At 71.6% G+C, this 41,621-nt stretch carries 34 protein-coding genes; 17 read left to right on the top strand and 17 right to left on the bottom strand.

Annotated elements, in window-relative coordinates; genetic code table 11:
• Window positions 1–24: 24 nt before the first annotated feature.
• Complete coding sequence (gene lon / locus ACFUN8_RS22085; protein ID WP_383640207.1) at window positions 25–2,454, bottom strand: endopeptidase La; 2,430 nt, start codon at window positions 2,452–2,454, stop codon at window positions 25–27.
• Between the two features lie 448 nt (window positions 2,455–2,902).
• Between lon and ACFUN8_RS22080 the strand changes: the two genes are divergently transcribed.
• The 5 genes from ACFUN8_RS22080 (at window position 2,903) to ACFUN8_RS22060 (ending at window position 7,312) form a co-directional block, all read left to right on the top strand.
• The gene (locus tag ACFUN8_RS22080; RefSeq protein WP_383640204.1) at window positions 2,903–3,454 is read left to right on the top strand and encodes a hypothetical protein; all 552 of its coding nucleotides are present in this window, start codon (window positions 2,903–2,905) and stop codon (window positions 3,452–3,454) included.
• A 92-nt stretch (window positions 3,455–3,546) separates the two neighbouring features.
• Window positions 3,547–4,626: a sensor histidine kinase gene (locus tag ACFUN8_RS22075; RefSeq protein ID WP_383640213.1), complete on the top strand. Its 1,080-nt coding sequence runs from the start codon at window positions 3,547–3,549 to the stop codon at window positions 4,624–4,626.
• A complete protein-coding gene (locus ACFUN8_RS22070) occupies window positions 4,623–5,288 on the top strand; it encodes a response regulator (RefSeq protein ID WP_383640201.1) in 666 nt (221 codons plus the stop codon). The genes ACFUN8_RS22075 and ACFUN8_RS22070 overlap by 4 nt, the downstream gene beginning before the upstream one ends.
• 130 nt (window positions 5,289–5,418) lie before the next feature.
• Window positions 5,419–6,063 carry an SMI1/KNR4 family protein gene (locus ACFUN8_RS22065; RefSeq protein ID WP_383640197.1) on the top strand — a complete coding sequence of 215 codons (645 nt, stop codon included), beginning with the start codon at window positions 5,419–5,421 and terminating at the stop codon, window positions 6,061–6,063.
• A gap of 91 nt (window positions 6,064–6,154) precedes the next feature.
• Complete coding sequence (locus ACFUN8_RS22060; protein WP_383640194.1) at window positions 6,155–7,312, top strand: NAD(P)/FAD-dependent oxidoreductase; 1,158 nt, start codon at window positions 6,155–6,157, stop codon at window positions 7,310–7,312.
• 37 nt (window positions 7,313–7,349) lie between these two features.
• Here the strand turns inward: ACFUN8_RS22060 and ACFUN8_RS22055 are convergent, their stop codons facing one another.
• Window positions 7,350–7,808 (bottom strand): MarR family winged helix-turn-helix transcriptional regulator, encoded by a 459-nt coding sequence (locus ACFUN8_RS22055; RefSeq protein WP_383640210.1) that lies wholly within the window; start codon window positions 7,806–7,808, stop codon window positions 7,350–7,352.
• Window positions 7,809–7,921: 113 nt separating this feature from the next.
• Here ACFUN8_RS22055 and ACFUN8_RS22050 point away from each other — a divergent pair, with 113 nt between their 5' ends.
• The 5 genes from ACFUN8_RS22050 to ACFUN8_RS22030 all read left to right on the top strand — a co-directional run bounded on the left by ACFUN8_RS22050 (window position 7,922) and on the right by ACFUN8_RS22030 (window position 16,050).
• Window positions 7,922–8,581 (top strand): GNAT family N-acetyltransferase, encoded by a 660-nt coding sequence (locus ACFUN8_RS22050; protein ID WP_383640191.1) that lies wholly within the window; start codon window positions 7,922–7,924, stop codon window positions 8,579–8,581.
• 355 nt (window positions 8,582–8,936) lie between these two features.
• On the top strand, window positions 8,937–9,689 hold the full coding sequence (locus ACFUN8_RS22045; RefSeq protein WP_383640188.1) for a spermidine synthase: 753 nt from the start codon (window positions 8,937–8,939) through the stop codon (window positions 9,687–9,689).
• A 109-nt stretch (window positions 9,690–9,798) separates the two neighbouring features.
• Window positions 9,799–10,536 carry a response regulator transcription factor gene (locus ACFUN8_RS22040; RefSeq protein ID WP_023538700.1) on the top strand — a complete coding sequence of 246 codons (738 nt, stop codon included), beginning with the start codon at window positions 9,799–9,801 and terminating at the stop codon, window positions 10,534–10,536.
• Between the two features lie 293 nt (window positions 10,537–10,829).
• Window positions 10,830–11,852: an ATP-binding protein gene (locus tag ACFUN8_RS22035; protein ID WP_051433837.1), complete on the top strand. Its 1,023-nt coding sequence runs from the start codon at window positions 10,830–10,832 to the stop codon at window positions 11,850–11,852.
• A 301-nt stretch (window positions 11,853–12,153) separates the two neighbouring features.
• On the top strand, window positions 12,154–16,050 hold the full coding sequence (locus tag ACFUN8_RS22030) for a multifunctional oxoglutarate decarboxylase/oxoglutarate dehydrogenase thiamine pyrophosphate-binding subunit/dihydrolipoyllysine-residue succinyltransferase subunit (RefSeq protein WP_383640186.1): 3,897 nt from the start codon (window positions 12,154–12,156) through the stop codon (window positions 16,048–16,050).
• Between the two features lie 148 nt (window positions 16,051–16,198).
• Here the strand turns inward: ACFUN8_RS22030 and fxsT are convergent, their stop codons facing one another.
• The 7 genes from fxsT to ACFUN8_RS21995 all read right to left on the bottom strand — a co-directional run bounded on the left by fxsT (window position 16,199) and on the right by ACFUN8_RS21995 (window position 27,882).
• Window positions 16,199–19,222, bottom strand: a complete 3,024-nt coding sequence (fxsT, locus tag ACFUN8_RS22025) for an FxSxx-COOH system tetratricopeptide repeat protein (RefSeq protein WP_383640183.1) — start codon at window positions 19,220–19,222, stop codon at window positions 16,199–16,201.
• Window positions 19,223–19,282: 60 nt separating this feature from the next.
• Complete coding sequence (locus ACFUN8_RS22020; protein ID WP_383640180.1) at window positions 19,283–20,566, bottom strand: aKG-HExxH-type peptide beta-hydroxylase; 1,284 nt, start codon at window positions 20,564–20,566, stop codon at window positions 19,283–19,285.
• 52 nt (window positions 20,567–20,618) lie between these two features.
• Entirely contained in the window at window positions 20,619–20,810 is a 192-nt protein-coding gene (locus ACFUN8_RS22015) for a hypothetical protein (RefSeq protein ID WP_382569249.1), read from the bottom strand.
• A 338-nt stretch (window positions 20,811–21,148) separates the two neighbouring features.
• The gene (locus ACFUN8_RS22010) at window positions 21,149–24,157 is read right to left on the bottom strand and encodes an SAV_2336 N-terminal domain-related protein (protein ID WP_383640177.1); all 3,009 of its coding nucleotides are present in this window, start codon (window positions 24,155–24,157) and stop codon (window positions 21,149–21,151) included.
• A 6-nt stretch (window positions 24,158–24,163) separates the two neighbouring features.
• Complete coding sequence (locus ACFUN8_RS22005) at window positions 24,164–25,207, bottom strand: AAA family ATPase (protein WP_383640174.1); 1,044 nt, start codon at window positions 25,205–25,207, stop codon at window positions 24,164–24,166.
• A 112-nt stretch (window positions 25,208–25,319) separates the two neighbouring features.
• The gene (locus ACFUN8_RS22000; RefSeq protein WP_383640172.1) at window positions 25,320–27,341 is read right to left on the bottom strand and encodes a trypsin-like peptidase domain-containing protein; all 2,022 of its coding nucleotides are present in this window, start codon (window positions 27,339–27,341) and stop codon (window positions 25,320–25,322) included.
• Between the two features lie 142 nt (window positions 27,342–27,483).
• Window positions 27,484–27,882 carry a CU044_2847 family protein gene (locus ACFUN8_RS21995; protein WP_383640169.1) on the bottom strand — a complete coding sequence of 133 codons (399 nt, stop codon included), beginning with the start codon at window positions 27,880–27,882 and terminating at the stop codon, window positions 27,484–27,486.
• A gap of 71 nt (window positions 27,883–27,953) precedes the next feature.
• Here ACFUN8_RS21995 and ACFUN8_RS21990 point away from each other — a divergent pair, with 71 nt between their 5' ends.
• The 3 genes from ACFUN8_RS21990 to ACFUN8_RS21980 all read left to right on the top strand — a co-directional run bounded on the left by ACFUN8_RS21990 (window position 27,954) and on the right by ACFUN8_RS21980 (window position 30,061).
• On the top strand, window positions 27,954–28,136 hold the full coding sequence (locus ACFUN8_RS21990; protein WP_019058231.1) for a DUF6104 family protein: 183 nt from the start codon (window positions 27,954–27,956) through the stop codon (window positions 28,134–28,136).
• A 103-nt stretch (window positions 28,137–28,239) separates the two neighbouring features.
• The gene (locus ACFUN8_RS21985; RefSeq protein ID WP_383640166.1) at window positions 28,240–29,115 is read left to right on the top strand and encodes a DUF4097 domain-containing protein; all 876 of its coding nucleotides are present in this window, start codon (window positions 28,240–28,242) and stop codon (window positions 29,113–29,115) included.
• Between the two features lies 1 nt (window position 29,116).
• Window positions 29,117–30,061, top strand: a complete 945-nt coding sequence (locus ACFUN8_RS21980; protein WP_383640164.1) for a helix-turn-helix transcriptional regulator — start codon at window positions 29,117–29,119, stop codon at window positions 30,059–30,061.
• A 451-nt stretch (window positions 30,062–30,512) separates the two neighbouring features.
• Here the strand turns inward: ACFUN8_RS21980 and ACFUN8_RS21975 are convergent, their stop codons facing one another.
• The 7 genes from ACFUN8_RS21975 to ACFUN8_RS21945 all read right to left on the bottom strand — a co-directional run bounded on the left by ACFUN8_RS21975 (window position 30,513) and on the right by ACFUN8_RS21945 (window position 36,037).
• A complete protein-coding gene (locus ACFUN8_RS21975; protein WP_383640161.1) occupies window positions 30,513–31,064 on the bottom strand; it encodes a Clp protease N-terminal domain-containing protein in 552 nt (183 codons plus the stop codon).
• Window positions 31,064–31,273 (bottom strand): helix-turn-helix domain-containing protein, encoded by a 210-nt coding sequence (locus ACFUN8_RS21970; RefSeq protein ID WP_069630502.1) that lies wholly within the window; start codon window positions 31,271–31,273, stop codon window positions 31,064–31,066. The genes ACFUN8_RS21975 and ACFUN8_RS21970 overlap by 1 nt, the downstream gene beginning before the upstream one ends.
• A gap of 49 nt (window positions 31,274–31,322) precedes the next feature.
• Window positions 31,323–31,610 carry a hypothetical protein gene (locus ACFUN8_RS21965; RefSeq protein WP_383640158.1) on the bottom strand — a complete coding sequence of 96 codons (288 nt, stop codon included), beginning with the start codon at window positions 31,608–31,610 and terminating at the stop codon, window positions 31,323–31,325.
• A 10-nt stretch (window positions 31,611–31,620) separates the two neighbouring features.
• Window positions 31,621–32,583 carry a zinc-binding dehydrogenase gene (locus ACFUN8_RS21960; protein ID WP_383640155.1) on the bottom strand — a complete coding sequence of 321 codons (963 nt, stop codon included), beginning with the start codon at window positions 32,581–32,583 and terminating at the stop codon, window positions 31,621–31,623.
• Window positions 32,584–32,686: 103 nt separating this feature from the next.
• Window positions 32,687–34,243 carry an alkaline phosphatase D family protein gene (locus tag ACFUN8_RS21955; protein ID WP_383640153.1) on the bottom strand — a complete coding sequence of 519 codons (1,557 nt, stop codon included), beginning with the start codon at window positions 34,241–34,243 and terminating at the stop codon, window positions 32,687–32,689.
• Window positions 34,240–34,824, bottom strand: coding sequence for a phosphoesterase (locus tag ACFUN8_RS21950; protein ID WP_383640150.1), 585 nt, complete (start codon window positions 34,822–34,824; stop codon window positions 34,240–34,242). Before ACFUN8_RS21950 ends, ACFUN8_RS21955 begins: the two co-directional genes overlap by 4 nt.
• A 151-nt stretch (window positions 34,825–34,975) precedes the next feature.
• Entirely contained in the window at window positions 34,976–36,037 is a 1,062-nt protein-coding gene (locus ACFUN8_RS21945; RefSeq protein WP_383640147.1) for an aldo/keto reductase, read from the bottom strand.
• Between the two features lie 120 nt (window positions 36,038–36,157).
• Between ACFUN8_RS21945 and ACFUN8_RS21940 the strand changes: the two genes are divergently transcribed.
• On the top strand, window positions 36,158–36,997 hold the full coding sequence (locus ACFUN8_RS21940; RefSeq protein ID WP_383640144.1) for a helix-turn-helix transcriptional regulator: 840 nt from the start codon (window positions 36,158–36,160) through the stop codon (window positions 36,995–36,997).
• Between the two features lie 87 nt (window positions 36,998–37,084).
• Here ACFUN8_RS21940 and ACFUN8_RS21935 read toward each other — a convergent pair whose 3' ends face one another.
• Entirely contained in the window at window positions 37,085–38,296 is a 1,212-nt protein-coding gene (locus tag ACFUN8_RS21935; RefSeq protein WP_382569278.1) for an NADP-dependent malic enzyme, read from the bottom strand.
• Between the two features lie 524 nt (window positions 38,297–38,820).
• On the opposite strand from ACFUN8_RS21935, the gene ACFUN8_RS21930 reads away from it, so the two are divergent.
• From ACFUN8_RS21930 to ACFUN8_RS21920, 3 genes are read left to right on the top strand one after another with little or no spacing between them, the layout of a single operon-like run.
• Window positions 38,821–39,783, top strand: coding sequence for an ABC transporter substrate-binding protein (locus tag ACFUN8_RS21930; protein WP_383640140.1), 963 nt, complete (start codon window positions 38,821–38,823; stop codon window positions 39,781–39,783).
• A gap of 29 nt (window positions 39,784–39,812) precedes the next feature.
• Window positions 39,813–40,760: an amino acid ABC transporter permease gene (locus ACFUN8_RS21925; protein WP_383640137.1), complete on the top strand. Its 948-nt coding sequence runs from the start codon at window positions 39,813–39,815 to the stop codon at window positions 40,758–40,760.
• Window positions 40,757–41,560 (top strand): amino acid ABC transporter ATP-binding protein, encoded by an 804-nt coding sequence (locus ACFUN8_RS21920; RefSeq protein WP_383640134.1) that lies wholly within the window; start codon window positions 40,757–40,759, stop codon window positions 41,558–41,560. The genes ACFUN8_RS21925 and ACFUN8_RS21920 overlap by 4 nt, the downstream gene beginning before the upstream one ends.
• Window positions 41,561–41,621 lie beyond the last annotated feature (61 nt).

The raw sequence follows: 41,621 nt of genomic DNA, 5'->3' as shown, positions 1-41,621 counted from the left end.
GCCTCTCGTATCGCCGGAGCGCCGTTACGCGGCGACCGGGATCTCGGCCGGCCCCGGCTCCGACGCCGACGCGGTCGCCGACGAGAGCGCGATCTCCAGGACCTGGCGTACATCCGTCACCGGGTGGACCTCCAGCTTCTCCAGGATCTCGGCGGGGACGTCGTCCAGGTCCGCCTCGTTCCGCTTCGGGATCACGACCGTCGTGATGCCCGCGCGGTGCGCGGCCAGCAGCTTCTGCTTCAGCCCGCCGATGGGCAGGACACGCCCGGTCAGCGAGACCTCGCCGGTCATGGCGACATCCGTACGGACCTGGCGTCCGCTCAGCAGCGAGGCGAGCGCCGTCGTCATCGTGATGCCCGCGCTCGGGCCGTCCTTGGGCACCGCGCCCGCCGGGAAGTGGATGTGCACGCCCCGGTCCTTCAGGTCGGCGACCGGCAGTTCCAGTTCGGCGCCGTGCGAGCGCAGGAAGGAGAGCGCGATCTGCGCGGACTCCTTCATGACATCGCCGAGCTGTCCGGTCAGGGTGAGACCCGAACCGCCCGTCTCCGGGTCGGCCAGCGACGCCTCCACGAAGAGGACGTCCCCGCCCGCTCCGGTGACGGCCAGACCGGTGGCCACGCCCGGCACCGCCGTGCGGCGCTCGGCCGGGTCCTGGGCGGACTCGGGCACATGGTGCGGCCGGCCGATGAGGCCGCGCAGATCGCCGTCTCCTACGGAGAGGGGCAGTTCGCGCTCGCCCAGCTCGTGCTGTGCGGCGACCTTGCGGAGCAGTCGGGCGATCGAGCGCTCCAGGTTACGTACGCCCGCTTCGCGGGTGTACTCGCCCGCCAGCTTGCGCAGCGCCTCGTCCTCCAGCGTGACCTCGCCGGTCTCCAGACCGGCCCGCTCCAGCTGCCTGGGCAGCAGGTGGTCGCGTGCGATGACGACCTTCTCGTCCTCGGTGTAGCCGTCGAGGCGGACCAGCTCCATACGGTCGAGCAGGGCCTCCGGGATGGACTCCAGGACGTTGGCGGTGGCGAGGAAGACCACGTCGGAGAGGTCGAGTTCGACCTCCAGGTAGTGGTCGCGGAAGGTGTGGTTCTGCGCCGGGTCGAGGACTTCGAGGAGGGCGGCGGCCGGGTCGCCCCGGTAGTCGGAGCCGACCTTGTCGATCTCGTCGAGCAGGACGACCGGATTCATCGAACCGGCTTCCTTGATCGCCCGGACGATACGGCCCGGAAGCGCGCCCACGTACGTACGCCGGTGGCCCCGGATCTCCGCCTCGTCCCGGACACCGCCGAGCGCGACACGGACGAAGGACCGTCCCATGGCGTGCGCGACGGACTCTCCCAAGGAGGTCTTGCCGACGCCGGGCGGGCCGACGAGGGCGAGGACGGCGCCGCCGCGGCGTCCGCCGACCACACCGAGACCGCGGTCGTCACGGCGCTTGCGGACGGCCAGGTACTCCGTGATCCGTTCCTTCACGTCGTCCAGGCCGGCGTGCTCGGCGTCGAGGACGCGCTGGGCGCCCCTGATGTCGTACGCGTCCTCCGACCGCTCGTTCCACGGCAGTTCGAGGACGGTGTCCAGCCAGGTGCGGATCCAGGAGCCCTCGGGGCTCTGGTCGGACGACCGCTCCAGCTTGTCGACCTCCTTGAGCGCCGCCTCCCGGACGTGCTCGGGCAGATCGGCGGCCTCCACGCGGGACCGGTAGTCGTCGGACTCGTCCCCGGGGTCGCCGTTCAGCTCGGACAGTTCCTTGCGTACGGCGTCGAGCTGGCGCCTCAGCAGGAACTCCCGCTGCTGCTTGTCGACGCCCTCCTGGACGTCCTTCGCGATGGACTCGGCGACGTCCTGCTCGGCGAAGTGCTCGCGGAGCTGGTCGGTCGCCATCTTCAGCCGGGCCACCGGGTCGGCGGTCTCCAGCAGCTCGACCTTCTGGGCCGTGCTGAGGAACGGCGAGTAGCCGGCGTTGTCGGCGAGCTGCGAGACGTCGTCGATCTGCTGGACCCGGTCCACGACCTGCCAGGCGCCGCGCTTCTTCAGCCAGTCGGTGGCGAGAGCCTTGTATTCCTTGATCAGTTCGGTGACGGAACCGGGCAGCGGGTCGGGCACGGTCTCGTCGACGTGCAGTCCCTCGACCCAGAGGGCCCGTCCGGGCCCGGTCGTACCGGCGCCGATCCTGACGCGGCCCCTGCCGCGGATCAGCGCGCCGGGGTCGCCGTCGGAGAGCCTGCCGACCTGCTCGACGGTCCCGAGGACGCCGGTCCCCGCGTAAGCCCCGTCGAGGCGCGGCACGAGCAGCACCTTCGGCTTTCCCCCGTCGGAGTCGTCGCGGGCGGCCGCCTGCGCGGCCTCGACGGCGGCACGTACTTCGGTGTCGGACAGGTCCAGCGGCACCACCATCCCGGGCAGCACGACCTCGTCGTCGAGCGGCAGCACGGGCAGGGTGAGCGGTGTGGACGTGGCAGCCATGGTCTCCCCTTCGGCAGTCAAAACTTGAGCTATGTGGACTCAATGCTTGTGAGCCTGCTGTTGTTCCCCGGATACCTGGGGAGGGTGTTCGCTCTGAGCGATCGGGATCGGGATCGGGTACTGGTCGACCTCGCACAGATCGGATGCGGGCCGCACGTGATCCCGCCCGGGCCGGCGCGACCCGGCGTCGTCAACGACGAAATCGTGCCGGCCCCGGCCACGCAAAATGCAAGGTTGTTCCGGGCAGGGGGCCGCGCACCGCCCAGCTCAACTCTTCACTCCGCACCTCACCACGCAGTCCCCTGGCAACGTCACAGCGGATCGGACAATCGGGGTCGGGCACCGGTCAACCCGGCACGAGTCGGCGTGGCGTCGCGGCTGAACCTCCACCCCGGACTCCACCCATGGGTCCAGGTGCGAAAAGCCCTGCCCCAGCAGGCTTGCGGGCATGACAACAACCGACTGGATCATCGACATCGCCCTCGTCCTGGTCGTCTTCCGGCAGCTGCGGGAAGACCGGCTCGATCTCAAGACCTTCCTGATACCGCTGGGCATCGTGGCCTTCGTGGCGCACAACTACCTCGACTCGATCCCCACCGCGGGCAACGACCTGGTGCTGATCGGCGCCCTGGTGGGCATAGGCGCCGTCCTCGGCGTCGCCGGCGGGGCCTACACCCGGATCCGCTCCGTCGGCGGCCACCTCCTGATCAAGGCGGGCGCGGTCTCGGCGATCCTGTGGGTGCTCGGCATGGGCGCCCGGATGGGTTTCCAGATGTGGACCGAGCACGGCGGCGGTTCCGACGACGTCGCCCGGTTCAGCCTCGCCCACCACATCACCAGCGAGCAGGCCTGGGTCGCGGCGTTCGTACTGATGGCCCTCACCGAGGTGGTCACCCGGGTGGCCACGATCTACGTGCGGAGCCGGATGGTCGACCGTGCGCGGCCGGCCACGGCGGCAGCCCCCACCGCGTCCGTCTCCGGCCGCGCTGTCCGACCGTGAGCTATGGTCGCGCCGTGCCCGCAACCGCCAACGGTCCTCGGCCGTTTCTGCTGACGGATCCCCGCAGGCAGTGGGCCGCGAACATCGCGATCATGGCCGCCGGGATCCTGACGATCCGGCCGATGGGTTTCAGCGGTCGCGGGCAGGCGGTCCTCGTCCTCTTCGTGATCGGCTGCGCGGGGCTGCTGATCCGGGTCCCGCCCGTGGCCAGGGTGCCGAGGCGGGTCGCCGTGGTCTGGCTGACGCTGGCGATCGTCGCGGCGGCCGCGCTGATCGGGGTCGGCAGCAGCGGGACGACCTACCTCTTCGCCTTCTTCTTCGCCGGCCACGCCGGCTACCGGCTGGAGACCCGGCCGGCCCTCGTGCTCGCGGCGCTGTGCAGTCTCCTGTGCGGGGGTGTCCTCTACTTCCACCTCGGCCCCGGACACCACGAGCTGCCCTGGATCCTCGGCCTGGCCACCGGCACCCCGGTCCTCGCCGGCATCGCCAACCGCAACCGCCAGCGCGCCGTCGAGGCCGCGATCTCGGCGGCCGAATCCGCCGAGCGGGCCGCCCGCGCCGAGGCCCGGACGGCGGTGCTGACCGAACGCGGCCGGATCGCCCGGGACGTACACGACGTCCTGGCGCACTCCCTCGCGGGGATCAACATGCAGCTGGAGCTGGCCGACGCGCTGCTCGACACCGGCGACCTGGCCAAGGTCCGCGAGGCCAACGACAAGGCGCACAGCATGGTCAAGGAGAGCCTGAAACAGGCGCAGTGGACCGTCCACGCCCTGCGCGAGGACGCCCTGCCGCTGCTGGAGAGCCTCACCGCGATGCTCGAATCCTCCGGGCACCGTGACGTCCTGACCGTCGCCGGGACCGTACGCCAGGTTCCGGCGCAGGTGACTCAGAACCTCCTGCGGATCGCGCAGGAGTCACTGACCAACGCCGCCCGGCACGCGCCGGGCGGCGAGGTGGGCGTCGAGTTGACGTTCGCCGACGGGTCGACCGTGCTGCGGATCCGCAACCGCCCCGCCACCCGCACGGTGGCCCGGGACACCGGCAGCGGTATGGGGCTGATCGGCATGCGCGAACGCGTCGCCCTGCTGGGTGGCACCATCGCCGCGGGCCCGGTCGCCGAAGGACCGGACCAGGGCGGCTGGCAAGTGGAGGCAAGGATCCCGGGATGAGCGAACCGACCGAAGACCAGGAACCGCTGCGTGTGGTCGTCGCCGACGACCAGGCCGCCGTCCGGGAGCCGCTCGCGGCGATGCTCGGGCTCTCCCCGGACATTGACGTCGTCGCCGCGGCCGCGGACGGGTACGAGGTACTGACCGCCGTGGCCGCCCGGCCGGTCGACGTCGTACTGATGGACCTGCGGATGCCGCGCATGGACGGGACCGAGGCCACCCGGCGGCTGACCGAGGAGCACCCCGAGGTGGCCGTGGTGGTGCTGACCACCTTCGCCGACGACGAGTCGATCCTGTCCGCGCTGAGCGCCGGCGCCCGCGGCTATCTGACCAAGAACTCCGGCCGCCAGGACATCATCCGGGCCATCCGGGCGGCGGCCGCCGGGCAGTCCGTACTCGACCGGGAGGTGCAGAACCGGCTGCTCGCCACCGCCAGGACGAAGCCCTCGGCGCCGAAGGAGTCGCTGCCGCAGGACGTCACCCCCCGCGAGCGCGAAGTGCTCACCCTGATCGGTCAGGGCCTGCCCAACCGGGCCATCGCAGAGCGGCTCTTCATCAGCGAGGCCACGGTCAAAACGCACATCAACAACCTCTTCGCCAAGGCCGGGATCCGCGACCGCGCCGACGCTGTACGCCGCGCCATCTCGGCAGGGCTGGCCTGACGCAGACTCGAACCGCCCGGTAACGCGCCGCACGGCCCGAGCCATCCCCGCGGGCCCGCGCCATCCCTGCGGGAGCCATGCAAGCGGGAGCCGTCCCTGCGGGTCCGCGCCCATCGGTACGGTGACCGCCATGGACGAGGAAGAACTCCGTGGCCTGATGGCGGCGCAGCACGCGGCGGTCGAGGCGCGGCAGGTCACCGACGCCTGGCAGCGCGTCGAGACGTGGCTCGACCGGCACGCGCCGGGGACGCTCGCCGCGCTGCGGCCGGGCGCGATCCACCCGGAGATCGCCGGACTGCGGAAGCGGATCGGCGTACGGATACCCCCGGGGCTGCGGGCCCTGTGGAACGAGCACGCCGGGGTGCACGACGTGCCGTGGGCCTCGTTCATGCTCGGTGAACTGGCTCCGATGGACTTCGAGGCGGTGGCCTCCGTGTACGGGACGATGACCGACCTCCAGCGCCGTGACGGCGGCGAGGAGTACCTGTTCTGGCGGCCCGCCTGGATCCCCGTCTTCTCCCGCGGCGCCCGCGACCACACCTCGGGCCTCTTCCTCGACGCCGAGACGGGGCGGCTCTGCCACTGGGACCGGTACGGCGACCGCTCGCCGCGGTACGAGTCGCTGACGACCTATCTGGAGGAGATGGCGGACCGGCTGGAGACGCCGTCGCTGATGGCCGGCGAGAAGCCCGGACTGCTTGACCTTCGCGCTCTCGCGTGGGGGCCGCCGGAGCCCGACCGGGCGGCTCTGTGGGCGCCCTTCTCCGAGAGCTGACGGCGTCTCGGCGCACACTTGAAGTTCGCACTACGAACTAATATGGTTCGTGGCACGAACTAATATTTCATGTGCGTGGGGAGCCGATGGGATGAGCGGGAAAAGCAGCGGAAACCGAAACGGGAGCGGAAGCGGGACGAGCGGCGCGCGGCCGACCGTCGTGGTCGTCGGTGGGGGGTACGGCGGGTCCGCCGTGGCCAAGGCGTTGGACGAGGGGACCGAGGTCGTCCTCGTCGAGCCCAAGGACGCGTTCGTCCACGCCGCCGGATCGTTGCGCGCGCTGGTCCGGCCGGACTGGGCGGGCAACATCTTCTTTCCGTACGACAAGCTCCTGAAGCGCGGCAGGGTCGTTCGCGAACAGGCGGCGTCGGTGGACACGGGCGGGGTCACCCTGGCGTCCGGCGCGCGCGTGGACGCCGACTACATCGTCCTGGCCTCCGGCTCCGGCTACCCCTTTCCGGCCAAGATGGACACGGACGTCGCCGCCGAGGCGCTGGAGCGGATACGGGCGGCGCACAAGGAACTGGCGGGCGCGGAGCGCGTACTGATCGTCGGCGCCGGGCCCGTCGGGCTGGAGCTGGCGGGCGAGATCAAGGCCGTGTGGCCGGCGAAACACGTGGTGGTGGTGGACCCGGCCGAGCAGTTGATGCCCGGCTTCGCGCCGGAGATGCGGGACGACCTGCGCCGGCAGCTCGACGCGCTGGGTGTGGAGCTGCGGCTGGGCACGGCGCTCGCGCGGGAGCCGTCGAGCGGGCCGGGGCGGGCGGGGGCGTTCACCGTCGCGACGGCGGGGGCCGGGGAGCTGTCGGCCGACATCTGGTTCCGGTGCCACGGGGTGACCGTCAGCGGTGACTACCTCGGCGGGGAGCTGGCGGGAGCCCGCACGCCCCAGGGCCACGTCCAGGTGACCGACACGCTCAACCTCAGCGCGCGCGGCCGTGTCCACCCGCACATCTACGCGCTCGGCGACCTCACCGCCCTCGCCGAGTCGAAGATGGCGGGTTACGCGATGCGGCACGCCGAGGTCGTGGCGGCGAACATCCTCGCGCAGGTACGGGGCGAGGAACCGGCCTCCGTCTACCGGCCGTCCCCGATCCCCTCGATCCTGCTGCCGCTGGGCCCGAGCGGCGGTGTCGGTCAGGTGCCGACGCCCGAAGGGCCGTCCGTGCTGGCGGCGGAGGCGGTGTCCCAGTACAAGGGGGCGGACCTGTTCACCGGTCGTTTCGTGGAGCTGTTCGACACCGCGTGACGGACGCCGCGTGACGGACGCCGCGTGACCTGGTCGACTACCTGGTCGAGTACCTCTGTACGGAGGCCGGGGCCTCGACGAAGACCGCGGGCACCTCGTTGTCACGCACCACCCGGGCGAGCAGTTCCGCGAGCCGGTCGCGGTCGGGTTCGTCGAGGCCCGAGGGCAGCACCTCGATGGCCCGGCAGGTCGCCTCGTAGAACTCGTCCACGAGCACGCGCCCCTCCTCGGTGAGCGCGACCCGTACCGCACGCGCGTCCTGCGGCTCGGCCTCGCGCCGCACCAGACCGCGCTGCGCGGTCCGGTCGACCAGCCCGGTGAGGCTCGACTTCGCGAGCCCGAGCATCGCGCCCAGCTCGCTCATCCCGTACGGCTGCGGCATCAGCACGCAGAGCAACTGCCCCTGCTGCGGCGGAAGTCCGAACTGACGGCTCACCTGCGCGTAGACGGCGTTCACCAGGAACGACGAGCGCACAAGCGCGGTGACGACCCCCATACGGTCAGCCTCAGCCTTTGCCATACGGCCAGAATACGGCTCCGCCGCCGTTCCGATTCCCGGCCGTCGGAAAGTACTCGCGCGCGGGCCGGAATCTGCGCTGTAATAGCCCGATGGATAGTTCAACCATTACGTCCGCGTGGGTCGCGGGATGGGCCGTCTCCCGCGCGACACCGGCGCCGGTCGTGGAGCCGTGGGGCTACCGCATCGACGTCGGACTGCCCGGCCATGTGTTCCGGCACGTCCTTCCCGAGCCCGACGCACCCTCCGTACGGAAGCTGTGCGAGACCATCGCCGAGCCCGGCGCCTGGCTGAAAGTGCTCGCGCCGCCGGAGCTGGTCGAGGAGTGGATCACACCGGGCTGGACGGTGCCGGACGACCCCGGCCACATGATGTTCCACGCGCTGCGCCGCTCCCCCGGCCCGTCGACCGTGCCGCCCCCACCCGCCGGCTACACGGTGGGGACGGAGACCCGCGACGGCGTCTTCCGGGTGCGGGTGACGGCCCCCGACGGCTCCCCCGCCGCGCGCGGCCAGGTCGCCGCGACGGGCGAGGGCGCAACGGCGGTGGTCGACCAGGTCGAGACCTGGGAGAACCACCGCAGGCGCGGACTCGGCCGGCTGGTGATGCGCACACTCGAAACGGCCGCCGCCGACGCGGGCGCCACCACCGGCGTCCTCTCGGCCACCAGGGACGGCCTGCGGCTGTACACGTCCCTGGGCTGGCAGCTCCAGGGCCCGCTCACGGGCGTCGTACGCGGCACGGACCGATGACGGCGGCCGGCGGCGGCGCCACCGGCCGCACAGACCTCACCGACGGCCGCCCGGCGCGCGGCGCCGCGCCACGTACGCGATCGGCGGCCGGTCACGGCGCCGCGCCCACCCGGATCGAGGCGGCCCTGGGCGGCGCGGTGGACGTCGAGGCTCTCGTCACCCTGCATCCGCCCGCATCCGCGCCCACGCCCGTGGCCCGCACCTCCCACCCCGACCGGTTCGTCGCGGGCGGGCCCCGCACGACTGTCCGCCCCTCCCCCGGGCACAAGCCCCACGAACCGGTTTGTCGGCACCCCGCGCGTCCCGCGAGGATGGCGCCGCGGCCGGTCAGCCGCAGAACCGAGGAGACGCCCCCGTGCCCGACCCCACGCCCGAAGCGACCGACGACCGCCCCGTCACCCTCGACCGGCGGGACGGCCCGTACGGCGAGGTCGTCCTCAGGAGGCGGCCGAGCAGCCGCGACGGCGGCGGTGACATCCACGAGATCATCGCCAACGGCACGTTCCTGATGGACACCTCCGACGGCCGCTCCGAGCGCCTGCTGATCGACGCCGCGCAGGCCGCCCTCTCCCCCGACCGGCGCGACGGCCTGCCGTCGGTCCTCATCGGCGGGCTCGGTGTCGGTTTCTCCCTCGCGCACGCCGCCGCGGACGCCCGCTGGGGCCGGATCGTGGTGGTCGAGCGCGAGCAGGCCGTCATCGAGTGGCACCACGGGGGACCGCTCGCGCGGATCTCCGGCGCCGCGCTCGGCGACCCGCGCACTGTGATCCTCCACACCGATCTGGTCGACTACCTCCGTACGGAGGCCGAGGTCCCGGAGGGCTCCGACGAGCCGTTCGACCGTTACGACGCCCTCTGCCTGGACATCGACAACGGGCCCGGCTGGACCGTCACCGACGAGAACGCGAGCCTGTACACGCCCGGCGGACTGGCCGCCTGTCTGGCGCGGCTCAACCCCGGCGGAGTCCTCGCCGTCTGGTCCGCGCAGCCCTCCCCCTCTTTCGAGGAGGCGCTGCGGAATGCCGGTTTCACCGGGGTTAGGACCGAAGAGATCCAAGTTGCCCGAGGAGTGCCTGACGTGGTCCATCTCGCCGTTCGCCCTGCGTAGCCGGGAGCCCTCCGGTGCCTCTACGCTGCTCCCCACACACGGGATCCCCATTCGCAGGTGGAATGTGGATCAAGGAACACGGATCGCGGAACGTACCAGGGGCGGGGCGATGGAGCAGACACACACCAGCCAGAACGGGGTCGCGGCCACTCCCGGCGCGCAGCGCCGGGTGCTCGTGGTCGAGGACGACGCGACGATCGTGGACGCCATCGCGGCCCGGCTGCGTGCCGAGGGCTTCGTCGTCCAGACGGCGGTCGACGGCCCGGCCGCCGTGGACGCCGCCGAGGCGTGGCAGCCCGACCTGATGGTCCTCGACGTGATGCTGCCGGGCTTCGACGGGCTGGAGGTCTGCCGCCGCGTCCAGGCGCAGCGTCCGGTGCCGGTGCTGATGCTGACGGCGCGCGACGACGAGACCGACATGCTCGTGGGGCTCGGCGTCGGGGCCGACGACTACATGACGAAGCCGTTCTCGATGCGGGAGTTGGCCGCGCGGGTGCATGTGCTGCTGCGCAGGGTGGAGCGCGCGGCGCTGGCCGCCGTGACGCCGCGCAGCGGCATCCTGCGCCTCGGCGAGCTGGAGATCGACCACGCGCAGCGCCGGGTGCGGGTGCGCGGCGAGGACGTCCATCTGACACCCACCGAGTTCGACCTGCTGGTCTGTCTGGCGAACACACCGCGCGCGGTGCTCTCGCGGGAGCAGCTGCTCGCCGAGGTGTGGGACTGGGCGGACGCCTCGGGCACCCGTACGGTCGACAGCCACATCAAGGCGCTGCGCCGGAAGATCGGCGCCGAGCGGATCCGTACGGTGCACGGTGTGGGGTACGCCCTGGAGACACCGGCGCCATGAGCCGGTCGCCGGGCGGCAGAGACGGGGCGGGCGGCAGAGGCGAGCGGGACGAGGGCCCCGGACGTACGGGCCGCGGCGGCCGTACGCCGCGCCCCGCGCGCGCCCCCCGCCCGGCCCGTACGGGCGCGCCCCGGCCGGCCAGAGCCGGTTCCAGAGGCGGCTCACCGCGCCACGACCCGTCCGGGCACGGTCCCGCGCGGAAGGGCCCGGCCCGGATCAGGGCGGGGCACGGGGCGCTGGGCGGACCCGACGCCGGGGGTCTGCGGCCGTTCTCCATCAAGACGAAGCTCGGCATGCTCGTCGTGGTCTCCGTGCTCATCACCACGGGGCTGCTGATGGTGGCGCTGCGCACCGAGACCGAGCTGCGTTTCATCACGGTCTTCTCCATGATCGCGACGTTGTTGATAACGCAGTTCGTGGCGCACGGTCTGACGGCCCCGCTGGACGAGATGAACACCGTCGCGAAGGGCATCTCGCACGGTGACTACACGCGGCGCGTGAGCGGCGCGGACCGCCGTGACGAGCTGGGCGACCTGGCCTCCACCATCAACCGCATGGCGGACGACCTGGAGGCCGTGGACCGGCACCGCAAGGAGCTGGTCGCCAACGTCTCGCACGAGCTGCGCACGCCGATCGCCGCGCTGCGCGCCGTGCTGGAGAACGTGGTGGACGGTGTGTCCGCCGCCGACCCGGAGACGATGCGTACGGCGCTGAAGCAGACCGAGCGCCTGGGCAGACTCGTCGAGACGCTGCTGGACCTCTCCCGGCTCGACAACGGCGTACTGCCGCTCAAGGCGCGGCGCTTCGAGGTGTGGCCGTATCTGTCCGGGGTACTGAAGGAGGCCAATCTCGCGGCCTCGCAGCGCGCTCTCAGCTCCGGGTCGGGCAACCACACCCGTACGGACGTCCATCTGCATCTGGATGTGTCGCCGCCCGAGCTGACGGCGCACGCGGACGCGGAGCGGCTGCACCAGGTGGTGGCGAATCTCATCGACAACGCGGTCAAGCACAGCCCGCCGCACGGCCGGGTGACGGTGCGGGCGCGGCGCGGGCACGGTCCGGAGTCGCTGGACCTGGAGATCCAGGACGAGGGGCCCGGGATCCCGGAGCCGGAGCGGCACCGGGTCTTCGAGCGCTTCAACCGGGGCAGCGCCCCGTCGCCGCACGGCCCGGGCAGCGACGGCGGTACGGGGCTGGGGCTGGCGATCGCGAGCTGGGCGGTGGATCTGCACGGCGGACGCATCGGGGTGGCCGAATCCGTACGCGGATGCCTCATCCAGGTGACACTTCCGGGAATCCCCCGGGCGCGGGGTTGACGTAGGGTTCGAACCGGAGGCACCGGAAGCGCCCGTTTCACGGGCATTCGGTCGGGTGCCGCCCACGCGGACCTCGTTCGGGGGCCGAAAAGGCGGCGTCAACGACACGGTGCGTCCGCAGTTCCGAGGACAGCTTCAAGGAAACCTGGCTTGTTTCCCGCCAATTCCTGCGCCGAAACCCGCCTTCCGGTGTGACTTGCATGACGTTGCCCCCGCCCGGTCTGCTCCTCTCGGTCCGGTAGGCGTAGCCTTGATTCCCGCTGTCCATCACCTTGTGAAGCGGAAGAGGGCGGTTGCCGCCGTGTCGTCTCAGTCCCCCAGTAACTCAAGCGTCTCGACCGACCGAACGGGGCAGGAAAAGAATCCTGCCGCCGCCTTCGGGCCGAACGAATGGCTCGTCGACGAGATCTACCAGCAGTACCTCCAGGACCCGAATTCGGTCGACCGCGCCTGGTGGGACTTCTTCGCCGACTACAAGCCGGGCAACACCGGTGCGGCGGACAAAACCCCCGAGCCGGCCGCGACATCCAGCGCAGCCGCGGGGGCTGCGGTGAGCGCCGCCCCCACCACCACGACCACCACCACCGCGGCTCCCGCCGCACCGGCGAAGCCCGTGGCAGCCGCTCCCGCGCAGGCCCAGGCCCCCAAGGCCGAGTCCCAGGCGCCGACCGCCGCCCCCGCCGCTCCGGCGAAGCCCGCCGCCGCGGCCCCCGCACCGGCCAAGGCAGCGCCCGCGGCACCCGCGGCACCCGCCGCCAAGCCGGCCGCGGCCAAGCCCGCGGCCGAGCCGAAGCAGGAGCCGGCCGAGGAGCCCACGGGCCCCGAGTACGTGACGCTGCGCGGCCCGTCGGCCGCCGTCGCGCGGAACATGAACGCGTCGCTGGAGCTGCCCACGGCGACGTCCGTGCGCGCCGTCCCGGTGAAGCTGCTCTTCGACAACCGCATCGTCATCAACAACCACCTGAAGCGGGCGCGCGGCGGCAAGATCTCCTTCACGCACCTCATCGGGTACGCGATGGTGCAGGCCATCAAGGCCATGCCGATGATGAACCACTCCTTCACGGAGAAGGACGGCAAGCCCACCCTGGTCAAGCCGGAGCACATCAACTTCGGTCTCGCCATCGACCTGGTGAAGCCGAACGGCGACCGCCAGCTCGTCGTCGCCGGCATCAAGAAGGCCGAGACGCTCAACTTCTTCGAGTTCTGGCAGGCGTACGAGGACATCGTCCGCCGCGCCCGCGGCAACAAGCTGACGATGGACGACTTCACCGGCGTCACCGTCTCGCTGACCAACCCGGGCGGCCTCGGCACGGTGCACTCCGTACCGCGGCTGATGCCCGGTCAGTCGGTCATCATGGGCGTCGGTTCGATGGACTACCCGGCGGAGTTCCAGGGCACGTCGCAGGACACCCTGAACAAGCTGGGCATCTCCAAGGTCATGACGCTGACCTCCACGTACGACCACCGCGTCATCCAGGGCGCCGCCTCCGGCGAGTTCCTGCGGATCGTCAGTCAACTGCTGCTCGGCGAGAACGAGTTCTACGACGAGATCTTCCAGGCGCTGCGGATCCCCTACGAGCCGGTCCGCTGGCTCAAGGACATCGACGCGTCGCACGACGAGGACGTCACGAAGCCCGCGCGGGTCTTCGAGCTGATCCACTCCTACCGGGTGCGCGGCCATGTCATGGCCGACACCGACCCGTTGGAGTACCGCCAGCGCAAGCACCCCGACCTGGACATCACCGAGCACGGCCTCACGCTGTGGGACCTGGAGCGGGAGTTCGCGGTCGGCGGCTTCGCCGGCCAGTCGATGATGAAGCTGCGCGACATCCTGGGCGTGCTGCGCAACTCGTACTGCCGCACCACCGGCGTCGAGTTCATGCACATCCAGGACCCGAAGCAGCGCAAGTGGCTCCAGGACCGTATCGAGCGCTCCAACTCCAAGCCGGAGCGCGAGGAGCAGCTGCGGATCCTGCGCAGGCTCAACGCCGCCGAGGCGTTCGAGACGTTCCTGCAGACCAAGTACGTCGGCCAGAAGCGGTTCTCGCTGGAGGGCGGCGAGTCCGTCATCCCGCTGCTCGACGCGGTCATCGACTCGGCGGCCGAGTCGCGGCTCGACGAGGTCGTCATCGGCATGGCCCACCGCGGCCGGCTGAACGTCCTGGCGAACATCGTCGGCAAGTCGTACGCGCAGATCTTCCGCGAGTTCGAGGGCAACCTCGACCCGAAGTCGATGCACGGCTCCGGCGACGTGAAGTACCACCTGGGCGCCGAGGGCACCTTCACCGGTCTCGACGGCGAGCAGATCAAGGTGTCGCTGGCGGCGAACCCCTCGCACCTGGAGGCGGTCGACCCGGTCCTCGAAGGCATCGCGCGCGCCAAGCAGGACATCATCAACAAGGCGGGCACCGACTTCACCGTGCTGCCCGTCGCGCTGCACGGCGACGCGGCCTTCGCGGGCCAGGGTGTGGTCGCCGAGACGCTCAACATGTCGCAGCTGCGCGGCTACCGCACCGGCGGCACGGTGCATGTGGTGATCAACAACCAGGTCGGCTTCACCGCCGCCCCGGAAGCCTCGCGCTCCTCGATGTACGCGACGGACGTCGCGCGCATGATCGAGGCGCCGATCATCCATGTGAACGGTGACGACCCGGAGGCGTGCGTCCGGGTGGCGCGGCTCGCGTTCGAGTTCCGCCAGACGTTCAACAAGGACGTCGTGATCGACCTCATCTGCTACCGCCGCCGCGGTCACAACGAGGGCGACAACCCGCAGTTCACCAACCCGCAGATGGTCACCCTGATCGACAAGAAGCGCTCGGTGCGCAAGCTCTACACCGAGTCGCTGATCGGTCGCGGCGACATCACGCTGGAAGAGGCCGAGCAGGCGCTCCAGGACTTCCAGGGGCAGTTGGAGAAGGTGTTCGCCGAGGTTCGTGAGGCCACGTCGCACCCGGCTCCGACGCATGTCCCGGACGCCCAGGCGGAGTTCCCGGTCGCGGTCACGACGGCCATCTCGCAGGAGGTCGTCAAGCGGATCGCCGAGTCCCAGGTCAACATCCCCGACCACATCACGGTGCACCCGCGGCTGATGCCGCAGATGCAGCGCCGCGCGGCGTCGGTGGAGGACGGCACGATCGACTGGGGCACCGGCGAGACCCTCGCCATCGGCTCGCTGCTGATGGAGGGCACCCCGGTCCGGCTGTCGGGCCAGGACACCCGCCGCGGCACGTTCGGCCAGCGCCACGCGGTGCTGGTGGACCAGGAGACCGGCGAGGACTACACCCCGCTGCTCTACCTGGGCGAGGACCAGGCCCGCTACAACGTCTACGACTCGCTGCTCAGCGAGTACGCGGCGATGGGCTTCGAGTACGGCTACTCGCTGGCCCGCCCGGAGTCGCTGGTCATGTGGGAGGCCCAGTTCGGCGACTTCGTCAACGGGGCGCAGACGGTCGTCGACGAGTTCATCTCGTCGGCGGAGCAGAAGTGGGGCCAGACCTCGGGCGTCACGCTGCTGCTGCCGCACGGCTACGAGGGCCAGGGCCCGGACCACTCGTCCGCGCGCCCCGAGCGCTTCCTCCAGATGTGCGCGCAGAACAACATGACGGTCGCGATGCCGACCCTGCCGTCGAACTACTTCCACCTGCTGCGCTGGCAGGTCCACAACCCGCACCACAAGCCGCTGGTCGTCTTCACCCCGAAGCTGCTGCTGCGGCTGAAGGCGGCGACGTCGAAGATCGAGGAGTTCACCACCGGCGGCTTCCGCCCGGTGATCGGCGACTCGTTGGCCGAGGCGGGCACGATCAATCCGGCGGACGTCCGCAAGGTCGTCTTCTGCGCGGGCAAGGTCTACTACGACCTGGACGCCGAGCGGCAGAAGCGCGGTCTGACGGACACGGTGATCGTGCGTCTTGAGCGGCTGTACCCGCTGCCGGGCGCGGAGCTGCAGGCGGAGATCGCGAAGTACCCGAACGCCGAGAAGTACCTGTGGGCGCAGGAGGAGCCGGCGAACCAGGGCGCGTGGCCGTTCATCGCGCTCAACCTGATCGACCACCTGGACCTGGCGGTCGGCGCCGACGTCCCGCACGAGGAGCGGCTGCGCCGTATCTCGCGGACCGCGTCGTCGTCCCCGGCGGTCGGCTCCGCCAAGCGGCACCAGGCGGAGCAGGCGCAGCTGTGCGCCGAGGTGTTCGACGCCTGACGGAGGCTGTGAGACGTACGTGAGGAGGGCCCGGCACCGCGCGGAAGCGGTGCCGGGCCCTCCTGTGCGTACCCGTGTGTACGAGCGGGACGGTGCCCCGTGTGCACGAGCGGGACGGTGAATCCCGTGTGTACGAACGGGCGGTGCGTCAGCCCAGATACGGCTCGAAGTCCCAGTAGGGCCGCACCCGTTGGCGCGCCGACAGCGTGTGCTGGTGCTGCGCGCCCATCGTGCGTGTCAGCTTCTGGAGGGCGTCCTCCTCGACCTTGTCCGCCTCCTCGCGCTGCTGGAGTGCCCGCAGATCGGCCGCGAGCGCCGTCTGGCTGGAGAGCGTCAGCGGATGGTCGTCGCCGAGCGCGGCACGGGAGCGCCGCAGCGTCTCCCTGCTCAGCTCGGCGGCCTCCTCCAGCCGGCCGGTGAGATTGCGCCCGCCCGCCGCGTTCAGCGCGCAGCCGAGCGTCCACGGGTGGTCGTCGCCGAGGAGGGTGCGCAGACCGGTCAGCGCCTGCTCGAAGAGGACGAGCGCGCCGTCCCTGTTCCCCTCGGCCTGCATGAGGAGGGCGACGTTGGACTGCATGCCGGTCGGTACGGGGTGGGCCGGGCCGACCAGGGTGCGGTAGGTGCCCTCGGCCTCGGCGAGCAGGTCCCTGGCCCTGGCCAGATCGCCGTGCACCCGCAGGTAGTTGGCGTAGTCGGTGACGAGCATCAGGTTGTTGTGATGGCCCTTGCCGTTCACCCGCTCGTGGCGGGCGAGCAGGTCGGCCATGACCGGGCCGATGTCCTCGCCCTGGGATCCCGCCCTGCGCTTGCAGAGGATGAGGTTGTGCTGCGCCCACAGCGTCTGCGGGTGCCGCTCGCCGAGGACCTGGATCTGGGTCCGTACGATCAACTCCTGGCGGGCCAGGGCGTCGTGGTAGCGGCCGAGGAGCCGCAGGTCGCGGGCGCAGGCGTTGCCCGAGTGGAGCGTGTCGGAGTGCCGGGCGCGCAGGACCGCCTCGCGTTTGCGGAGCGTGTCGAGGTCGGTCTCGTACGCCTTCTCGTACTGGCCGAGGAGCCGCAGGACCACACCCAGGTTGTGCTGGGCGTGGAGAGTGGTCCACTCGTCGGCGCCGCGAAGCTCCCGGCCGACCTCGACGACGTCCCGCTGGAGCCGGTACGACTCCGGATAGCGGCCCAGGAACCGCAGGTCGGAGCTGAGTCCGCTGTTGGCCGTCATCAGCCGGACCGGGTCGGGCTCCGGCTGGGCCAGCAGCAGGTCGAGGACCGCGCCGTCCCGGTCGTACGCCTCGTGGAACCGGCCGCTCGCCCGCAGCATCACCGTGGTCTGCGCGGTCAGCTCCAGCATGTGCTCGGAGTCGGGCGCGAACAGGGCGGCCCACTTCTCCCTGACCCGGGCGGCCAGGTCCATGCCCACCGTGTACTCACCGCTGTTGTAGCAGTACTCAAGGCAGTTGAGGATGAGCTGGATCGTGCGCGGGTGGGTGCTCTCCAGCGAGCCGGAGGTTTCGAGCTGGGGCAGGATCTCCGCGTACCGGGGCCACCGCCTGCTGTCGGAGGGCTCACCGGGGTCGCTGCCGACGAGGACCTGGCGGACCACGGCGCGGTGGATCTCCCGGTCGTCCCCGGCGGTGAGCCGGCTGACGATGCCGTGCACGACGCGGTGCATATGGACGGACTCCTGGCGGGGCCCTCCGTCGTTGCCGGCCGACACGGACGCGCTCCGTGAATCCTTGGTGATGACCGAGTAGTTGGCGAGGGTGTCCAGGGCGCGCGGCCAGTCGGGGCTGTTGTCGGCGATCCAGCGCAGCTGCTCGGGGAGGTCCGCGGGGGTCACGCCGCGCACCAGACCGATGGGGATCCGGCCGGGCGCGAAGCAGGCGCAGAGCTTGAGGAGTTCGAGGGCGCGCGGCTCGGACTCGCGGACCCGGTTGAAGAGCATCGACCAGGAGGTCAGCGAGGAGCTGGGGTAGTCGCCCAGCTCGGAGACCTCGTCCAGGGGGTTGATCTCACCGCTGTGGACCTTGTCGAGGTATTCCGGTACGGGCATCCGCATCTCACCGAGGAGCGCCGCGGCGTGCGCCATCTGGAGCGGCAGGTCCTGGTACTCGGCGGCGACCTCGTCGGCCTCGGCCGCCGTGATGTGCGGGGCCCGGCGCATCAGATAGCCGGTCGACTCGGCGCGGGCGAAGACGGGCACCTCCACGACGTCGCCCACGGTGCGCCAGCCATGGTTGCGGGAGGTGATCAGGACATGGCCGGTGCCGCCCTGGGGCAGCATGCGGGCGGCCTCCTCCACGTCCTCCCAGCCGTCGAAGATCACCAGCCAGCGGGTGTGCGGATCGCCGCGGCGCAGCGCGTCGCGCACCGCGCGGATCCGCTCGCCGGGCTCGGAGCCGCTGCGCAGGCCCAGTGCCGGCGCCAGTTCGCCGAACCGGTCGCGCTGGGTGCCGCGCTGGTCGGAGTTGACCCACCACACGACGTCGTAGTCCGGCATGAAGCGGTGCGCGTACTCCGCGGCGAGCTGGGTCTTGCCGATGCCCGCCATGCCGACGAGCGCGCAGACGGAGGCGCCGGGCTCGACGTCGGAGAGCGATTCCTGGACACGGTTGAGCAGTTCGTCACGCCCGGTGAAGCGGTTGTTGCGGCGCGGCACCTCGCCCCAGACGGCGGGGGCGTCGCTGGGGTAGCGGGAGTCGGGGGCGGCGGTGTCGGCGCGGAGCGTGGCCGGGTCGAGGGACAGCCGTGTCAACAGGCGCCGCTCGGCCTCCTGTTCGCCGATGCCCCACAGGTCGACCGGTTCCAGGACGGCGGTGGCCGGCAGCAGGGCGCGGTTGGTCAGGTTGACGGCGGCGAACCGGTCGGCGTTGTCGGCGACGAAGCCGCGCAAAACGTCGTTCCACTCGCCCTCACGACGCGGTCCGAGCTGGAAGAACCAGTCGCTGAGCACCAGCAGGACGCGGCCTCTGGCCAGCAGGAGATCGCCGAGGGCGTCCTCCAGGGGCTGTTCGCGGTCGGGGTCCCAGCGGTGCGAGGTGACCCGGTGGCCGTGGGCTTCGAGCCGGCGCGCGATCCAGGTGGCCCACGGCCGGTGATGTCCCGGGAATGCGACCACGAAATGCTGGGACTCCTGATCGGGTCCGCCGTCCCCCGCCAGGTGCCGCTGAGCGACCATGCGCGCGTCTCCTCATCCATCCGTCGTTCCAAGCCGTTCCCTGACGGCGCGTTAGATACGTTACCGAACGTCACCATCGCCGGACAGGGAATCGGACAGTGCGTACGGGCTATTCGGGAGCTGCCCGAGCGACGTCAGGTGCTGTTTCATCGATACGACGAAACTCAGCCCCTGCGCGGTGAGTTGGTGGCTGTGCAGCAGGACGGGGAGCGCGTCGGCGACCTGTGCCCGGTACTCCTCACGGCGGGTGCGGGCCGCCCGGCGGGCGGCCGGGGCCGCGCCGGGGCGGTCGGCGACGCGCGACCACAGGTCGGCGAGGGCGAGGTGCGCGTACGTCCCCTGGAGTACGCCGTCGAGGGGGCGCGGGTCCGCGCGCCACGCGACTCGGTGGACAGCCGCGCCGTCCGCGTGGTGCAGCGCGACGAGGTCCGCGAGGACGGCGAGTTTGCTGTGGGCGAGTTCATGGACGAGCACCTCGGCGAAGCGCCGGGCGGTGTCGGGCAGCGCGGTGTGGACGGCCCAGGGCGCCGCCCTGAGGGTGCCGCTGGACGCGCCTTCGGCGCCTTTGTCGACGGGTGCCATCGGGACCACGGACCGTACGAGCCGGGTGACTTCGGCGGCGCGCCACGGGTCCGCGGACTCCAGTAAGGAGACGGCGGCGCGCCAGCGGGTGAGCCAGACGGCGCGGTCGGGCCGCCGCGTCACGTCCACGGCGGGGGCGTGTCCGGTGCCGAGGTCGTCGAGCCGGCCGGTACTGCCCGGCAGGACGGCGAGGGAGTGCCAGCCCGTCCCCGCCCCCCGGCCGCCGGGCCGCAGAAGGACGGAGCGGGCGGGGTGGCCCACGGGGGTGAGCAGCGTGCCGCGCGGGCCGGAGCGGATCCGTACGCGGGGTGTGCGGGCGTCGTGGACGCCGATGCCGGGCAGGACGAGGCGCCCGTCCGCGGTGGGGAGCACGGTGTCGAGCCGGGCGCCAGTGCGCAGGGCCACCCCGACGGCGATCCCGCCGAGGGGGTGGAGTGCGGCGGTGAGGCCGTCCGTGCCGGGCGCGTTGAGGGCGTCCACGATCCAGCCGCCGACGGCGGGGTAGTCGAGGAGCCTGCGGGCCACGGCCGGGGCGGGTGACTCGGCCCGCTCCAGGAGGCCCCAGTCCCGGTCGAACGCGGCTCGGGCGTCCGCCGCCAGGCCGGCCCGTTCGACCCTGGCGAGGAGTGCTTTCAGCAGGACCAGCCGGCGGCTGTGGAGGGCGGCGTGCAGCAGGTCGATGTCGGGGGTCCGCTGGCGGGTGGCGGCAAGCCGCACGAGGGCACCGGGCGGGACCGCGAGAGTCCCCGAAGCCGGAGCCATTACCTCCGCTCCGCGCGGAGACTGGCCGAATCCCGCCGTCGACCGGGCCGTCTCACTGCCCGTCTTTCCACAGGTCGGTGAGCGAGTCGGGACAGCGGAGCACGTCCTCGACGGCCGACGTCAGCGCGGCGTCGTCGAGTCTCCGCAGGGTGCGCAGATCGACCCCGGTGAGATCGGGGAGCACAGGGCTGCCGGGTATCCCACTGACCTGCCCCGCGGATCCGGCCACACGTTGCTCCAGCACCCTCTGCTCCTCCCAGTACCCCCGATGCCCCCGACGCCCGGTGCTGAAAGTCCCGCCCGGCTCGGGGCGCGCGACCCGCGCGGCGGGCGTGAGCCCCGCCCTGTGGGCGGACGACGCTACTTTCACCACACGCCTCAGAAGGCGATGCCGTGAGGGTTCTACTTCCCGAGGGCCACGATTCGGAAACCCGTTCGCCATATGGGGAGTTGGTGTTCCGGCCGCGGGGCGTTACTTCGAGGACACACGGTGGGGAGCGCATGCCGGGCGCGCGGATGCATGCGCCGGTCGCGTACGCCGATGAGTGCTGGACCACGCCCGCGGGCGGGCCGGAGCCCGGTTCACCAGGACCGTTCTCGGTGCGCCAGCGCCTCCGCCCGCTCGCGGGTCGCCCGTGCCTCGTCCTCCGGTACGGGGGTGCCCTGTTCCGTCAGGCCGCGCCAGTGGCGGTCGGCCGCGCGGTAGTCGGCCAGGGCCGCGGAGGGGCGTGCCATCCGCTCGTACAGTTCGCCGCGGCCGTGCAGCGCGCGGGCCGCCGTGAGGGAGGGCGGTTCGGTGATCTCGCGCAGCGCCCGCCCGTAGTCCGACTCCACCGTGGCGAGGTGCGACTCCGGGTCCGGCAGGTCCAGCCGCGCGCCCGCCAGCGTCAGCCAGGAGCGGGCCCGGGTGGCCGGGTCGGCGGCGCGGCGGGCCGCCAGCTCCAGGAGATGGCAGCCCTCGTAGACGTCGGGCAGGAAGCCGCCGCCCACGCGGTCGTCGCGGTAGCGGTCCAACAGGGCCGTCCCGAGCAGCAGATGAAGGCGCCAGCGCAGCGGGGCCCTGGACGTGACGTTGGTGAGGGCCTCGCGCAGGATGCCCTCCGCGCGGTCGGGCCGGCCGGTCTCGGTGAGCAGCATCTCGCCCCATTCGGCGAGGAGTTCGCACCGGACGTGGCTGTCGCGCGGTGCGCTCCGCTCGGCCTGCCGGTACGCGGTCGCCGCCGACTCCCAGTCGCGCGCCGCACGGTGGATCCGGGCCCGCTCGTGCCGGGCGCGCAGCAGCAGCGGGGCGCTGTCCTCGGCCGCCGACTCGGCCGCGTCCGTCAGGGTGAGCAGTTCCGCGGTGTCGTGCCCGCGCGTCAGCCGCAGGGCGGCCACGAGGTCGAGGAGCGCGCCGGCGCGGCGGTGCGGGGGCGCCTCCAGATCGTCCAGCAGGGCGAGCGCGGACCGCAGTTCGGTCACGGCGGCGGTGGCGGGCTGCTCCCGTTCGGGCACCGTCCTGGCGAGGTCGAGCAGGACCCGGCCCATCCGCAGACGGCGCGCCGTCCGCGTGGCGAGCTCTCCCCCGTCGGACATCTCGGCCAGCCCGGCCACCGCCGCGTACAGCCACCGGGTGTCGTGGTCCTGGCGCCACAGTTCGTGCCGGACGTCCGCGCGGGCGACCGCCGTCGCCGGCTCCTGTCCGGTGAGCAGCCCCTCGGCGCGCACCAGCAGCCGGTGCGCCTCCTCGGGGTCGCGGCGCGCCTCCGTCGTGTTGGCGCGGGCGAACAGCACCCGCCCCAGCAGATGCCGTGAGCGCCCGTCGCCGTCGGCGGCCAGCGCCGCCTCGGCGAGCGCCTGCGCGTCGAAGAGCATCTGCCGGTCGCGCCGGTCGCGCCAGAGCCCGAGCAGCCGTTCCACCTCGTCGAGGCGGCCGGGCACCGGCCGTACGGGCCGGTACCAGCGCACCACGCGCGCGGGGACCTGCGCGAACAGCTCCTCGTCGGCCTGCGGCCCGCCGTCGGGGTCCTCCGGCACCGTCGGTTCGTCGGCCTCCTGCCCCTGGAGGCGGGCGACCGCGAGCGCGGGGAAGTTGCGCATGCCCTTGCCGAAGCGCCGGGTGACGTACTCCGACAGGTACTTGAGGACCAGCTCGGCGGCGCCCCGGTCGAGCATCTCCAGCAGCAGTTCGCGTACGCCGGGCGCGAAGTCGTAGCGCGGTCCCGGCACGTCGACGGTGTCGGGCAGCCGCTCCAGCAGTCCGCCGAGGAGCACTTCGGCCAGCTGCATGGGGCCGGTGTCGGGGAGCAGCGCCTCCTGGACGAGCTGCATGACGGGCAGATAGAGCGGTACGGCCGCCAGATGCACGGCCAGTTCGAGCGCGCCGGGTGACGCGCCGGAGCGGAAGTCGCGCAACCGCGCCTGCGGGGTGCGCGCCCCTCCGTAGGGCCCCGACGCGGGCTGCGCCGGGTGCCGCGGCAGCACCCAGCCCGCGGCGCCGCGCATCGTACGGGTGCCGGTGCCGCCGAGCAGTTGGGCCCAGCCGCCGAGGACGCGGTCGGTGGGCAGCAGGACGGGCACCGGGAGCGCCCCGGCGGGCGGCTCCGCGCGGCCGTGCCGCTCGTCGGCGACGAACCGCATGCCGCGCCCCACCCCGGGCTCGTGCACGAGCATCCCCGGATCGGCGGGCAGCGCCGTACGGTCCCACAGGCGCGGCGGCAGCGGCTGGACGACGGCGATCTGGGAGACCTCGGCCCAGCGGTACAGCAGCCGCTGGGCGCCGCCGGACTGCCACAGCGGCCCCACGCAGTCGCTGATGACGAGGGTGAGCCGGCGGCCGGTGACGTCGCGGTGCTGGTCGGCGGGGCGCAGCCGGGTGTGGTGCGGGTCGGGTCCGGTGCCGGCCATCGCCGAACCGTCCGGTCCCTGGTGCAGATAGTGCACCTGGACGTCGCGGAAGGCGCCGAGCCGTTCGCAGGCCTGGCGGAGCCGTTCCAGGGTCAGATGCCACACCGACGCGGTCGGGGAGGCGTCCATCAGGAGCTGGATCTCCGCCTCCCGGTGCGCGGCCGGGCGGCGTACGGGGCGCAGGATGCCGTCGGCGGCGCTGCGTTCGGCGGTCGCCTCCTCGTCCAGTTCCGCGCCGAGGACGGGCGCGACGGGCGGGCGGTAGCCGCGCAGCGGTCGCAGCGCGCGTTGCAGGCCGAGCAGGCCGGAGAGGGCTCCGGTGGCGGGGGCCCGTATCGGGAAGGAGCGGGTCGGGACGGCGTCGGCGCCGGACGGCGCGTAGAGCGAGAGGGGCGCGGTGTGTTCGGCGCTGCGGGGCGGGGGCTCGGGCCGGGGCTCCGGCTCGTCGGCGGGCGGCCGGACGGCCTCGTCGGACCCGGTCGGCCGGGTGGGCGGAGGTTCATGATGCTCAGGACGATCCCCTGAGCGGGGCCGCGGAGCCGTCAGACGCGCCAGCCACACGGCCTCGGCCAGCTCTCTGGCCGACACGTCGCGGCCCGCGGCGCGCAGCCGGCCGACCAGCTCCGCCAGCCCGTCCGGTCCGGCGGACGGTCCGGCGGGGTCCGGGCGGGGCGTGTCGCCGGGGGGCGGGTCGGGGGTGGTCATCCGCCATCACCTCGGACGGTCGAGAGGGCGGAGCAGCATCTCGGCGAGCCTGTTGCGGGTGACCTGTTCGGCGTGGGCCGCCCGCTGGGTCACATACAGCGCGTTCAGCAGTTGGTCGGTGGCGACGACCTCGCCGGGCTCGCGCTGGAGGAACCGCTCGATCAGCTCGGCGCCCTCCTCCAGGGCCTCCTCGCCCAGATGCGCCGCGACCATCGCGGCGAGCTGTTTCTCGCCGGGCGGTTTGAGTTCGAGCTGGATACAGCGGCGCAACAGGGCGGCGGGGAAGTCCCGTTCGCCGTTGGAGGTGAGGATGATGAACGGGAAGGCGGTGCACCGGACCCGGCCGCCGGTCACGGTCACCGGCGTCCCGTCGTCGGTGAGGACGTCGGTCGCCGGTTCGCGTTCGACGCGCCGCGCCAGCTCACGAATCGTGAACTCGCCCTCCTCCAGGACGTTCAGGAGGTCGTTCGGCAGGTCGATGTCGCTCTTGTCGAACTCGTCGATGAGCAGTACCCGGGGCAGTCCGTCGGCCGACGGCAGCAGCGCCGTACCGAGCGGGCCGAGCCTGATGTACGACCCGATGGGCGGCTGCCGCACCGCGTCGCCGGAGACCGCCCGGTCGAGCTGTACGTCCTGGAGCCTGCCGATCGCGTCGTAGTGGTAGAGGCCGTCCTGGAGGGTCGTACGGCTGACGATGGGCCAGCGCAGCACCCGGCCGAGCCGCAGTTCGTGGGCGACGGCGTGCGCGAGCGTCGACTTGCCGGTGCCGGGATTGCCGGTGACGAGCAGCGGACGGCGCAGCTGGAGCGCGGCGTTCACGGCCTCGACCTCGTCGGGGCGCGGGTGGAACGACTCCACGAGGCGGCGTTTGACACCCAGCCGGCGGGCGTTGTCCACCTCTTCGGAGTCCGGTCCGTCCGGCGTACCGTCCGCACCCGCCGCGCCGTCGGGGGTGCGCGCGGTGAACTCCCGCCAGGGGGGCGGATCCGGTAAGTGCCGCGCACCGTCGTGCGGCAGCCCCGCTCCCCGGTAGATGCGCCAGTCGGTCACAGTAGGCTCCTCATCGATGTCAGCCCGGCGTGCGCCCGGCATCCTGGACGTCCGTACCCCACCTGGCCGTCCGTACCCCGTCCGCAGCAGGTGAGTTGGGGGCATCCATCTGTCATAGCGGTGGAGCGTGCAGTGGTTCGTCGGGAAGCGCCGGCCTGTGTGGCGGATCGTAGATGAGGACGATGTGCCGTGCCCAGGCCGTCTGCCGGTCGGACCGGTCGGGATCGGCGCTGAGGTTGCGCAGCACCCGCACGCGCTCGCGCAGCGCGCTGCCGGTGGGGGCGTCGCGCACCAACTCGGCGGCCCTGCGGTAGAACTCCGCGCAGTCGTCGTGCCCGTCCTCGCCGGTGCGGCGGCACAGCACGGCGACATGGCCGGCGTGGAAGGCGCGGGTGAGGACACGCGAGCCGCGCCCGGTGGCCGTACTGGCGCAGTACACCGGCAGGGACGCGCCCGCGAGGCCCGCCGTACCGACCGACAGCCGCGCGTAGGCCGCCTCCTCCCCCTCGGGCGCGGTGGCCGTGTGCCCCCGGTCCGGCACGTCCAGGCAGAGCGGTACGGCCTCCAGCGGCCCCCGGTCGGTGGCGCGTCTGCCGCGGTTCCACTCCGGGGTCACACCGTCGCGCCGGCGCAACTGGTCGCGCAGGGCGACGACTCGGCGCCGTCCGATCGGGAGCGTGTGCACGCTGGGCGGTTCGTCGGCGCGCGGCAGCCGGGAGCGCCACTCGTCGACGGGCTCGTCGAAGAGGGCGCGGGGCAGCAGGAAGTCGACGGCCGCGACGTACTGCCCGGCGTCGGCGCGGGCCAGTGCCTCGCTCAGACCCTGGCGTACGGCCTCCTCCAGCCCGTGGCGCGGGACGCCCTCCTCGTCGTACCGGACGGTGGTCGTGCCGCCGTCGGGGTCCAGCAGTTGCACACGCCAGGGGTGGGTGCCGTATATCTCGGGCTCGATGACGACGAGGACGTCGTCGTGCACGGCCTCCAGGACGGGGCCGGCCTCCGGGTCGGCGTCGCGGTCGCCGCCGGCGAGGATCTCCAGGGTCTCCTCGCGGATCACCTCGTTCTCCAGCGCGTCGGCGGCCTTGTGGACCCAGTCACGGAGCTTCTGGGCGCCGGGGCTGTCGCGGCGTGCGCGCAGGGTCAGATAGACCATCGCCGCGTACAGGACGACGCCTTCCTGTTCGAGGTCCTGCCCCGCCGGGGCGGCTTCGGTGCCTTCGCGCGGATCGTGGAGCAGGCCCGCGCCCTCACGCCAGGTGCGCGGGTCGTTGGACTCGATGCGCTGGGTGCTGCGCAGCATGCGGCGGCTCGCGCCGTTCACGAGTTGCAGCACCTCGCCGGGGCCCGTGGGCGGTTCGACGTCGGCGAACAGCCCGTACAGCTGGGTGCGTGACTGCGGCGTGAAGCTGTGCGGCCGGCCCTGGGCCAGCGCGAGCCGGTGGTGGCGGCGGGGCCAGCAGTCGCCGGGGCCCTCGAACCGGCGCAGATGGTGCCGGTCGTGGGCGCCGACGACCTCCGCCCACGGGGATCCGGCCACCTCGTCGCCGAGGGCGCGCAGCACGGTGATGGACTCGGCGCGGCCGAGGGTGGCGTCGCCCTGTTTCTTGCCCTTGATGACGCCGACGACCGATCCGTACCGGGTGTCGACGACGGGGCCGCCCGAACAACCGGGCAGCACCAGGGCGCTCTTGAGCCACAGCGCCTGCCCCTGGCGTCCGCCGGTCGCGATGGCCGTCGTGGCGACGAACTCCTCGGCGCCGTGCGCCCCCAGCGTCGACGCCCAGCCGAACAGTTCGACCTGGGCGGGTGTGGCGGCCGAACGGTCGCTGAGCCAGAGGCAGTCGGCGAAGTCGGCGCCGGGCACCCGTACGAGCGCGAGGTCGTGACCGGCCAGGACGTGGGCGATCTCGCCGTCCAGCCGCTCCTCGTCGTAGGTGGTGACCGTGACTGGGCCCCCTGGCTCCCGCTCCATCGCACCCACCCTCTTGTCCACGACATGCGCGCAGGTCACGACCCATTCGGGGGCGACGAAGAAGCCGCTGCCCCAGAAATCGGCACTGTCTGCGTCATACCCGTCGGCGGCGGGCCCGATGCGGACGACTCCCCGGCTCACGGGGGCTTCGAGGGAGCTCATGCGTCAACACGCGGGGAGTATGAGGGCGTTGGAAGGGCGCGTCGCCTTTCGCCCCGCGATCCGCTCCCCGGCGATCCGCGGCCGACCTGAGCGTCTTTCATCCGCACCCCGTTCCCCCGAAGTTGAGGCAAGTGGGACGAGGCTAGCCGGATGATCCCGAAGTGGGGAGTGGTTCCGGTCCCGGCGAGCCTTCCGGGGCGGGCCGTGCCGCTTCGCGGTCCAGCTGCCAGGTGAGGGTGACGGAGATGGACGCCTTGGCCTCCCCGTCGGCCAGGACGGCGGCCACACCGGCGCCCGGCTTGACCGCCAGTTCGATGCCGAACGTGGCGCTGACCTCGCTCGGTCCCGCCGCCCGCGCCGCGTCCATGACGGTGGCGCCGACCGCGGCGATCACCTCGTTGACGCGGGCGACGCCCGACCGGAGCCGGTCGACGGCCCCGACGTCCTCGAACTCCGACTCGTCCGGCCGCAGCACGCTGACCCTGGCGAGAATGACCTGCCCACCGGGCAGGACCACTTCCTGTACGTCGTGTTCCGCCACCACTCCCCCGCTCACCCCACGGCCATGTGCGGGGATACCTCCCCTCCCCACCAGGTAGTTACGCTGATCGCATGTACTTCACTGATCGCGGGATCGAGGAACTGGAGAAGCGGCGCGGCGAGGAGGAGGTCACCTTCGAGTGGCTGGCCGAGCAGCTGCGTACGTTCGTCGATCTCAACCCGGACTTCGAGGTTCCGGTGGAACGTCTGGCCACGTGGCTCGCCCGCCTGGACGACGACGAGGACGACGAGTAGCCGCCATCGCGATAGGTCTTGACTTCCCCCAACCACGATATATCGTGTTCTGTAAGAGACGCGATATGTTGCGTCGTGGCCGGCCACAGGGGGAGTCAGCACCATGGCAGAGTCGACGTGGGAAGTCAGTGGGCCGAAGAAGCTCACCTTCGACGACCCGGTGACGGCGCTCAGCGTGCGCATCGTCAACGGCATGGTCAACGTCGTCGGCATCGACGAGACCGCGCTGGCCGAGCAGGGCGGCGCGCGCCTGGAGATCTCCGAGATCCACGGCCCGCCCCTGATCGTGACCCGCACGGGCGACACACTCACCATCGCCTACGAGGACCTCCCCTGGCACAACTTCCTCAAGTGGCTCGACAGCAAGGGCCACCGGCGCCGCGCCGTCGTCTCCCTCACGGTCCCGGCGGGGGCGAGCGTCGAGGTCGGCGTCGTCGGGGCGGGTGCCGTGATCTCCGGGATCAAGGGGCGCACGGACGTGCGCGGCGTGAACGGTGACACCACCCTCGTCGGCCGGGTCGGCGCGGAGACCGTCGCCGGGAACGTGGAGGCGCAGGCCGTCACCGGCGACCTGCGCTTCAGCTCGGTCTCGGGCGATCTGACGGTCGTCGACTGCGCGGGAGCGTCGGTGCGGGCCGACACCGTCAGCGGCGACATGGTCATCGACCTCGAACCCGCCGGCAAACCCACCGACATCAAGGTCAACACGGTCTCGGGCGAGGTGGCCATCCGGCTGCCGCACCCGGCGGACGCGAAGGTCGAGGCGAACACGGCGAGCGGTTCGGTCTCCAACGCCTTCGACGACCTGCGGGTCGGCGGACACTGGGGCGCGAAGAAGATCACCGGCACGCTCGGGGCGGGTACGGGGCAGCTCAAGGCGATGACGGTGTCCGGCTCGATCGCCCTGCTCCGCAGGCCACCGGCGGAAGACCCGTACGACGCCGCCCCCTCCTCTCCCCCCGCCACGAAGGAGCTCTGACATGCCCCCGGTCTTCGCCCACGGCCGCCTCCGCCTCTACCTGCTCAAACTGCTCGACGAGGCACCGCGCCACGGCTACGAGGTGATCAGACTGCTGGAGGAGCGCTTCCAGGGCCTTTACGCGCCCTCCGCCGGCACGGTCTACCCGCGGCTGTCCAAACTGGAGGCCGAGGGCCTGGTCACCCACGCCACCGAGGGGGGCCGCAAGGTCTACTCGATCACGGAGGCGGGCCGCGAGGAGTTGGCGGGCCGCAGCGGTGAACTGGCCGACCTGGAGCTGGAGATCCGCGAGTCCGTCTCCGAACTCGCCTCGGAGATCCGCGACGACGTACGGGGCGCGGCGGGCCGGCTGCGCAACGAGATGCGCGCGGCGGCGGCGTCGGCATCGGCCGGCACCCAGACCAACGGGGAGAGCTGGACCGGGGACGGCGAGTCCTGGCGCGCGGCGAAGGAGGAGCTGCGCCGCGCGAAGCAGGAGTGGAAGGAACAGGCCCGCCGGGCGAAGGACGAGTCCCGCCGGGCGCGTGAGGACGCACAGCAGGCGCGCCGCCAGGCCAAGGAGGCGCAGGAGACGGCGCGCGAGGAGATGCTGCGTATCGCCAAGCAGGTCCAGGACCAGGTCCAGGGCCACTTCGCGCGCGGCGACTGGCCGACGGGGGTACGGGAGGGCCTGTCCGAACTGTCGACGCACCTCGGCGGCCTGGCGAAGGGCTCGGCGTGGCCCCCGCACGCCAAACCGGACGCGGACCCCGAGTGGGCGGACGACACCCCCACGACGGGCGACCCGGCCCGCGACCTGGACCGCCTGCTGGACCGCTTCCGCGACGACGTCCGCGACGCGGCGCGTGACCACGGTGTGACGGAGACGCAACTGGCGGAAGCCCGCGGGCACTTGTCTGCGGCGGCGGCGCGTATTGGCGGCCTGCTGCGGGGTCCGAAGCCGTAGGGTCCGCCCGGTGGTCGGGTTGTCCTCAAGCGCCGGACGGGCTGGGTGGGTTGCGGTGGTGGCCGGGTGCCGCTCCGGGGTCATGGCCGGACGGCGTGACTTACGCCGCGTGCACGGCTCGTTGGACCCGGGGGAACCGGCATTCCCACGCGGCACAAGTCAGCCTGAGTGTCCGACCACGACCCCTGCGCGTCCCCCTTCCAACCCGCGGGCGGGAGCGGGGTTCGTACCGCTCCACGTGACGGCGTGAGGGGGGCGGGGGCGCAGGAGGGGTGTGTTCGGACACTCAGGCTGACTTGTGCCGCGTGAACGAGGAGGCCGCGTCGGGTCCAACGAGCGCTGCACGCGGCGTAAGTCACGCCGTCCGGACATACCCCTCCGGAGACCCCGCACCCCGCCCACGCCAACGAAACCGCAACCCGACAACCCCGCACAGCCCCCGGAGGGCCCCTCAGCCCCGCCCCCCGAACAGCGCCCGCTCCACCGCCCCGTACGTCCCCCCGTGGTCCGCCAGCACGTCCGACACCACGCCCGGACGCGCCGTCAGTGCCAGCAGGATGTGGCCGTCGGTGATCTCCTTGTCGCCGCGGCCCAGCGCGACCCGCAGCGACTGCTCCAGCGTCTTCTTCGCCGCGGGCGTGAACTTCTTGTGGGACGTCCAGCCCCGCTTCACGCGACCGCCCACCCCCATCGCGCCCGCGCCGTGCGTCTCCTCCACCTTCGAGACGATCTGCGCGACGTCGATCCCGATCTCGGCGAGCGCCGCCTCGTCGGCGTGCGACATGCCGCCCCGCCGGCGCGCGTCCGCCAGCCCCGCCTCCACCGAGGCGCGCCGGTCCAGGATGCCGAGCGAGGCGAAGGCGAACGCCGAGCGCGTCCCCTCCGAGTCGAGCAGCGCGAGCAGCATGTGCTCGTCGGTGACCTGGGGCGCCGCCGTGCGTTCGGCCTCGGCGACGGCGCCCGTCACCACGGCGCGCGCGCCTTTCGTGAACCGTTCGAACATCACTGCCTCCCGTACTTCTTGTGTACCGCCTGCCTGCTGACACCGAGCTGGGCCGCGATCTCCTGCCACGACCAGCCCTGGTTTCGGGCGCTGCGCACCTGGACGGCTTCGAGCTGTTCGAGCAGCCGCCGCAGCGCGGCGACCGCCCTCAGCCCGACGCGGGGGTCGCGGTCGCCCGCCCGCTCGGCGAGATCCGTTGCATCGGTCATGACTGTCAATTTACGTTGACAGTCCGGCCATGTCAACCAACATTGACAGTCAGCCGCGTCGGCGCCACGCCCGGCGCCGACGCCGACGAGCGGGCAGCCTCCCGTACGGCGGCGGCGACGGCGACGGCAGCGGCATCTGCCGTTCCGCCGCGGCCTGGATCTCGTGGTGCGCCTCGTGCGCGGTCACCCGGAACGCCTCGTCGTACGCGGCCATGGCCGCGGTGATCCCCGCGCCGGCGCTCCCCCGGCGCCTGACGAGCAGCGCGAGCCGGCCGAAGAAGCCCATGACCACCGCGAGGCAGCCGACGAGCAGAAGCAACGGCAGCAGTGCGTTCACGAAAGCCCCCTCAGCCGGTCAGCACGATCTTGCCGAACAGATCGCCCGCCGCCATCCGCTCGAAGCCCTCGCGCGCCCGGTCCAGCGGCAGGACGTCGTCGATGACGGGGCGGATGCCCGTCGCCGTACAGAAGGACAGCAGCGCCGCCAGTTCGTCCTTGGTGCCCATCGTCGAGCCGACGATCTTCAGCTCCAGGAAGAAGACCCGGGTCAGCTCGGCGTGCGAGGGCCGGTCGCCGCTCGTGGCGCCGGAGATCACCACCGTGCCGCCGGGCCGCAGGGACTTGATCGAGTGCGACCACGTCGCGGCGCCGACCGTCTCGATGACGGCGTCCACGCGGTGCGGCAGCCGCGCGCCCGGCTCGAAGGCGTCGGTGGCGCCCAGTTCGACGGCGCGCTTGCGCTTCGCCTCGTCGCGGCTGGTGGCGTACACCCGAAGCCCCGCGGCCTTCCCGAGGACGATCGCCGCGGTCGCGACGCCGCCGCCCGCGCCCTGCACGAGGACGGAATCCCCGGGCCGTACACCGGCGTTGGTGAACAGCATCCGGTACGCGGTCAGCCAGGAGGTCGGCAGACAGGCGGCCTGCTCGAAGGTCAGCCCGGCGGGCTTGGGCAGCAGATTCCAGGTGGGTACGGTGACCCGCTCGGCGAACGTGCCCTGGTAGCGCTCGGTGAGCAGCGAGCGGGGCTCACCGGGGCCGACGCCGTGGCCGGTCTGGCCGATGACGGAGTGGATGACGACCTCGTTGCCGTCCTCGTCGATCCCGGCGGCGTCGCAGCCGAGGATCATCGGCAGTTGGTCCTCCGAGAAGCCGACCCCGCGCAGGGTCCAGAGGTCGTGATGGTTGAGTGAGGCGGCCTTGACGGTGACGGTCGACCAGCCGGGGCGCGGCTCGGGAGCCGGGCGTTCGCCCAACTCAAGGCCGTTGAGGGGCTGGTCACGGTCGATGCGGGCTGCGTAGGCGGCGAACATGACCTCGACCCTAGAGCGGGGGCGGGACGCGCGGAACCACGCGGGCGTGTGAGGCGGGTCCCGCCCCTCCGGGCCCCGCCTCCGGTCCCGCCCCCGCCGGGTCTCAGTCCCTGCGGTACTGCGCGGGTGACGACTTCGTCGCCGGGTCCTCGTACGCGCCCGCCGTGCCCCGGTCCACATGGAACGTGGTCAGGGTGGAGACGGGCGAGGCCGGGTCGCGGCGGTCCCCGATGACCCGCATATGCGTGCTGAATCGTTCCGGCGTGACCTCGTACACGTCGTAGCCGTACCGGTTGCCCTCGAAGTACTGAAGGTGCGGGTTGGCCGCGCCCATCAGCGGCCCGTTGGTGGAGTTCCACTGCGCGTCGTACGCGCTGGAACTCACCGAGTGCGCCGTGAACTCCGTTCCCAGGAGCGGCGATTCGGTGTTGTCGTAGTCGGGCCGGATATCGTCGACGAACGCGGAGTGCCAGTCGCCCGTGAGGACCACGAGGTCTTCGAGGCCGCTGGTACGCACATGCTCCAGCACCTCCTCGCGCTCGCCGAGGAAGCCGTCCCACTGGTCGGTGAACATGTAGCCGCCGCCGGGGCGGCCCCGCAGCTGGCTGAGCATGATCGAGTTGGCCCAGATGTGCCAGCTGTCGGGCGCGCGGTCGACGGTCTTCTTCAGCCAGGTCTTCTGGTCGGCGCCCAGGATGGTGCCGTCGGCGAGGTTCTGCGCGGAGCGGTACTGCCGCAGGTCGAGCACGGCCAGCTCCAGCAGGTCGCCCCAGCGGCGCACCCGGTGGAGGTCGATGTCCGGCAGGACCGAGTCCCGGGCGCCCCGGTGCGGCAGGTGCTCGTACCACGCCTGGTACGCGGCGGCCCGGCGTCCCATGAAGGGTGCGCCGCCCCCCGTACCGCTGTAGTCGTTCGCCACCTCGTGGTCGTCCCAGGTGAGGAACCACGGGTGCGCGGCGTGCGCGGCGCGCAGCGACGGGTCGCCCTTGTAGAGGGCGTGGCGCATCCGGTAGTCGTGCAGCGTGTAGATGGCCGGGCCGTTGTGGTCGCGGATGTCGCTGCCCTCGGGGCCGTGCTCGTATATGTAGTCGCCGAGGTGGATGACGAAGTCCAGGTCCTCCCGGGCGATCCCGGCCAGCGCGGCGTAGTGGCCCTGCGGGTAGTTCTGGCAGTTGGCGGTGGCGAAGCGGGCGCTGCGGACCTGGCCGGAGGGGGCGGTACGGGTCCGGCCCAGGCGGCTGGTCCTGCCGAGCGCGGTGAAGGCGTACCAGTACGTACGGCCGGGGCGCAGCCCGCCGACCGGTACGTGCACGCTGTGCGCGAGGGTCGCGGACGCGGGGACGGTGCCGCGCGCCACGACGCGGCGCAGGGCGCGGTCCTCGGCGACGACCCAGCGGACGTCGACGATCTCGTCGAGCGGCTGCTCGCCCGGCTCGGCGAACGGCTCGGGCGCGAGCCGCGTCCAGAGCACGACACTGGTGGGCTGTGGGTCGCCGGACCCGACACCGAGCGTGAACGGCGCCTGGTCGTACGTCGAACCGAGCGCCTGCGCGGCCTCGCGGGCCTGGGCCGGGGAGAGTCCGGCGGTCAGCGGCCAGACCACGTTGAGCGCGCCCGCGGCGCCGGCGGCCTTGAGCAGATCACGTCTGTTGAGGGTCACGAGTGCCTCCCCGAGGCGGTGAGGCCGAGTGAGATCGCGTCGGCGTAGCCGTCGTTGGACGTGCCCGTGCCGGTGCGGGTGAACGAGAGCTGTACGTGGGCGGAGCGGGCACCCGGCGGTACGGCGGCCTCGGCGCGGCGCTCCAGCATCGCGGTGGCGTGGCCGCGTTCGCCGGCGGTGACGGGGCCGAGGACGGAGAGCGCGAGCGGGGTGCCGGCCCGGTCCCGGAACTCGACGGACAGCCTGACCCCGTCCTCCTGCCCGGCGTACCCGCCGAGCCAGCCGCCGAGCGCGTACCGGACCCGCCCGGCGTCCACGGCGCGGTGCCCCGTGGTGCCGGAGGCGGGAAGGGCCACCTCCTGGACGAGGGTGGTGAAGGGGCTGTTCCCGCCGGAGAAGAACCGCGTTCCGGCCGCGCCGCCGGCCGGCCCGGGATCGTCGGGCGTGGGATACCCGTCCCCGACGTCGTACCCGACGAGCGCGGGCGCCCCCTGCCGTACGACCCATCCGACCACCTGCCCGACGGGCTCGGCGGTACCTCCGGACCCCTGCTCGGCGTCACCGTTGACAAGCAGATTCACAAGCGCCTCCTGGGTGGGATGTGTAGCGCGAGGATCCCACCAGGTGCGGGTGAATGGGCGGGGTCGGTTGGGTTGCGGCGGGCGGGCGGGACGCGGCGGCGGGCCCGTGGAGGGAGCGGGCGCGCGGTCTCCGGTCGGACGTCTCCGGGTGTCAGCGGCGGGGTTCGATCTTCAGGTCGCCGCTGTTGAACGTACGGCCCCTGTCACTGTCGAGGAGGCTGTGCGGGAGGCCCGGTTCGATCGCGCCGGCCTCTTCGAGGCGGGCCACCTGGGCGGCGGTGAACTCGACCTCCAGGGCGCCGAGGTTGTCCTTCAACTGCGCCGGGGTGCGCGCGCCGATGATCGATGCCGTCACGCCCGGGTTCCGCAGGGTCCACGCCAGTCCGACCTGGCCGGGTGTCCGGCCCAGCTCCGCGGCGACCTCCCCCACGACGTCCGCGATGGAGAGGTTGCGTTCGGTGAGCGCGCCGTTGGCGATGTTGAAGCCCTTGCGGGTGCCGTCGGCGGCGACCTCCGTCGCGGTCAGATCGGCCCGGCTGTACTTGCCGGTGAGCACCCCGCCGGCCAGCGGTGAGAACGGGACCACGCCCAGCCCCATCTCGCGCGCCATGGGGATCAGGTCACGTTCCGCGGTGCGCTCGATCAGGTTGTACTCGATCTGCAGCGCCACCAGCGGCGACCAGCCGCGCAGATCGGCGATGGCCTGCATGCGCGACACCTGCCAGGCCGGGGCGGTGGAGATCGCCACGTACAGGACCTTGCCCTGGCGGACCAGGTCGTCCATCCCCCGCAGGATCTCCTCGACCGGCGTCGTGAAGTCCCACACGTGCAGATAGAGCAGATCGAGGTAGTCCGTGTTCAGCCGGCGCAGACTGGTCTCCACCGAGTCGAACATGGTCTTGCGGTGGCTGCCCCCGGAGTTGGGGTCGCCGGGCCGGGCCAGCGTCGAGTACTTCGTCGCGAGCACCAGCCTTTCCCGGTTGTCGCGGGTGAATTCGCCCAGCAGGCGCTCGGAACTGCCGTTGGTGTATGTGTTGGCGGTGTCGATGAAATTGCCGCCGCGCTCGATATAGAGGTCGAAGAGTTCGCGCGCGTCGTCCTGCTCGGCGCCCCAGCCCCATTCGGTGCCGAAGGTCGCCGCGCCGAGGGCCAGCGGTGAGACCCGCAGCCCGGAGCGGCCCAGTAGCCGGTAGGTGTCGAGAGTGAGGGACATCGTGTGCTCCTGTGCTTGCGATCCGTTGCCGGGCACAAGCCTGTGACCACCGCGGGCCGGGGATAAGGGAGAGAACTTCCTGGGAAGGCCGGTCCTACCCTCGCTGTAGCATCGAAGCCGATGACTGTCACCGAGAGCACCGTGGATACGACGCGGGAGCTGGCCGCTTTCCTGCGTAGCCGCCGCGAGCATCTGGACCCGCGCGATTTCGGTCTGCCGCCGCGCCGGCGGGCCCGGCGGACGCCGGGCCTGCGCCGCGAAGAGGTCGCCGAGCTGGCCGGGATCAGCATCGACTACATCGTGCGCCTGGAGCAGGGCCGCGGACTGCGGCCGTCGGCGAACGTGGTGGAGGCGCTGGCGGAGGCCCTGCGCCTGGCCCCCGACGAACGCGTCTACCTCTTCGACCTGGCCCAGCAGCGTCCCCGTAACGCCGCCGAGGCCGCCACCACCGCGGCGCCGCCACTGGCCCGGCTGGTCGCCGATCTGTCGCCGCTGCCGGCGATGCTGATGAACCACCGTTACGACATTCTGGCCTGGAACGCCGAAATGGCGAGGCTGCTGCTGGATTTCGACACCCTGCCGCCGGCGCGGCGCAATTCGATGTGGCTGTGTCTGATGCATCCGGGGATGCGCGACTTCTACGTCGACCGCGAACGGGTCGTACGGGAGGGAATCGCGCACCTGCGCGCCGCGTGGGCCGCTCATCCGGAGGATCGGGCGCTGACCGACCTCATCACCGAATTCACCACCAATGACGAGGAGTTCGCGCGGTTCTGGAACGAGCGGGACATCACGGTGAACGGCCGTGGCCGCAAGGAGATGCGGCATCCCGAGGTCGGTACGGTCACGGTGGATTTCGAAGTGCTGATGCCCCTGCCGGATCCGGACCAGCGGCTGGTGATCTACCGGCCCGCGGACGACGAGAGCCGGTCCGCCCTGGACCGGCTGTGCCCGCGGTGACACCGAAGCGTCGCTCTCCACGCTGAGCAGGACCGCCCCCACCGAGGGAGGCGGCCCTGCGACAGTTGTCGGACCACTGCCGAACGGCTACCGCCGCGCGACGCCCTCGGCCCGCGCCGCCGCGGCGACGGCCGATGTCACCGCCGGGGCGACCCGCTCGTCGAACGGGGACGGGATCACGTAGTCCGCCGACAGTTCGTCGCCGACCACGTCCGCCAGCGCGTTCGCCGCCGCGATCTTCATGCCCTCCGTGATGCGCGACGCCCGCACCTGGAGCGCGCCCGCGAAGATCCCCGGGAACGCCAGCACGTTGTTGATCTGGTTCGGGTAGTCGCTCCGGCCCGTCGCCACGACCGCCGCGTACTGGTGCGCGATGTCGGGGTGCACCTCCGGGTTCGGGTTGGCCATGGCGAAGACGAACGCCTCCGGGGCCATCGACGCGATCGCCGGCTCCGGGACCGTACCGCCGGAGACGCCGATGAAGACGTCCGCGCCCGCCAGGGCGGCCTCCAGCGAGCCGGAGAGCCCCGCGCGGTTCGTGATCTCGGCCAGTTCGCGCTTGACGTCCGTCAGGTCGTCGCGGTCGGGGCTGACGATGCCCTTGCGGTCCGCGACCGACACGTCGCCGATCCCCGCGGCCAGCAGGAACTTCGCGATGGCGACCCCCGCCGCGCCCGCCCCGGAGATGACGGCGCGCAGGTCGCCGAGCGTGCGCCCGGTGAGCTTCGCGGCGTTGCGCAGGGCGGCGAGTGTCACGACGGCCGTGCCGTGCTGGTCGTCGTGGAAGACGGGGATGTCGAGCCGCTCCTGGAGCCTGCGCTCGATCTCGAAGCAGCGGGGCGCCGAGATGTCCTCCAGGTTGACCCCGCCGAAGGACGGGGCGAGCCGCACGACGGTGTCGATGATCTCGTCGGTGTCGGTCGTGGCGAGCGCCAGCGGCACCGCGTCGACGCCGCCGAACTGCTTGAACAGGATCGCCTTGCCCTCCATCACGGGGAGCGAGGCTTCCGGGCCGATGTCACCGAGACCGAGCACCGCGGTCCCGTCCGTCACGACGGCGACGACCTGCGACTTCCAGGTGTAGTCGTGGACCAGCTCCGGGTTCTCGGCGATCGCCGTGCACACCTTGGCGACCCCGGGCGTGTAGGCGAGGGACAAGTCGTCCTTGTCCCGGACGGGCACGGTGGCCTGGATGGCCATCTTCCCGCCGCGGTGCAGCGCGAACGCCGGATCGAAGGGCTCGTCGGTGGCGCCTTCGGTGTCGCTCTCACTGCGAGGATTCACGATCTCCGCTGCCATGTTCTTGACCCCTTAAGTCTCTTCATCAGTTGAGGGTGTCCACTCCTGGGTTACGGAGGGGTGGGCGGGCACCGCGTACGTGTCCTGTTATCGGCGGTTGGAACGCCGAACAGGAGGAGGTACATACGCGCGGGCGCGCCGCACACGCGCCCTGAGCCCCGGATGAGGGGTGTAGCTGTCCTTCATACCGGACGGGCCGGACGTCCACGACTCGTTTCACAAGCGGTGACATGACTCATAGCGGAGTTTCAGGACACTTCCGCCGCACGACACGAAACCACCCGGAGGGGAGGACGGACCGGAGATTGTCCGGCCGATAGAAGGCTCTCCAGCAGATGGTCCGGTCCTGGTCTGCCGGACTGCTGGGACACGAGGGTCACCCGTTATCCGATTTTGACATGACCAGCCCCCTGATCCGACCAGTCCGAATGGCAAGATGCCCTAATCAATCGCACACGGTCGCGACACTCGATGGCGCGTGCCCACCGCGTGGCAATTCCCTCGTCCGCCGGAGGATCCTCATCATGACCGCCAGCTTCACCAGTCGTACCACCGCCGGGAAGTCCCGCCTCGCCGCGGTCGGCGCGATCGCGGTCGCCGGCACTCTGCTGCTGACCGCCTGCGGCGACCAGACCGACAGCGGGAAGAAGGACTCCCCCGCCACCACGAAGAGCGCGCCGCTGGCCGACCAGTTGCCGAAGGCGATCGCCGACAAGGGCGTCATCAAGGTGGGCTCCGACATCGCGTACCCGCCGGTCGAGTTCAAGGACGACGCCGGCAAGACCGTCGGTATCGACCCCGACATCGCCGACGCGCTCGGCAAGCAGCTCGGGGTGAAGTTCGAGTTCGAGAACGGCACCTTCGACACGCTGCTCACGGGTCTGCGCTCCAAGCGGTACGACATAGCCATGTCGGCCATGACCGACACCAAGGCGCGTCAGGACGGCGTGGACTCCGAGACGGGCAAGAAGGTCGGCGAGGGTGTCGACTTCGTCGACTACTTCACCGCCGGTGTCTCGATCTACACCAAGAAGGGCGACGACAAGGGCATCGCCGCCTGGTCGGACCTGTGCGGCAAGAAGATGGTCGTCCAGCGCGGCACCGTCTCGCACGACCTGGCCAAGGCCGAGTCGACGAAGTGTACGGACGGCGGCAAGAAGGCCATCGGCATTGAGCCGTTCGACAACGACCAGCAGGCCCAGACACGGCTGCGCGCCGGTGGCGCCGACGCCGGTTCGTCGGACTTCCCGGTCGCGGCGTACGCGGTGAAGACCTCGGGCGGCGGCAACGACTTCCAGCTCGTCGGCGAGCAGATCGAGGCCGCCCCGTACGGCATCGCGGTCGCCAAGGGCAACGACGAACTGAGCAAGGCGCTCCAGGCCGCGCTCGACGCGATCATCAAGAACGGCGAGTACGACAAGATCATCGCGAAGTGGGGCGTCGACGCCGGCGCGGTCAAGGAAGCCTCGATCAACGCCGGCACCTGATCCGCGCCCGGCTCCGAAAGGCAGCATCCGTGTCTGTTGACATAACGAAGTCGGACGGCCCGTCCGACGCGCCACCGGCGGGATCCGCCGGGCCGGAGGCCATCAAGGCCATTCCGGTCCGGCACTACGGGCGGTACGTGAGCGCGGTCGTCGCGCTCGCGCTGCTCGCGACGATCATCTACGCGTTCTCCCAGGGAAAGATCAACTGGGGCGCCGTACCGGACTACTTCTTCGACGACCGCATCCTCAAGGGTGTCGGCCAGACGATGATCCTCACCGTCCTGTCGATGGCCATCGGCGTGGTCGGCGGCATCGTCCTCGCGGTGATGCGGCTGTCGAAGAACCCGGTGATGTCGTCCATCGCGTGGTCGTACATCTGGTTCTTCCGCGGTACGCCCGTCCTCGTCCAGCTCATGGTCTGGTTCAACCTCGGCCTGGTCTTCGAGTACATCAACCTCGGGCCGATCTACAAGGACTACTGGGCCAGCTTCATGACGCCGTTCCTGACGGCGCTGCTCGGCCTCGGCCTCAACGAGGCCGCGTACATGGCGGAGATCTGCCGGGCCGGTCTGCTCTCCGTCGACGAGGGGCAGACGGAGGCGTCGCACGCGCTGGGCATGAGCCACTCCAAGACGCTGCGCCGTGTCGTGATCCCGCAGGCGATGCGGGTGATCGTGCCGCCGACCGGCAACGAAGTCATCAACATGCTGAAGACGACGTCACTGGTCGCGACCGTGCAGTTCTACGAGTTGCTGAGATACGCGCAGGACATCGGGCAGACGTCCGGCGCCCCGGTCGAGATGCTGTTCCTCGCCGCCGCCTGGTATCTGCTGATGACCTCGGTCCTGAGCATCGGTCAGTACTACCTGGAGCGGCACTACGCGCGTGGCTCGCTGCGCACCCTGCCGCAGACCCCGTTCCAGAAGATCAAGGCCAATCTGCTGTCCCTGGGCCGCCCGAACGGAGGCACCGCATGACCGCCATCGCGAAGACGACGAACGGCGCGACCGGCAGCGGGACCGCGATGGTGAAGGCGGAGGCCGTACACAAGTCGTTCGGCGCCGCCCACGTGCTCAAGGGCATCGACCTGGAGGTCGCGCCGCGCGAGGTCTTCTGTCTGATCGGGCCCTCCGGGTCCGGCAAGTCGACCTTCCTGCGGTGCATCAACCATCTGGAGCAGGTCAACGCCGGACGGCTGTACGTCGACGGCGAGTTGGTCGGCTACCGCCAGAAGGGCGACAAGCTGTACGAGCTGCGCGACTCCGAAGTGGCCCTGAAGCGCCGGGACATCGGCATGGTCTTCCAGCGCTTCAACCTCTTCCCGCACATGACGGCCATCGAGAACATCATGGAGGCACCGATGCAGGTGCGCCGTGAGACGAAGGCCGTCGCCAGGGAGCGGGCCGAGAGGCTGCTGGACCGGGTGGGGCTCGCGGACAAGGCCGACGGCTATCCGTCGCAGCTCTCCGGCGGCCAGCAGCAGCGCGTGGCGATCGCCCGCGCGCTCGCGATGGAGCCGAAGCTGATGCTCTTCGACGAGCCGACGTCGGCGCTCGACCCGGAGCTGGTGGGCGACGTCCTGGACGTGATGCGGGACCTCGCCGAGTCCGGCATGACGATGATCGTCGTGACGCACGAGATGGGCTTCGCCCGCGAGGTCGGCGACGCGCTGGTGTTCATGGACGACGGGGTGGTCGTGGAGTCGGGCCATCCGCGCGAGGTCCTGACGAATCCGCAGCACGAGCGGACGAAGTCGTTCCTGTCGAAGGTGCTGTAGAAGGCGCTGTCGACGGCGCGCCAGAAGCGGCGAGGAGGGGTGTCACGGACCTGACGGCCCG

Origin of the sequence: Streptomyces sp. NPDC057307, assembly GCF_042667665.1 — a bacterium.
Lineage (GTDB): Bacteria > Actinomycetota > Actinomycetes > Streptomycetales > Streptomycetaceae > Streptomyces.
This window is presented reverse-complemented; position numbering and strand designations above follow the sequence as displayed.

Coding starts and splice junctions, on each gene's coding strand:
- ACFUN8_RS21990 (WP_019058231.1), top strand. CDS start 27,954: ATGTACTTCACTGATCGCGGGATCGAGGAACTGGAGAAGCGGCGCGGC.
- ACFUN8_RS21940 (WP_383640144.1), top strand. CDS start 36,158: ATGACTGTCACCGAGAGCACCGTGGATACGACGCGGGAGCTGGCCGCT.
- ACFUN8_RS21945 (WP_383640147.1), bottom strand. CDS start 36,037: ATGTCCCTCACTCTCGACACCTACCGGCTACTGGGCCGCTCCGGGCTG.
- ACFUN8_RS21960 (WP_383640155.1), bottom strand. CDS start 32,583: ATGTTCGCCGCCTACGCAGCCCGCATCGACCGTGACCAGCCCCTCAAC.
- ACFUN8_RS22035 (WP_051433837.1), top strand. CDS start 10,830: ATGCTCGTCGTGGTCTCCGTGCTCATCACCACGGGGCTGCTGATGGTG.
- ACFUN8_RS22075 (WP_383640213.1), top strand. CDS start 3,547: ATGGCCGCCGGGATCCTGACGATCCGGCCGATGGGTTTCAGCGGTCGC.
- ACFUN8_RS21985 (WP_383640166.1), top strand. CDS start 28,240: ATGGCAGAGTCGACGTGGGAAGTCAGTGGGCCGAAGAAGCTCACCTTC.
- ACFUN8_RS22040 (WP_023538700.1), top strand. CDS start 9,799: ATGGAGCAGACACACACCAGCCAGAACGGGGTCGCGGCCACTCCCGGC.
- ACFUN8_RS21920 (WP_383640134.1), top strand. CDS start 40,757: ATGACCGCCATCGCGAAGACGACGAACGGCGCGACCGGCAGCGGGACC.
- ACFUN8_RS22065 (WP_383640197.1), top strand. CDS start 5,419: ATGGACGAGGAAGAACTCCGTGGCCTGATGGCGGCGCAGCACGCGGCG.
- fxsT (WP_383640183.1), bottom strand. CDS start 19,222: ATGGTCGCTCAGCGGCACCTGGCGGGGGACGGCGGACCCGATCAGGAG.
- ACFUN8_RS22080 (WP_383640204.1), top strand. CDS start 2,903: ATGACAACAACCGACTGGATCATCGACATCGCCCTCGTCCTGGTCGTC.
- ACFUN8_RS21935 (WP_382569278.1), bottom strand. CDS start 38,296: ATGGCAGCGGAGATCGTGAATCCTCGCAGTGAGAGCGACACCGAAGGC.
- ACFUN8_RS21970 (WP_069630502.1), bottom strand. CDS start 31,273: ATGACCGATGCAACGGATCTCGCCGAGCGGGCGGGCGACCGCGACCCC.
- ACFUN8_RS22050 (WP_383640191.1), top strand. CDS start 7,922: ATGGATAGTTCAACCATTACGTCCGCGTGGGTCGCGGGATGGGCCGTC.
- ACFUN8_RS22020 (WP_383640180.1), bottom strand. CDS start 20,566: ATGGCTCCGGCTTCGGGGACTCTCGCGGTCCCGCCCGGTGCCCTCGTG.
- ACFUN8_RS21975 (WP_383640161.1), bottom strand. CDS start 31,064: ATGTTCGAACGGTTCACGAAAGGCGCGCGCGCCGTGGTGACGGGCGCC.
- ACFUN8_RS22060 (WP_383640194.1), top strand. CDS start 6,155: ATGAGCGGGAAAAGCAGCGGAAACCGAAACGGGAGCGGAAGCGGGACG.
- ACFUN8_RS22000 (WP_383640172.1), bottom strand. CDS start 27,341: ATGAGCTCCCTCGAAGCCCCCGTGAGCCGGGGAGTCGTCCGCATCGGG.
- ACFUN8_RS22070 (WP_383640201.1), top strand. CDS start 4,623: ATGAGCGAACCGACCGAAGACCAGGAACCGCTGCGTGTGGTCGTCGCC.
- ACFUN8_RS21930 (WP_383640140.1), top strand. CDS start 38,821: ATGACCGCCAGCTTCACCAGTCGTACCACCGCCGGGAAGTCCCGCCTC.
- ACFUN8_RS22055 (WP_383640210.1), bottom strand. CDS start 7,808: ATGGGGGTCGTCACCGCGCTTGTGCGCTCGTCGTTCCTGGTGAACGCC.
- ACFUN8_RS22010 (WP_383640177.1), bottom strand. CDS start 24,157: ATGACCACCCCCGACCCGCCCCCCGGCGACACGCCCCGCCCGGACCCC.
- ACFUN8_RS21980 (WP_383640164.1), top strand. CDS start 29,117: ATGCCCCCGGTCTTCGCCCACGGCCGCCTCCGCCTCTACCTGCTCAAA.
- lon (WP_383640207.1), bottom strand. CDS start 2,454: ATGGCTGCCACGTCCACACCGCTCACCCTGCCCGTGCTGCCGCTCGAC.